This window comes from Janthinobacterium silvisoli (assembly GCF_014200725.1).
GTDB lineage: Bacteria > Pseudomonadota > Gammaproteobacteria > Burkholderiales > Burkholderiaceae_D > Janthinobacterium.
Window position 1 is genome coordinate 230,685 of record NZ_JACHCL010000001.1, and the last position, 56,476, is coordinate 287,160.

Genomic DNA, 56,476 nt, shown 5'->3' on the forward strand with positions numbered 1-56,476 from the left:
AGCCACCAGCGCCCGTGCAGACGCTGTCTCGGTCAATACCTGCTGCAACCAGACTGGATAGCTTTCGGCTTCCTTCAAGGCACCACGCCTCTTGAATTCACTGCTCATTCCCAGCTCCTCTCGTTCATGGCAAGCCTTTCCCCCAAGGATTGCCTGGTTAAAACATGCCGCTACACGGTACTCATGGGAGCGCAACGCATGCCTGCATCATCAAAAAGCAGCGAGCGCCATGGCAAGAATGGACGGGCAAAGACGCCCCTGCCGGCAGAACGCCGAGGCCCCGCAACACGCAAACAAGACAAGCGGACTCGGCAGGTAAAAATACTAGCAGCGCCCAAGGGGCCACACACTATCGAAAAGTCACGACAGGGGAATTAAAGGAGGATAGGAGAGGATGCGTGATAATTAAAGAAGGATGGAAGAGGAAAGAACAGCCACCTTCCCCTTGCCGATTGCAATCAAGCAAGGTTAATGCCGTATCATCGTCGATGGGTCACGCAGGGATGGACTTACGCGCCCGGGCAAGGTTGACCAGCAGTTCGGCACGCGTCTGGTGCGCATGGGCCATCCACGCGGGCTGGCCGGGACCGCTGCGCCATGACGCACTGAGCGGGCTGTTGTCAGCAGTGTCGAAGCCGAACTGATCGTACAGTCGCGTCACGAGCGCCACGGCCTCGGGAAAATCGCTGGAAACAGACAGCGCATGGCGGTCAGGGCTGCCAGCCGGACTGGCCGACAGGAAGAGACGGGGCGCCTGGATGTGGGTGAATGCCTGGGCCACCTTAGCGCCAGGAAGCTGCTCCTGGCGCAGTTCATGAACAGTCTTCCCACCCGACTCGATCACGGCAAAATGGCCATCGCGCCAGGCCATGTAGTTGTTTGTGTCGAGCACGATCTTGCCCGCCAGCTGTTCCACAGGCATATCGTTGACCAGCTTGAGCGGGACGGCCACGATGACGAAGTCCCCCGCCTCGGCAGCGCCAGCGGCGGTCGCGGCGCGCGCTGAGGGGCCAAGCTCTTCAATGAGATCCTTCAAGGTTGCGGGCTCTCGTGAATTGGCGATCACGACCTGGTAGCCGCTCGCGATCGCCGCGCGTGCGATCTGGCTGCCGACCTCGCCCCCTCCGATGATGCCGATGACGGTCATGAATCACTTCCTTTCATGCCCAACATTTCCTCGCTTTTCACCCAAAGCTGGCGCGCTTTGCCAGCGTCGAGCGCATATGATTTGACGCCGTCGGCAAACGGGTTGGGCGTATCATCGATCGCCGCAACCGCACAATCTTCGAGATAGCGCCCGCCGATGTCGTCTTTGTCCGCCACGACAGCGGCCCAGACCGAGGTTGCTGCAGCCTGCGGCATGTCTTTCAGCTCTGCGGGTGCAAGACCTGCCGCAGCGCGCGCCTGGCGGACGTTGTCCAGCAAGCCCTGCAAGCTTTCCTGTGAAAGATGGCGCGTAAGAGCCGTGAAACTATTGCCTGGCATCACAGACGCTGCCCGGATGCCGGGATGGCGATGCCGCTGATCGAATTCCACTGCAAACAGTGCAACCGCCGTTTTCGATCGGCCATAGGCAAGCCATGGGTCGTAAGCCTGTTGTTCAAAATTCGGATCATCGAGATCGACATCGGCAATGCGATGCGCCTGGGACGACAGCAGCACCAGGCGTCCCTCGTCGGCCAGCAGCGGCGCGATGCGATTGATCAAAGCAAAATGCCCAAGGTAATTGATGCCAAACTGAAGCTCAAAGCCGTCAGCTGTCCGGCCAAACGGCGTTGCCATCACGCCGGCGTTGGCGATCACGGCATTGAAGGGGCGCCCGTCTTCCAATAATTGCTCTGCGCATTTGCGCACGCTGTGCAAGGATGCCAGGTTGAGTGCGATGCACTCCAGTCCGCCTCCTGCCTGCGCTGCAGCCTCACGTAGCGGTGCGGCCGCCGCCTCTAGCCTGGCGAGGTCTGTGCCAGTGGCAACGACGCGGGCGCCGTGGGCAAGCAGTGCGCGGGCAGTCTCGAATCCGATGCCGGACGATGCCCCTGTAATGAAAAATCGCCTGCCCTTGAGATCAACACCGGCCAGTACTTCGTCGGCACTTGTTCCGGAACCAAATTTTGAGTTCATTCATTTTTCCTTTGGTGAAAAATAGTATGGCGAACGCCACTGATGCCGCCACTTGGACACAGATGAGCGCTTCTTCTTCGCTCGGCATTAAATCATAATGATCATTACATTAACGGATGTTATGGAATTTGACAGCTGACGTCAAGCGATTTAATATCGCTCGTTATGAAAAAAGAGAGGTAATTGAATGGGCCGTCAACGCGAATTCGACGTCGATCAGGCACTGGACGCGGCACTGTGCGTGTTCTGGCGTAAGGGCTATGAGGGTGCGTCCTACACTGACCTGACGCAGGCGACGGGCGTGGAACGTCCCGCGCTCTACTCTGCGTTTGGTAACAAGGAAGCCTTGTTTCGGCGTGCACTTGAGCGCTATTACGAGCACTATATGGATTTCATCCCTGAGGCGCTGGGCAAACCGACCTCGTATGAGGTCGTCGCACACATACTGCGCGGGGCGGTCGAACTCAATACCCGCTACCCGGATCGCACGGGATGTCTCGGCATCCACGGCGCCCTGGCTGGTTCGGACGATGCCGAACCCATCCGGCGCGCCCTGATCGATGCGCGGGCCAGCGGAGAAGCCTTGCTGCGCGAGCGCTTCGAGCGGGCAAAACAGGAGGGCGACTTACGGCAGACCGCCAACTGTGTGGCGCTGGCGGCATTCGTGTGCGCGGTGCTGCACGGCATGGCGGTGCAGGCCAAAGCCGGTTTCAGCCGCGACATACTGGAGGCAGTTGTCGACCAGGCTTTGTCGACTTGGCCCTCGAAGACTGGCTAATCCGATCCGGACCAGGCAAAAACTCATGCATCAATGCTCGTGGCGGCTACCCGATAGACTCATCGTCCATCGCAGGCCAGACCAGGGCTTGCGCCACGATCACGTTTTGCCCATTAAACGTCAGCGAGGGCGAGCCATAAAGCACATACCCTAGCGCAAGCGCCTCGCTGACGCGACGGCAAAACTTTGCATCGTCAGGCCCGGTTAACACGCGATAGATAGGCAAATCGTCTGGTGGTGTTTTCATTGTTTTCTTTCGCTTGTTGAAACGGCTGTTTCTGGCCGAGGACGCTACCGCCTTAGTCTGCGCTGCCGCATGGCTAGACGGTCTCGCCATCATAAGGCATCGCCGCGCCTATCGGGACAGTCTGTTAAACATGCAAGATTCTGTAACGCACTGTAGGCTTTCCAGATTGCCATGCTAACTTGTAAGCACTGTCAATTACCTTGATGTGATGGAGTGGAAAAATGGCTAACAATAAAAAAACATCGTTGTTACTGGGTGCTTCCGTTTGCGTTGCCTTGTTGTCGCTTGCCGCTTGCGACAAAAAAAACGATGCCGCCGCCCCCGCTGCTGCGCCGCAGGCTGCTCCTGCCTATATTCCTCCCACCGCCGATCAGCTTTACCAGCTGGTCGGGCCGATTGCCCTGTTCCCGGACAAGCTGGTGGCGCAAGTGCTGGCAGCTTCAAGCTATCCCGACCAGGTCACCGCCGCCGACAATTGGCTGGCACAAAACAAGAACTTGAAAGGCCAGCCACTGCAGGATGCCGCCAATCAACAGCCCTGGGATGTCAGCGTCAAGGGCTTGACCCAATTCCCTGGCGTACTGGACCAGATGGCGCACAATATCCCATGGACTTCGGCACTGGGCGACGCTTATGTCAACGACCCCACCGATGTCATGAATGCGATCCAGGTGATGCGCCAGCGGGCTGCCGCCAGCGGTAATCTGAAGAGCAACAAACAGCAGCATATCGCCAGGGCGCCGCGCGTGCAGGCAGCGCCGCCGCCCGGCTATGCGCCACCGCCCAACGAGCCGGCCTACTACACCGGCCCTGAAATGGTGCCGCCACCGCCAGAAACCATCGTGATTGAACCGGCCGATTCGGATGTCGTCTACGTGCCGGCCTACAATCCGGCCGTCGTCTACGGCCAGCCTATGCCGGTCTATCCCGGCTATTCCTACGCACCGCCACCGGCCTACTATCCGCCTGGTGAAGTCGTCACGGCAGGGGTACTGACCTTCGGCCTGGGGATCGCCGTCGGCGCCTTGATCGAAACGCACCACTGGGGCTGGAATTCCTGGGGCATGCACTGGGGTGGCGGTGGTGGGGGCGGCAACTGGAATGGCGGCGGCCCGAACGGCTGGCATCGGCCGGCGGTGGTGTACAACAACAATACCTATGTGTCGCGCTCCACCACGATTGTCAATCGCGTCACTAACAACTACAACAACACTGTCATCAACAATACTACGCGTAATCATTTCGCTGGTCCGAACCTTGCTCAACCGGGCGCAGGCGCCGCTAATTTCAACGCGGTCCGCCCCAATTTTGCTGCGCCAGGCAATCCGCAGCCTTTGCATCCGGGTCCGAATGGCGGGTCGTTTGCAGCCATGCCCAGAGGCAATCACGGACCAGCAGACTTCAGCAACATGACGCGGCCGAATTTTGCTGCGCCAGGCAGTCTGCAACAACCACATCCGGGTTCGGTTGGCGCGTCGTTTGCAGCAACACCAGGGAGCAATCACGGACCAGCGGACTTCAGCAATATGACGCGGCCGAATTTCAGCCGGAATTTTGCTGCCGGTGGTCCGGCAGCGGCAGCCAGCACCAATCAGCTGATGCAGCCGGGAACCATGCATGCGATGCAGAACCAGGCTCGGCCTGGCGGTGCACCGCAACACCCTGGTGCGGGCGAGCCAGGCCAGAATGGCCGGACTATGCATGAGCTGCAGCAAAATGCCTTGAACCATGGACCGGCTGCGCAGCACAACCCTGAGGGTGTACGGCCACAGCCTAACCTGAACCAGCATGCCTTCGGCGGCAATCGGCAAACGGCAACGTTCCAGCCGCAGCCACAGCAACAGCAACAGCCAGCCTCAGCGCCGCAACATGTGCAGGACCGGCCGCATCAGCAATTCGACAGGCCTGGCGGCGGCCAGCAATTCCATCAGGAAATGCACCGGCCTGCCCCGGAGCTACACCGTGAGCAAGCGGCAGCGCGGGTAGAACCACGGCCGGAAACGCGGCCACAAGCACAGCACCAGCCGCAAGCTCATCCGCAGCAAGAGCACCATGAAGGTGATCATCATCCCAAAGAGCGGGAAGAAAAGCGTAACTAAGTAAGCTGCGGCACGACCAGGCTGGCCGTGCCGCAGCTTGGCTGGGAGCAAATGGAGCTACTTGCCCTTCACCGCTTCGTCAGGCAGTGCATACGCGATCAGGCTATCACCCATCTTGGTACCCAGCGAGCCGTGGCCGCCTGCCATCACGACCACGTACTGGCGGCCTGTCTTGTCGGAGATATAGCTCATCGGCGTGGCTTGGCCGCCAGCTGGCAAGCGGGCTTTCCAGACGACCTTGCCGTTGCGCACATCGTAGCCACGGATGTAATAGTCGAGCGTGCTGCTGAGGAAGGCCACGCCGCCGCCGGTGGTGCTCATGCCGCCCAGGCTGGGCACGCCCAGCGGCAACGGAATCGGCACGGGAGCGCTATCCATGGTGGTGCCGTTCTTGTGCATCCATATTTTTTTCATGGTGCGCAAATCGACGGCAGCCACATAACCCCATGGCGGCGCCTGGCAAGGGAAACCCAGCGGCGACAGGAAAGGCTTGATTTCCACGGCAAACGGCGTCCCCGTTTGCGGCTGCAAGCCCATTTCCGTGCCGGAACCGCCCTTCACGTCCGCCTGGTCGCGCGGCACCAGCCGCTCCAGGAAACCCATATAGTCAGGGTTCACGATCAAGAGCTGGCGCACCGGATCGACGGTCGCCCCGCCCCACTCGAAGATGCCCAGCGGGCCCGGCGAAATGATGGCGCCCTTGATCTTGCCGCTAGCCGCCGTCTGCGGCGTGAACGGACCTTCATAACGATGCGAGCGGAAGGTGATGCGGCAAGCCAGCTGGTCGAAAGGCGTGGTGCCCCACATATCCGTCTCGCTGATGTGTTTTTCAGGCAAGAAGGTCAGCTCGGAAAATGGCTGGGTGGGCGACAGCCGGTCGCCGGCGGATGGATTGGTATTGGGCACCGGTTTTTCCGGCGCCGGCACTACCAGGCTGCCATCGCGGCGGTCGATCACATAGATATCACCGCGCTTGGTGGTGGCCACCACGGAAGGCACCTTGCCTTTCGGCGTGTCGATATCGACCAGGGTCGGCTGGCCGCCGATATCCATGTCCCAGATATCGTGGTGCACGGTCTGATACACCCAGCGCACCTTGCCGGTCGCCAGGTCCAGCGCGACGATGGCGCTATTGTATTTCTCGCCGTGCGGATTGCGGTTGCCACCCCAGGTATCGGGCGTTTCATTGCCCATCGGCACGTACACCATGCCCAGCTTTTCATCGATGCTCGACACGCCCCAGGAATTGGGCGAGTTATTGGTATAGGTCTTGCCATCGGCAATCGGTTCGGTGTCATCGGGATTGGAAGCGTCCCAGTTCCACACCAGCTTGCCGGTGACGGGGTCGTAGCCACGGATCACGCCCGATGGCTCGTCGGTAGAATCGTTGTCCGTCACGCTGGCGGCCATCACCACCATCTTTTGCGACACGGCCGGCGGCGAGGTCGGCATCAAGAAGCCCCGCTTCTTCATGCCCATGCCGTGGTACAAGCCAATCACGCCATTTTCGCCAAAGCTCTTGCACGACTCGCCCGTATCGGCATTGACGGCGATCAGCGTGGCATCCATGGTGGGCGCCAGAATGCGGCGCGGGCATTCCATCGTTGCCGCTTCGGGCGCCGGATCATTCTTGGCGCGGCCCGCGTTGACGTCCCAATATGCCACGCCACGGCAAATCATGTGCTGGTAGCTTTTTGCATCGCGGTTGATCTTCGGATCGTGGCGCCACACTTCCTTGCCCGAGTCCGGGTCCAGCGCAATGACGATATTGTGCGGCGTGCACAGGTAGAGCAAGCCGTTGACCTTCAGCGGCGTGACTTCATTGGCGATTTCGCCAGGGTCGTTCGGGCCCTTGAAGTCGCCCGTGTGATACACCCAGGCCTGTTTCAGCTGCGACGCATTGGCTGGTGTGATCTGGCTGGCCGGCGAATAACGGTCGCCATAGCCGGAACGGCCATACGCTGCCCAGTCGTTATGCGCCACGCCCGGTGCAAAATCGCCTTGCGGCGCGGCGGCCATGTTTTCATCGGGCACGTTGCCGTGCAAGGTGTAGTAATCCTGGAACAGGGAAAATATGCCCACTGCCAGGGTTGCGCCGACGGCGGCCAGCAAGGCGGTCTTGCCCGCTTCGCGCTTTTTCGTATAACTGGGGTCCGGCGTGCCCAGGCGCCGGTCGACGAAGGGCAGCAACAGCCAGATGGCGGCGGCGAACCAGATATCGAGGCGCGGCAACAATTGCCACCAGTCGAACTTGACTTCGACCACGGACCACACCAGGGTGGCAAACAGCAGGAAGGCCAGGAAAGCCTGCGCGCTGCGACTGCCCTTGAGCACCAGCGCGCCCGCGATCAGCAAGCCTACGCCGGCCAGTACGTAATACCAGGAACCGCCGAGATAAACGAGCCAGGCCCCGCCACCGGCTAGCGCCAGTCCCAACAGGATGAAAACAACGCCGGTAATGAGCAACAACGGTCCCGGCCGGGAGGTAGTAGTCATGATGCTCCTTCGCGATAAGAGTTCGGCGGCGCGCGTGGCGCCGGACTGGCGAGAACTGCTGCCAACTAGTCAATTGCATTTTTTCACCAATTCACGAATCGCGGCACACGGCTGGATACTTGTTTTTAGACTACCGTTCTGGGCACCGTAATAGCACAACGATCGGATTCGCATCCGCAGCATCCGTGCTGCCAGCCCGGATAAAAACGCACTTCCCGACTGCGATTTGCCATCCCGCCCGCGTGGTGATACGGCCACAAGCTTCACAGCAGCCTTGCCATGCCGGTAAGCATTTCACTATAATTGAGAATAATTCTCATTTATATAGTCCTGATCCATGTCCGCTGCAGCGCCTTCACCCCAGTCCATCGCCACCCTGTATAGCGACCATCACGGCTGGCTGCAGGGCTGGCTGCGCCGCAAGCTTGGCGATGCCAGCCAGGCGGCGGACCTGGCGCACGACACCTATGTGCGCTTGCTGCAGTCGCGGCGCAGCGCAGCGCTCGGCGAACAGCCGCGCGCCTTTCTGACGCATATCGCCAAGGGCTTGCTGGTCGACCACTGGCGCCGGCAAGAAGTGGAACGGGCCTACCTCGATACCATAGCCCTGCTGCCCGAGGCGCTGGCCCCCTCGCCGGAAACGCGGCTGATGGTGCTGGAAACGCTGGTCCGCATCGACGCCATGCTGTGCTCCCTGCCGGAGCAGACGTGTGAAATTTTCCTGATGGCGCAGCTCGACGAACTGACTTACCAGCAGATCGCCGAACGCCAGCAACTGTCGCTGGCCACCATCAAGCGCCATATGCGCAAGGGTTTCCTGGCCTGTCTGGCGGCGGCATGAGCACAGCGCCATCGATGGCGGTGCTGGCCGAAGCGGCCGACTGGCTGGTGTGCCTGCAGTCCGGAGAGGCAAGTGCGCAAGCGCGGGCCGACTTCGAGCGCTGGCGCACTGCCAGTCCCCAGCACGCAGCCGCCTGGCAGCGCGCCGAAGCCGTGCTGGGCGACTTTGCCAGTCTGCCGGCCGAGACCACGCGCCGCACCCTGTCGCGCCTGGACGCTCCACGGCGCCGTCAGGCGCTGCGCGTACTGGGGCTGATGCTGGCCGCGGCGCCAGCAGGCTGGCTGGCCTGGCGCCAGGCGCCGCTATGGACAGCTGATTTGCGCACCGCGACGGGTGAACAGAGCACGCTGGACCTGGCAGACGGCACGCGGCTGGTGCTCGATACCGCCAGCGCCGTCAAGCTGCGTCTTGCCGGGACGACGCGCCAGGTACACCTGCTGGCAGGGTCCATCCTGGTCAGCACCGGCCGTCAATCGCTGGACGTCACCACGCAGCACGGCGCCATGCGCACCCTCGATTCGCGTTTTGCCGTGCGCCTGCTGGACGCCGCTTCCAGGCTCAGCGTATTCGATGGCGCAGTGGCCATCGCGCCAGCCCACGCCGGTGGCATGTACACAGCGCAGGCGGGCGAGGAACTGGAATTCACACAGGACGCCATCGCCTCGCCGCGGCCGCTGGGCGCCAGCCTGGCCTTGTGGGACAAGGGCATGCTGGTGGCAAAAAACATGCGCCTCGATACCTTGCTGGCGGAACTGGGGCGCTACCGGTACGGTATCGTGCGCTGCGATCCGGCCATCGCCAGCCTGCGCGTGTCGGGCGCCTTTCCCGTACACGATTTCGCGCGCAGCCTGGTCCTGCTGCGCCAGACCTTGCCCGTGCAAACGAGTAGCGTAGGACCGTACTGGATCACCATCGGGCGCGCCCTTTAAAAATAATCGCCGCCGCAGTGACACTTTTTCCATGCTCGTCCGGTGTACAGGATGACAGCGCACAGGCAGCACGCGCTGTCATCCCCTATACCGTAAAGGAATCCCATGTCATTGCACCAACAAGTCCGCACCATGCCGTTGGCTATTGCCAGCATGCTGGCCATGCTGGCCGGCGCTCCCGTCCACGCCACCCCACCAGCCGCCGCCCCTGCCTCGGCGCAAAGCTATGCCATCGCCGCAGGAAAACTGGGCGACACCCTGGCCGACTATGCAGCCAGCGCCGGCGTGCCTCTGTCGTTTGACCCCGCCCAGCTGGCAGGTTTGCGCAGCGCGGGCCTGCGCGGCAGCTACACGATACAGGCGGGCTTTGCGCAACTGCTGGCCGGTAGCGGCTATGCCGCCATCGAATCCGGTAACGGCGCCTATGCGCTGCGCAAGATCGGCGTAGCCGCCCTGCCCGATGGCACGCAAACCCTGCCCGGCATCGCCGTCACGGCCAGCGCCGACAATGGCACGGTCACCGAAGGCAGCGGCTCCTATACCACGCGCAGCATGAGCACGGCCAGCAAGTTTGTGCTGTCCGCGCGCGAGACGCCGCAATCTGTCAGCGTGGTGACGCGCCAGCAAATCGACGACCGCGGCTTCCAGTCGCTCGACGACGTGGCGCTCGATGCGACGGGCATGAGCACGCGCCAGATCGGCGGCGGCGAACGCACGCAATTTTTCGCGCGCGGCTTTGAAGTAAACAACTTCATGGCCGATGGCGTGCCCATCGCCTTCGACCAGGACACCATGGGCCTGGCCAGCATGGCCATGTACGACCGGGTGGAAATCCTGCGCGGCGCTTCCGGCATCATGACGGGTACCGGCAACCCTTCTGGCACCATCAACCTGGTGCGCAAGCACCCCACCACGCAGCCGCAAGTGCTGATGAACGTCAGCGCGGGCAGCTGGAATAACTACCGGGGCGAACTCGATGCCGGTGGCCCCCTGAATCCCTCGGGCAGCGTACGCGGGCGCACCGTGCTGGCCGTGCAGGATGCCGACACCTTCAAGAAAGCCTATCGCCACGAGCGCAAGCTCGCTTACGGCACGCTCGATATCGACCTGGCGCCGGGCACCCTGCTCAGCGTGGGCGGTTATTACAGCCGTGAAGACAATCCCGGCGCAGACTGGAACGGTTTGCCGACGCGGCGCGACGGCAGCTTTTATCCGTTTGCGCGCTCGGCCCGCATGACGCCTGACTGGGCCTACTGGAACAAGCAGAACAGCAGCGTATTTGCGGAACTGGAGCACCAGCTGGGCGGCGGCTGGAGTACGCGGCTGACAGCACGTGCACTGCAAACGAAGATGGACATGCTGGGTACTTATCTGTACCCGCTGGAAGACTCTGAACTTTTCGGCCAGGGCGCAGGCGCCTACGCCTACAAGAAAACACAAGTGAGTCTGGACGCCTACGCCAGCGGCCCTTTCCAGCTATTCGGGCGCACGCACGAACTGCTGGCAGGCGCCAGCTACCGCCGTAACCGCGACAACGATGGCCCCGGCGGCTGGCCCAGCGATTACAACGTCATCGTTGATCCCCTGACCTGGAATTCGTCGACAGTGCCAAAACCGGTCATGGACTATGTCTGGTCACGCAAGGGCGCACAAAAGCAGAGCAGCGCCTACGCGACGGCCCGCTTCAGCGTCAGCGATCCTTTGACGGCCATGCTGGGGGCGCGCATCGACAGCTACGACTACAGCATGCACCTGACGGCCGGTGAATGGCATGATCATAGCGCCTATGAAGTCAGGCACAAGGTAACGCCGTACGCGGGCCTGGTGTACGCCATCGATGGCGCCCACTCCGCCTACGCCAGCTGGTCGGGCGTGTTCCAGCCGCAGAATTACCAGGATGCGGGCGGCGCCCTGCTCGATCCACTGACAGGCACAAATGCAGAAGCCGGCATCAAGGGCGAATACTTTGGCGGCGCCCTGACGGCCAGCACGGCGCTATTCCAGATCAATCAGAAAAACCTGCCATTGCAACTGCCGCAGTCGCAATGCCGGCCAGAGGTCGCCGCCTGCTATCTGCAAACGGGCGAAGTGCGCAGCCGGGGCGCGGAATTCGAACTGGCTGGCGCGCTGGCGCCAGACTGGCAAGTGATGGCCGGCTATACCTACAACACCGCCATCTATCTGCACGATTCGGACGCCGGCAAGGCTGGTACGCGCTACGACATGCTCACGCCACGCCATCTGCTGAAACTGTCGACCAGCTACCGTCTGCCGGGCGCCTTCCAGCAGTGGAAACTAGGCGGCTCCCTGCGCACGCGCAGCGATATGCGCTATCCCGTGGGCGACGTCACGGTGCGCCAGGGCGGCTACACGGTGCTCGACCTGATGGCGTCGTACCAGGCCAGTCCCCGTCTGTCGTTCCAGCTCAATGTCTACAATGTGTTCGACAAATACTACTACCAGGCCATCGGCAGCACGCAGGACAACAACCACTTCGGCGCACCCGTCAACGCACTGCTGTCGGCGAAAATGGCGTTCTAAATAGCTGGCCTCAGCCTGGCGCGACCAGTTCGGCCAGCCCTACACTGCGCGGCATGACGGGCTGGTAACCCAGATGGGTGCGCGCCTTGCTGATGTCGAGCGTGACTTCGACCGACATGGTGGCCAACTGCTGGCGCGTCACCGGTGGCGTGAAACGCCCGCCGCTGAGCGTAGCCAGCATATCGCCCATGCTGGCAATCGCGTGCACCAGCCAGCGCGGCACGCTTTTCTCAGGCGCCACGATACCCTGCGTGGCCAGCAATGCCGTGATGAAGCGGCGGAATTCTGTCGGTTCACCATCGCTGAAAAAATACGCTTCACCGCTGCGGCCACGTTCCAGGGCCAGCGCAATGCCGGTGCAGGCGTTGACGATATGCGTGGTCGAGGTCAGATAGCGCCCGCCATCGAGCCAGGCCATCTTGCCGGCTGCGGCGGCCGCCGTCAGTTGCGGCAACGCCGTGGTGTCGTCGCGCCCCCACAGGAAACGGGGACGCGCGGCAACCACGCTAAAACCCGGTGCTGCCAGCGCCAGGGCGATGCGTTCAGCCTCGCCCTTGGTGCGTGTATAGGCGCCGGCAGGATGGTCGGGAAACGGCATGTCTTCGCGTGCATTCACCAGCGGACCGCCATCGAGCAGCACCGATTCGCTGCTGATAAACACTGCCCTGGCGATGCCGGCCGCGCGGGCCGAAGCAAATACATGGCGTGTGCCATCGAGATTGGTGCGCCGCTGGGCCGCCGTGGCATAACCGTGATTCGTGTCGGCGGCGGCGTGGATCAACGCCTGGCAACCTGCCATGCCCTCGTCCAGCGGGTCAAGCAAATCGCCCGCAAACGGCACGGCGCCCAGGGCACTGACTACGGTGGCGGCGCGCTCGCTGCGCACCAGTGCCACCACGGTAGCGCCCTGCGCCACGAAATGGCGGATCAGGTTGCGGCCCAGATAACCGCTGCCGCCCGTCAGGAACAGGCGCAACTCTTCCCTGTTGAAATCAGCGTGTGTCATGCTGGCTCCATATCGACCAGCCAGCCAATCTCGCGCAGGATGCGGCTGCGCTCTTCCTGCGGCCAGCTGTGGTAATCGAGCGCTTCGAGCAGCTTCAGTCCCTCCAGCGCCAGATAAGCCAGCAAGGCGCCACGCGGCTGGGCCGAGCTGGCCAGGATTTGCGCAATCATCGCTTGCTGGTTGGCTTGCAAGGTGGCGCGCAACTGCGCATCCTGGGCCATGGCAGCGCACAGATTCATGGCGACCGGCTTGAATTGTTCGGGCATGGGCAAGGCCGCAGCGGCAATGCGTCCGCGTATGGCCGCACTGTCCACCGCGCCCAGGCTGGCCGTAGCTGCCTGGTTGAAGGCGTTGTCGCGGGCCACGGCCCGGTCGACCACGGCGGCGATCAGCGCCTGCTTGGATTTATAGTCATACAGCACGCTGGCCTTGCTGATGCCAGCCTGCACCGCTACTGCGTCCAAGGTCAGCCGCGCCGCACCATCGCGCGCCACCACCACTTCGGCGGCATCGAGTATCTGTTCCTGATCAATCACGCGCTTGCGTCCCATTATTGCTCCAATTTATTTCCGACCGGACGGATATTAATTGTTGCGAAGGATCGCGTCAAGTAACGTTGCACAAGCTCAACGCGCCTTGCGGAACGTCAGATTGATGCGCTGCGCGCCCAGCAGCGCATGCTGACCGTCCTTCAGCGGCGCCACGCCGTGGTAGCGCAAACGGTCGGCCCCGCCCCACACCACCACGTCGCCATGGAATAGCGCGATGCGGGCCGCCTTGTCGGCACGGGCCGCGCCGCCGAACAGAAAGGTGGCCGGCAAGCCCAGGGAGACGGAAACGATGGGCGCGGCAAAATCGCTTTCATCCTTGTCCTGGTGCAGCGCCATGCGCGCGCCTGGTGCGTAGCGGTTGATCAGGCAGGCGTCGGGCACGAAGCCGGGAAAACCGGCAGCCTGCGCCGCTTCCCTGGCCAGTTCCTGGAAAACAGCGGGCATGGCCGGCCACGGCAAACCGCTGGCCGGGTCTTGCCGCGCATAGCGGTAGCCGCGGCTATCCGTGACCCAGCCCAAGGGCCCGCAATTGCTCATGGCGACCGACATGCGCAAGCCGCCAGGCGTGGCCATATGGCGCAGCGGCGCAGCCTTTAACACATCATCGATGGCCGCCAGCAGGCTGCTAATCTGCGGCAGCGCAAAGCCGCGCAGCAGGGTGGCGCCCGTGGCGCCGGGCACCAAAGGCTGCGGCCCGCTGGGCGGCAGATCGTCATCGTCGAACAGGCAGAAATTCATAAGCGCCATTGTAGCGTGGGCAGGGCCGCCGCTTTAGGCTACAGTATCGCTTTTACCGACCACTTCAGATAATGGCAATGGATAACTACGCGGATTTACTGGCCACCCTGGCGCAGCAGGAAGAGACCCTGCAATTTACCCACTTCGACAACGACACGGCGCTGGCCGTGGGCTTGTGGATCGTCGAGGAAGTGCGCCGGCGCGGCAAGGCTGTCGTCGTCAATATCACGAGGAATAGCCAGGTGCTTTTCCACTACGCCATGCCGGGCACCACGCCGGACCAGGCCGACTGGATACGCCGCAAGAACAATACCGTCAACCGCTACTGCCGCAGCTCCTATTACATGGGCATTTATTATAAAAACCGGGGCGCCGCGTTCGAAGACGTGAAATACCTGGATGACGTGGAATTTGCGGGCCACGGCGGCGCATTTCCCCTGCTGATACGCGGCGTGGGCCTGGTAGGCACGGTCAGCGTATCGGGACTTGCCCAGGCAGACGACCATGCGCTGATCGTCGCCGCACTGCAGGCGCAACTGGCGGCACAGGGGCAAGCTTGAACTGGGACTATCCGCACCCGTACACCCTGTGTGTGACGCCGCAGCCAGACGATATCGACGGCTTGCAGCACACGAACAACGCCGTCTATGTGCGCTGGTGCGAGCATATCGGTTGGCACCACTCGGCGGCGCTGGGACTGGATCTCGATGATTACCGCCGCTTGGACCGCGCCATGGCGATACGCCGCGGTGAATACGACTACCTGCTGCCCACGCGTGCCGGCGAGACCCTGACCCTGGCCACCTGGCTGAGCGCCAGCGATGGCAAGCTGACCATGGAGCGGCGCTTCCAGCTGATACGCAACAGCGACGGCTCGACAGTCGTGCGTGGACGCTGGGAACTGGTGTGCATCGAACTGAGCAGCGGCCGCGCGCGCCGCATGCCGCCGGAATTCCTGGCCGTGTACGAGCCGGCGATTGTCGCCGGCACACTCAAGGCGCCAGCAGCGCCATGACAAAATCGAGGAAGGCGCGCGTCTTGGCCGGCGGATGGTGGCGCGACGGATGCAGCGCATACAGCGGAAAATGCTCGTCGGGCCAGTCGGCAAACAGTTCGACCAGCTTGCCCTCTTCCAGCAGCGCTTCGCTGCCCAGCAGCATGATCTGCGCCACGCCATAACCGGCCAGGCAGGCGCTGAGCAAGGTGCCCGCATCGTTCAGCAGCAAGCGCCCCGGCGTATCGATGGTGATGCGTTTGCGCTTGCGGTGAAATTCCCAGGGAAACGGCCGGCCCGTTACCGGATCGCGGAAATCGATCAATTCATGGCCGCCACTGGCCAGTTCCTGCGGTGAAAACGGCCGCCCTTTGCGCTGCAGATAGGCCGGGGACGCCACCGTCAGCACCCGCGTTTCCAGCAGCTTGCGGGCTACCAGGCTCGATTCCCGGGGCGGGCCAAAGCGCAGCGCCAGATCGATGCCATCGCCCACCATGTCGCCCAGCTGGTCGCGCGTGATCAGTTCCAGCTGCAATTGCGGGTGGGCCGCCATGAAGGCTTCCAGCTGCGGCCCCAGCACCAGGCGCGAAAAGAAGGGGTCGACATTCACGCGCAGGCGTCCGCGTACGGCCGTGGCGCTGCCCGAGGCGGTGGCTGCCGCCTCTTCCAGCCCCGCGATCAAGGGCGTGACCTGGGCGTGAAAGCGCCGGCCCTCGTCCGTCAGCGAGATCTTGCGGGTGGTGCGGTCGAACAGCCGTATGCCCAGCTTGCCCTCCAGCCGGGCAAGTGCGCGGCTCACGCCAGGCGGCGACATGCCCAGCTGATCGCCAGCGGCAGCCAGGCTGCCTGCATCGACGATCGCCACAAACACGCCCATGCCATTCAACAGGCGTTCATCAAAGCCCCGCATCAGCATCTCCTATTAGTGCGCTTCTGTTATGAATCTAATGCCATCCATGTTATCGCGAAATGACCAGGCCTGCCGCACAATGGCTGCACATTCACAACGTCTAGCAAAGGAAAACAATCATGTACGCCATTACAGGAATCACCGGAAAAGTCGGCGGCACCGTCGCCCGCAGCTTGCTGGCCGCAGGTTTGCCCGTACGCGCCGTGCTGCGCGATGCGGCCAAGGCCGCACCATGGAAGGCAGCCGGCTGCGAGATCGCCATCGCCGGCATGGACAATGCACAGGCGCTGACGCAGGCGTTTACAGGTGCACAAGCCGTATTCGTGCTGCTGCCGCCCACCTTCGATCCATCGCCCGACTTTGCCGAATCGCGCGCCGTCATCACCGCCCTCGATACGGCCCTGCGCGCCGCCCGGCCCCAGCGCGTGGTGGTCCTGTCCACCGTGGGCGCCCAGGCTACCGAGCGCAACCTGCTGACGCAATTAAGCAATATGGAAAAGACGCTGGGCGAGCTGCCCATGCCTGTCACCTTTTTGCGCGCCGGCTGGTTCATGGAAAACAGCGTCTGGGATATTCCTGGCGCGCGCAGCGAAGGCCGCATCGACAGCATGCTGCAGCCAACCTCGCGCCGCATTCCCATGGTCGCCACGCGTGACGTGGGCACCACGGCAGCAAGCCTGCTGCAGCAGACATGGCAAGGCAAGCGCGTGGTCGAACTGGAAGGCCCGCAGACCGTGTCGCCAGACGATATCGCCGCCACCCTGGGCCGATTGATAGGCCGCGAGGTGACGGCAAGAGCCGTGCCGCGCGACAGCTGGGAAGCGCGCCTGCACGCCCAGAGCATGCTCAATCCCACCCCGCGCATGCGCATGGTCGACGGTTTTAACGAAGGCTGGATCTGCTTTGAGCACAGCACCGTCAAGGGCCAGATCGGGCTGGAAACGGTGCTGCAGGAACTGCTGCAACAGCAAGTCTAAACAGCTGTAGCGTTGCTGCGCGCCGGCTCCATGGCAATCAGTACGGCCAAGATGACCAGCGGGACGGCCAGCGCGGCAAAACCCAACGCCAGGTAGGCAAAGGCAGCGATACCGGCCCCTGCCGCAAAACCCAGCAAGGGCCACAGGCACTTGACGCAGCGCGCGCGCGTGGTGGCATCGCCCGCGCCGCGCAGCACGTCGACCGTGTCGATCACCAGTTGCGTCACATTCCCCGTCATCATGGATGTCGGCGCCAGATGTGATAATTGCAAGCGGCTGATCGCGCTGTGCGCACCCATGGCCGTCGCGCCGAACAGGCCGGCCGCCATCGCCAGCGCATCGGCTTGCGTCATCTCGGTCAAAGGGCCAGCCTGCATGCCACATACCATGCAGCCGGCCAGCAGCACCCATTCCATCAGCAGCGCCAGGCGCAAGGCGCCACCGCCGCGCCGTTCCGCCGCCACCGTCAGCAGGCGCGCGGCCGCCACACCCAGTATAAAAGCGGGGAAAGCCAGCAGTTTCAAGGCAATCGAGCCATGGGCATCCTTGGCCAGGATGGCGCCGATCAGCACGAAGTTGCCCGTCACATGGGCTGTGAACAGGCCAAACAGGGCCACGAAACCCAGGGTGTCGACATAGCCAGCCAAAAAGCCCAGGCCTATCCCTTGCACATGGCTGCGCTGTGCTGCATTCATCGAGTTCTCCTTGATTCCAGAAGTAAGCGCCTAAGCGCGCCCTGCAGGCAAATCATACAGGGAGTAGGAATGGATACAACACACCGCAGTGCAACATGCATTTCCCTGCTGCTTTCCACGCTCTTGCATTAGAATCACTGGCCTTACCACCGCGAATCAGGACAAAACTATATGACGGCAGCCGGGATTACTGAACACAATGAGCTCAAGCGGGGATTAAAAAGCCGCCATATCCAGCTCATCGCGCTGGGCGGCGCCATCGGCACCGGCCTTTTTCTCGGCATCGCGCAAACCATCAAGATGGCCGGCCCTTCCGTGCTGCTCGGCTATGGCATCGCCGGCGTGATCGCCTTTCTGATCATGCGCCAGCTGGGCGAGATGGTGGTCGATGAACCGGTGGCCGGTTCCTTCAGCTACTTTGCCGACAAATACTGCGGCCACTTGCCAGGATTTCTCTCTGGCTGGAATTACTGGGTGCTGTATGTCCTGGTCAGCATGGCCGAACTGACGGCCGTCGGCATCTACGTGCAGTACTGGTGGCCGGACGTGCCGACCTGGGTCTCGGCGCTGGCCTTCTTTGGCTTCATCAACGCCATCAGCCTGCTGAACGTGAAAGCGTTTGGCGAGATGGAATTCTGGTTCGCCATTATCAAAGTGGTGGCCATTATCGGCATGATCATCTTCGGCGCCTGGCTGCTGGCCTCGGGCGACGCCGGCCCACAGGCAAGCGTCGCCAATCTGTGGCAGCACGGCGGCTTTTTTCCGAATGGCTGGCAAGGCCTGGTGATGGCCATGGCCGTGATCATGTTTTCGTTTGGCGGCCTGGAACTGGTGGGCATCACAGCCGCCGAAGCCGATGACCCCAGCACCTCGATTCCGCGCGCCACCAACCAGGCCATCTACCGCATCCTGATCTTTTACATCGGCGCGCTGGGCATCCTGCTGTCGCTGTATCCATGGCAAAACGTGGTCACGGGCGGCAGTCCCTTTGTGCTGATCTTCCATGCGCTCGACAGCAACCTGGTGGCCACCGCCCTGAACGTGGTGGTGCTGACGGCCGCGCTGTCCGTCTACAACAGCGGCGTGTACTGCAACACGCGCATGCTGTTCGGCCTCGCCAAGCAAGGCAATGCGCCGCGCGCGCTGCTGAAAGTGAACCGCCGCGGCGTGCCGCTGGTGGCGCTGGGGGTGTCGGCGCTGGCGACGGGCGCCTGCGTGGTGGTCAATTATCTGATGCCCGGTGAAGCGTTTGAAGTGCTGATGGGACTGGTGGTATCGGCCCTGATCATCAACTGGGCCATGATCAGCTGGATCCATCTGCGCTTCCGCGCGCAGAAAAAACGCGAAGGCAAGAGCACCGCGTTCCAGAGCCTGGGCTACCCGTTCACCAACTACCTGTGCCTGGCCTTTTTGGCCGGCATCCTGGTGATCATGTATCTGACGCCGGGCCTGCGCATTTCCGTCTATCTGATCCCCGTGTGGCTGGCGGCGCTGGGCCTCGGTTACTGGATCAAGCAGAGCAAGCGCGTGAACTGATGCCAAGCTGACGCACATACAAAACGGCCCGTCTTCGCCAGAAGCCGGGCCGTTTTTTTACATGGTGATCACTTGTCCAGGATAAGACTGCAACAGCACATCGTCGCCCAGGCTCAGTAATGCCTGCTGGCGCCGCTGCTCTTTCTGCTCGTCGTTCAGGCCCACTTCACCGGTCCTGTACGGTCCCAGTATCGGCATCAGGTCGCGCTGCACGTGGCCGCCACCGGGCGTGGTCTTGTCCGACTCCAGCTTGCCCAGGAAATACTTCAGTACCTGCGCCGACTGGCTGGACGTCTGGTCCAGGCTGGCCCGCACCAGCTTGCCATCCTTGTAGCCTACCTGCGCCACGCTGCTGGCCGTATCCTCGATCTGGTGAAAGGTGTAGTTCTGCGATGCCGAATCGGTGGTCAGGTTCAACGGCACATTCGGCACCAGCGACTGGTGGTAGCTGGCGCTCAGCTTCGAGGTCTGCTCCTGGCGGATCGAGCGGTTGTCCTGGTTGCCGGACAAGCTGGTGTTTTGTGCCACCTCATAATTAAAAGTGTCCTTTTCCGCAGAGCGCATCGGATTGCTGTAGGCCACCGTTTGCGATACCGAGGCGCTGAAGTCCGCCAGCCCCGTCAGGATGGACTTGTCGCCGGGCGACAGCCGCCATTTGCTCTCCGACGATGCGGATGCGGAATCGGTCTGCGGCGCGCTGGTATTACTGTGCAATGCGCTGAAGGCATCCTTGAACATGCCCATCAGATTGGCGTCGCCATGGCCGCGCGTGGCCGCCTGGTCAAACTGCTTCATATAGCTGGCCATGGCCTTGGCTTGCTGGCTCTTGCCGCCCAACGCCACTGCCTTGCTGGGATCCACTTTCACGTCCACATTACCGGCCGCACCACTGAAGCTGACCTTTCTTTGCGTGGCATCCGCCTGGAAATCGAGCGTCTGGACGCCTTCCTGGCCGCCCCGCAGCTTGACCTGGGCGTGCAGGTTCACGGAAGACAGCACGGTCTGGTCATACTGCATCAAACCGCTCAGGTTGAGCTTGGGCGTGCTCTGCGTCATGCCGTCGATGGCTTTCTGGAAGGCGTCCGACAAGCCCGCCAGCGCGCGCGATTCTTCATCGCTGAGCTCACCACTGCTCGTCATCTGCACCGCCAGGCCATCGCCCTGGCTATCGAGCGACAGTTTGACTTCCACGCCGCTCCTGGTCGTGATGCTGAGGGTCATCTGGTCTTCGCCATTGCCATGCAAGCCGCCTGCTGGAATCGCCGTGATTCCAGCATACGTGGCGCCCTGCACGCGCGGCGGCGATTGCTGCGCCGATTGCGAATAATTCGTCACCCCCGCCTGAAACTGGCTCATCAGCGCAGCGCCCAGGCCACTGAAACGTCCCGCGCTGCCATACGCACTCATGTTTTTCGACAGTACCAGGCTGACGGCGTCACCCGGTGCACGTTCCCACGACGGTGGCGACGGCACCATCACAGGGCCGTCAGCATCCTTGCTGAGCGCTACGATGGTCGATGGCGAGGCAGCCGGGGATGAGGAAGCCGATGAGGCGTCCGTCCGGTTCGCGCTGGAAGCCGTGCCCAGCGTGGGCGTGGCATTCCAGCTGGAGAGTGCGGAGATCGAGGTCATCGCCCTGCCTTTCCAATAAGGTAATTTTTCATGAATAAGATATGTGCCACTTTAATTTTTTAACAACAAATACCCGGCAAGCAGGCATTCTGTTCCCTTGTCAGCTATTACGGCAGGGAATCCAAAAGCATGAGCTTGCTACGTCAAAATCGTGGTGATTCATGACACTTTTCATGTTTGACACCACGCTACGTGACATACCGTATCGCGCCAGCCACAGATTTACTTCTAGAATGACGGCGGCCTGGGCTAGAATCAGGCAGCGCCGCACAGCCCACAAGGCAGGATCGAAGACGCATAAAACTACAACAGCAGCAGGAATCAGGAGAGACAGTGAGCTTATTTAGAACCAAGAATTTGGATGACATGATTGCCCACAGCAAGAAACCGGGTGGGCTGGCGAAAGTACTGGGGCCGTTTGACCTGGTCTTGATGGGCATAGGCGCGATCGTCGGCACGGGTATTTTCGTGCTGACGGGCACTGGCGCGCTGACGGCCGGCCCCGCGCTGTCGCTGTCGTTTGTGGTGGCTGCCGTAGCCTGCTGCTTTGCAGCGCTGTGCTATGCGGAATTCGCTTCCACCGTGCCGGTGGCCGGCTCCATCTATACCTACACCTATGCCACCATGGGCGAACTGGCCGCCTGGATGATAGGCTGGGACTTGCTGCTCGAATACGGCCTGGCGGCGGCCGCCGTCTGTGTAGGCTGGTCCGGCTACTTCCAGTCGTTGCTGGCCAGCATCGGCATCATCCTGCCGGTCGAGCTGACGGCCGCGCCTGGCGCGCTACCCGGCGTGACGACCTGGATCAACCTGCCGGCACTGTGCATCATGCTGGCCCTGACGGCCATGCTGGGCTGGGGCGTGCGCGAATCGGCCCGTCTGAACAACATCATGGTGGCGATCAAGATCGGCGTGGTACTGCTGTTCATCATCTTCGGCGCGCGCCATGTGCAGCCCGCCAACTGGCAGCCTTACATGCCGTTCGGCTACCACGGCATGCTGAGCGCCGCGGCGCTGGTGTTCTTTGCCTTCATCGGTTTCGACGCCGTCACCTCGGCCGCCGAAGAAGTCAAAAAGCCGTCGCGCGACTTGCCGATCGGCATTATCGGCTCGCTGGCCGTGTGCGCCGTGCTGTATGTGATCGTGTCGGCCATCATGACCGGCATCGTGCCTTACCAAAAATTCCTCGGCGTCGACCATCCTGTCTCCTTGGCGCTGCAATATGCCGGTGAAAACTGGATCGCCCGCTTCGTCGACCTGGGCGCCATCCTGGGCATGACCACCGTGATCCTGGTAATGGCTTTCGGCCAGACCCGCATCATCTTCGCCATGTCGCGCGACGGCTTGCTGCCACAGCGCCTGTCGACCGTGCACCCGCGCTTTCGCACGCCATTCTTCGCCACCTGGATGGTGGGCATCGTGTTCGGCCTGATCGCCGCCGTGATCCCGCTCAACATCCTTGCAGAACTGATCAACATCGGCACCCTCGCCGCCTTCACCCTGGTCGCCATCGCCGTGCTGGTGCTGCGCAAGAAACGCCCCGACCTGCCACGCGCCTTCCGCTGCCCTGGCGTGCCAGTGATTCCCATCCTGGCCGTGCTGTTCTGCGTCATGCTGATGAGCTACCTGAGTCTGGTCACCTGGATCGCCTTCAGCGTCTGGCTGCTGATCGGCCTGGTGATCTACTTCGGCTATGCGCGCAAGCGTTCGCTGCTGCATAAGTAATTGACCTGCACTACTGCTGCGCCGCCCTCATGGCGGCGCAGCCCTTCCCTACAGGTCGCGCGCGGCCAGAAGACGCACCTGGCCAGCGCCCTTCACGCTACCGCCGCTATTCCACAACATATCTGCCGACACCAGGACCTGCGCCTGTCTCACCTGGGTGATGACGGCTGACAACCGGGTATCAACCAACGCCACGCCGCCATTGGCGTCTACCAGGCGGTTGGCAGGTAGCACGATAGCGCCATTGGTGCCATTCCACAGCTGCGTATGGCTGCCTGGGCTGCCGTCGATATTGCCCAATCCGTCACAATTAAAGGCATAGGAACGGGGCGTCGGCACGCCGGCCGGCTGCAGGCAGATGGACTCCGGCTTCAATCGCATGCCGCCCGATGGCACCAGTTGTATCCTGACGAACTGGCCAGCCGTACGCAGGCGCCCGTAGGCGTTGGCGCTACTGCCGCTAGCTATATGGTCCAGGCAGATTTCAATACCGAAATCGATAGGTTTCGTCTTGCTGTCGTTGATACCCGGAATACGGAAAACAGCGCCACCTTCAGGAACACCCAGCACATCGGCTGGCAGCACGGTGCTTGGGTCCAGTGGCAGCACCGTGCCCGCCACATGCTGTTTCACGGATGCATTCCAGTTCAAGAAATCGATACCCGATATGTAATGCTTGCGCGAGACATAGTTGTCACCACCATGCAGCAGGCCGCCGCGCTGTATCAGCGCGCTATTGTAAATTTCACCAGGCTTGCTGGTATCGATGACGAATTTACCGTTGCCCTGTTTTGCCGATGGGAATGACGCGCTCACTGCCGTGCCAAAGACAAATATCCAATCCTCATATTTCGCATCGCGCACCAGTGCACGCAAACCACCGAAGAGCCCAGGCCATGGGCCGCTGTACGGCGCAGGCAGATTGAATTCCGCCGGCGCCTTGCTTGCCCAGCCGTCGATCAGGTCGTGCAGATAGGCGCCGCCGGCCCCACGGTACAAAAACTCGGGCGCCATAAAGACCTTGAGCGTGCCGGGACTGCGGTCGCTGGACAGTTCCGCCTTGCTGATGGCGTCGGCCGTAAATGCCAGGCGCGCGTCGATATCCCAGCACTGGCCCAGCGCATCCGTACGCTTGTCCGGCGCCGGATCAAGCAGGCCGCTATACAAAGCCACATCGGGATTGCCCTTGGCAGCGCCAGGGATCACAAAAGGACCGGTATGAACTTCCCAGGAAATGAATTGCACTTTGCTGTAATTACTCATGTGATTGCCTCATCGAAAGGAAAATGACATATCAGGAGAACGCCGCGTGCGGCCATACCGTTCAGGGTGGCGTAGCCACACCGAGAATCTTGCGGATCCGGTCCCAATAGGCGTGGCGCTGCGGCAGGCCATTCAAGCCGCCATTGATGCGGCGCGTGATTTCACTGAACTGCTGGTCGCCATCGGCTTGCAAAGTGCCATCGGCCAGCTCGTTCAAGCCGTGCGTGCGCCAGAACCAGGCCGCCGACAAGGCCGCGCCAGCTGGCTGTTGCAGCAAGTCCGGATGACCGAGCGCATCACAGTCCATCGCCGCTGAAAAATGCGCATAGTTGTCGCGCCCCGTCAGCTGGATCAAGCCACGGCCCCGGTAAGCCCAGCCATCGCCGCTGGCCTCGTCGCCATTGCCCATGCGCAGTGCATACACCTTGTTGGCCAGCTTTTGCGGGTTGTGCGCATACTGCTCTGCGATGTCATCGCTGGGAAAACGCTGTGGCCAGACCTGGCGCAGTCGCTGCGCGCTGTAGCCGAGCGATTCCTGCAACTGGCGCAGTTCGGACGATTCCAGCAGGATTTGCGCCAGGAATGCGGATTGGCGCACGGCGGTATTGATGGAACAGGCCCGCATGCTGTCGTTGAGCGGCCCGACCCACAGCAGCGCCCGTGTATCGGCATCGGTCGTGGTGAGCATGGCAGCCAGTTCAGTGGTGCTAAGTTCATGCATATTTCTCCCCCTTCATGGAAATGGATTGCGCCGGACAGGCGCCTGAAACGCCGCATGGCGCTTTGGAAACGCCGTGCGGCTCGCGTGCTACGCCATCACAGCGGGATCAAGGATTCGGGGCTGGCGCCGGTGCCGGGGCTGGTGCAGCAATGCGTGGCTGGATCGACGTTTGCAGGATGTCGAGCACGCGTGCCAGGCCTTCCGGCATGCCGCCGTCTTCAGCCAGCACCTGCACGTGGTACTTGGCCGAATTGTCCGAACTGCGGGTGTTTTCCTTGTGCGTGGCGACCGAGCCTTCCAGATGAACCTTGACGCTGACCGGCCCCCAGCCCGCCTTGATGTCGGCCGAGAATTTGCCCGACTTGTCTTCCGTCTCTTTCGAGCTGAATGACGATTTCACTTCCATGTCGAAGGTGATGTCGACCTTGGTGATCGACAGGCTGGGCACTTTCACGATGGCCAGCAGCGGCACGTCGAGCGCCACCGACTGTTCAATCGTCTTGCTGGGGTCTGCCGGGTCGGCCACTGGACGCGTAAAGGCGAAATGCGCCAGGCGGGTGGCGCCAACGCCATTCTTGTCGTTCTCGGATGGCGGCAGGAAGCCGATGTATTTGATGAAATCGGCAGTGGCGTTTGCCAGTTTCACTTGTGCATCGCACGCTGCGGTCAAAGGACCGCCGATCAGGTCGCCCATCGGCAAGCCCTTGAATTGCGACGCCATGTCAATAATTTCAGCCATTATCTACTCCTTTAAAATAAAGCCCTTGCGGGCAATAGGATTCCACTCGGTGGATAAATACCGGCTATCGTTTTATTTACCAACCCGATGCCGGCATTTTTAGATTACGCCTGAAAATCAATAATCAAATGGCAGTTTCTGACCGCAACTCAGATAATTCATTTGCCGAAAAATGGCAATAATCTTTTGATTCTGTTTTTAAATGGCGCAGCGGCCAGCTGATGCTGGTGCGATTGCTTTAATTGCTGCTGCAATCCCGGCTCCAGCCTGATGATGCAATTGATTTTTCCCCGATAATCAGGCTTTTTTGCCGGCGCAATACTGATCTCGGCGCCTGCCGGGTGCGCCTGCACTGTCAGGGCCAGCAAAGGAGTCGCACGCAGCAGGCGCCGCCACCAGGAGGGGCGCCGCAAGACGAGCGCAGCTTCCAGCCGGCGTTCCCAGCCGAATTGGCGCTCGATGCAATAGCCGTACACGGTCACCGATAGCGATTCCAGGCACAGCGCGTACTGGCGCTTGAATTGTTCTGAGGGGATGAACCGGGGCGTGGCGGCAGCAGGATGCTGATCTGGCAGCACATAATGAAAAGGCGCGGCGGCTGGCGCCTGCCCGGCATGGATATTGTCGCGCAGCGCCGCATTGCTGGCCGCATAGCTGCACGCGATGGCGTCGCGCAGCGCTTCGGCCCGCTGCTGGGAAACGCCGCGCTCAGGTTTTACCATGATCGTCCAAAAACACCGGCTTGCGGTCAAAGCCAATGTTATAAACGGCATATTGCAATACAACCTGATGCTCGCCGATATTATACAAGCCAAAACTCTTTTCCACGTTTAATACATAACCACGCGGTGTCGATGCCAGGCACAGATTCACCAAATCCATGGCTTCCTGCACTTCCGTTTCTGTTTTCATGCTTTGCGGATTATCGTTACCAACGACCACGCGCTTGATAAAACGGATATTCGTCAAATGAAAATTATTGGTAGCCAAGACATGCTCCTGAAAATACAGCAATCAAATAAAAACCCACGCCATCAGGCGGCGTCGCCAGGGCGCCGTATCGCGACGGGACCTTGTGCCTTGACCACGTCGTTGACCAGCCGCGCCAGGCCTTCCGATTTTTCAGTGGCAACCAGCTTGAGCTTGATGTGCACCGCATTGCCGCTCTTGCTGGCCAGTCCGCCATTGCCGGGATTGACCATCAGTCCCGCCTTCTTTTCGGCTGGCGCCGCGCGGCCCAGCTGATCCATGATGCCATCGTGCACACCCTCGCGTTCATGGTCTTCGAAGGCGCCCAGTTCCACGTCGAGGTCGATCTCGGCCTCGCCAATGATCAGCGAGCTGTGCGGCACCAGTGAAATGACTGGCACCCGGTACTGGTAAAAAGCCTCGGCCTCTGCGCTGCTATGCGTGGCAGGCACTTCAACCTCGATCATGGAAGGCTGGTGCCGGTCATCAAAAAAGGACGCGATGTTGGCCAACTGCGCCTTTTCCACCATGTGCTGCGCATTCATGACCGAGCCGGCAATTGCCCGCACCATGTCTTCAAGACTCGTCAGGACAGCCATAGATTTCCCCTTATCTGGTTGATGTAACAGTTGAAAGTTGTAGCGATAAGGATAGTCCGGGCGCAGCCGCAGTCCCTGACCGATTCTGACCTGAGCCAGTGCGCCAGAGACGGTCAGCCAATGCCTGGAAGCACGCCCCTAGCATGGGACAGGACAACAACCGGGGAGGAAGGATATGAACAGGCAGGCAACAATACTGGCACTGGCATCGACGCTGGTGATGGAAACAGGCATCGGTTTGCGGCAGGCTTCGGCTGCCGGGCCGGTAGCGCAAGACATCTGCTCGGCACGCTTTCGCGGCACGCCGCAGCAGCAGGTTGAAGCGATGCGGCTGCCGCTGCAGATCGCCATCAACACGCTGGACAACGCCAGGATCGACCTGCCCTCGCCCAGCCTGGCCAGCGGCAATATCAATTACATCAGCATCAGTCCCAGCCTGGCCGAGCAGACGGACAAGATCTGCGTGGTCGGCTACTTCGAGCTATGGCGTAACAACCGCATCAGCACCCTGCCCTTGCTGGTCGACCATATCGCAAACATCAACGGCCCGAAGCAGGATGAGGCGGCGCGTCCTGCTGCCATCACGCACATCTACTTTCGCGCGCCCAAGATAGAAGAATTCGACAATGCCGGCGACTTGAAGGGTAGCTGGAATTTCTGGGACCGCCATCAGCAGCTGCGCCTGAGAATTGCCGCCTTCGACTATGAGAACGGCGAGCGGGGCCATGTCCATTTCGGGCGCGACATGAAATTATCCGTATCGAGCAAATTTTCCAGCATCGTCGCCGCCACGCTATTTGCGGCCGGATGCTATTTGCTGGCGGCCGCCGCGATACCGGCGCTGAGCAGCAAGGGAGCGCGGGCCACGGGCTGGCGCAAGCGCCTGCGCTATTTGCTGCCCTGGTACATCACGGGCTCGGGCGGCCACGCCAGCCTGTCGCAATTGCAGATGCTGTTGTTTACCTTGATCGTGGCCACCTTGCTGTTTTACCAGTGGCTACGCACGGGCTTGCTGCAAGAGCTGTCGACCGACCTGCTATACCTGATCGGCATTTCCACGGCCGGCACGGCGGGCAGCCAGATCACGACCTCGATCAAGAAAGAACTCAAACCGCAGCTGTACGCCTATGCGCAGCAACTGGGCTGGTTTACGGCCCCCTTGACGGACGCCCATACGCAAGCGAGCGCCGCCGAACTGTTGCAGACAGACAAACGTTTTGACATCTACAAATTCCAGATGCTGGTATTTACGGTGGTGATTGCCGCCTATGTAATTGCCAGCGGCGCCGATGCCTTGGGCAATATCCAGATCTCGGCTACCCTGCTGACCCTGATGGGCATGAGCCAGGGAGCCTATGTCGGCGGCCATGCGGCGTCTGATCAATTGAGCCCGCTGGAAGACCAGCTGACCGGCATGCGCGACCTGCAACAGCGCTACCAGGCGAGCACGGACATGCGCGTGAGCGAGGAACTGCGGCGCCGCTTCCAGTTGGCAGCGGCCCAGGCGGCCGTCATGTTCAGCCGCATTTTCCCGCGCACCTTGCCCGACTATATGCTGGAAATGCCGCTCGACGCGGCCCCCACGCCGCCAGCGCAGGCCTGAGGACGCGCATGCCGCGCACAAAAAAGGGAGAGCTTTGCTCTCCCTTTTTTGTGCGCGTTAGAAATACTTAGCCAGCTGCAGCCGGCTTGCCCTGCGCCATCTCGTCAAGCGCCTTGTGGGTCAGGATGCCCGATGCGGCTTGCGCCGAGTTCAGCAAGGACACGGTTTCTTCCGCGCCGCTACGCAGCACGCCCCCCACATCGCTCAGGAATCCCGCCACCACCATGGAAACTTCATCCTTCGTCTGCGTTTCCTGCAAATCATTGAGGCAAGCCTGCGCCCTTTGCGCAAACGCCTTGATGGTGCCATTGCTTTGCGCCGCCAGGTCGCTGGACAGCTGGGTCTGCAAATCCATCAAGGTCAGCACGGTGTCCGAGGTCAGCCGTACGTCGAACGCGGACAGCTGGGTGCGGAACAGCGCTGTATAAGCATCGGACTGGGCCTCGCTCCATTGCTTGCTCAACTCCAGCGTTTTCTTGACCAGCTGCGCCAGCTGGGCGGGGCCGGCCGTTGCGCCAGCCTCGCGCAGGCTGGCGTCGCCCGCCGAAGCGAGCTGTTTATACATGTCCAGCGAAGAATTACCGAAAGACAGCCATTGCGTCAGTAAATTAAATGCCATGATGGTTTTCCATTTCAACAAAGTTAACGAGCGGCAGCGGCAGCGCGCGGCTGGCCCAGGCGGTTCAGCATGGCCATGACGGCCCTCATCTGCGGTGCGCTGTGCATCTGGAAGTCCGGATGCCGCTGATCCTCGCTGGAATAACCCCAGAAATCCCAGCAGCCCTTGGGGTTATAAGGGATGCCATTAGATGGCCGGGCCTGCGGATACAGGATGATCATGCGGTTTGTTTCCGCATACTCGTTGTAGCCGGTGCCCATGTAAAAGCGCTCGCCGATCTGCGAAGCGCCTTGCTGGCAGCCATGGAATGCCACGTGGACTACGCAGGCATTTTTCTGGCAATCGCGCGGAACATAGGCATAGGCAGTGTCATCCATGCTGCTGCGGCTGCCATTGATGAACTCGCGCTGGTCGAAGCGGACGATGGAACCCGTCAACGGAGCTTTACTCGCCGGCCGGCTACGCTCTCCGTACAGATGGGCCAGCAATTCTACAGACTGCGAAAAACCGCAATTATTGATATAGGGGGCATGTGTAGCGGCGCAGGACACGTCTTGCGGGCGGTCCGTAATAATCGCGTGGCCGGCATTGTTTTTCCGGTACTGGATGGCCGACGCTGGCGCGCCGGCCCGGTGGTAATACTCTTCCACCTGGTCAACCACGATCGTCTTGACCGTCGTATCGCTGGATCCGCTGAAAATATACACGCGCTGGCGTGCCAGATCGGCGACCGGATCGATCTTGCCCGCCTGCGCATAACGCTTCGCATTATCCCAGGAAACATCCGCCTTCGGACCAACACTGGCACCCAGTGGCGACATGCAAGTCGTCATGGCGTTTTGCAGCAAGGAATGGCTGGGATAGGTGGAGGCGCAGTCATATGGACCTGCGGCAATCACGCCCACGCCACGGAACTGGGAAGAATAAGCAGTGGCCAGTTGCGCGGCCATGAAACCGCCTGAAGAAATGCCGGAAACGGAAGTCTGGCTCAGGTCGGCGCCATAGCCTTGCAATGCCGGCGTAGCAGCCTGCGCCGCCAAGGGCATGGCCACCAGCACAGTTACAGGGATCAACATCATTAATTTCATTCTCATCATCACCTCTCAATAAACGTCATATTCAATAAAAGGAATTGCTTTTTTATTATAAGTCGCATTCCCAATAGAAAAATGACGCTTTATGACAGGTTTTCCTGCCTATGGATCAATAATGAGTATGTGTCCAAAAGAAAAACCGCGTACCCGCTCGGTATTGAGCGGCAATTTAACGCCGACACTTAATTCCACTTTTTTGCGTAAGCGCCTTAACATGGTGTCGATGCGGTTCTGGTCGTACGAGAGATAATCCTCGCCAAACGCCTGCACGATCTGTTTGCGTGAAATGGCTTCATTTACTTCCACCAAGGCAAAATTTTTGATGAATTTGAATTCAAGGCTGGTTAATTCAACGATGCGGCGATTCGGCGCCTCAAGGCAGCGGCTGCCCATGCTCAGGCGCCAGCCAGGCATCAGCTGGCGTGCCAGGTTTGAAATAAAGGTCAGCAGGTTCGGCTGGCATTGGAATGCGCCGGCGTTGACGTCAGATGCCCTGGCATTAAATATGCGGATATCCCTTGAATCATTTGAACATGGCAGTGTGACAGCCATTCCCTTAGAAATTCCTGCGTCTGATGGCAATAAGTTTCCAAGGGGACGATTCAAATACGATGCCAAATCCGGCACTTCCTCGACTTGATAGCCTGCGCTCTGAAATAGCCTGGCCAATTCATGACTGCGTTCAGTATCGGCCCCCAATAAAAGTAGATCTATCATTCCGTTTATCTCTTCTTTGTTACTGAAGAGTAAACAGTAAGGTAAAGTCTATCGCATAATCTGACATAAACTGACGCGATTAACAGTGCGCCAAAACAAGACATGGGCGACAGTTAGCCCGCCTTGTTCATGGAGATTTTTTGATGACAGGACAAGGAGGAAAACAGGAAGAACGACGGGAGTTCAGGCCGGAGCCTGATAGCACAGGCCGCTCCGGCCAGGGGAGCGGCCTGCGTGACAGGGTATAAATTTTTACATCACGCTGCGGCCAGCAACTCGCAAAAACGCTGCATGTCGACGTTGCCGCCGCTGATGATGATGCCCACGCGCTTGCCGCGCAGTTGTTCCTTCATTTGCAGCGCCGCCGCAAAACCCAGGCAGCCAGTCGGCTCGATCACCAGCTTCATGCGCGAGGCGGCAAAGCCCATGCGCTCGACCAGTTGCGCGTCGCTCACCGTCAGCACATCGTCCACATCGCGCTGGATAATGGCGAAGGTGTAATTGCCCAGGTGCTGGGTCTGCGCGCCATCGGCGATGGTTTTCGGCGTATCGATGTGCACGATCTGGCCCGAACGGAACGATTGCTGGCCGTCGTTGCCCGCTTCCGGCTCCACGCCATACAGCTTGCAGTCGGGCGCCAGCGCGCGCGTGGCCAGGGCCGAGCCGGACAACAAGCCGCCGCCACCCAGGCAGACGAACAGCACGTCCAGCGGCCCCACTTCTTCAAACAATTCCTTGGCCGCCGTGCCTTGGCCGGCGATCACGTCCGGGTGGTCATACGGTGGAATCAGGGTCATGCCCTGCTTTTCGGCCAGCTCACGGCCGATCTGTTCGCGGTCTTGCGTGTAGCGGTCGTACAGCACCACATTGCCGCCGTAACCGCGCGTGGCAGCGATTTTCGCGGCCGGTGCATCTTCCGGCATGATGATGGTGGCCGGAATGCCCAGCAATTGCGCCGACAGCGCAATTGCCTGCGCGTGATTGCCCGACGAGAAGGCCACCACGCCGGCGCGGCGCTGCTGCTCGTCAAACTGGGATAAGGCGTTAAACGCGCCACGGAATTTAAAGGCGCCCATGCGCTGCAGGTTTTCGCACTTGAAGAACACTTCAGCGCCGCATTCCTCGTTCACGGTGCGCGAAGTGATGACGGGCGTCTTGTGCGCATGGCCGGCGATGCGTTCGGCAGCGGCGACGACATCGGCATAAGTAGGGAGAGTCAGGGTCTGCATGGGGTCTCGCTTTTCAATAAAAATAATCGGAAGCTGGCCTTACCAGGGCCAGGAAATATCGATGCCGCTGCCAGTTCCGCCATCGGCGGCCAGCGCCTGCCGGTGGATCAGACGGGCGACCGTCAAATCTTGCAGCGCCAGGCCGGTCAAGTCCAGCACCGTGATGTCATCTGCTGCGCGCTGCCATGGCTGCCGGCCATCGAGTACATCGCCCAGTGTCAAGCATGGCAATTCGGGCGCCCATTGCAGCTCGCCGATCTGACGCGCCTGGGTCGTGTCGTCCACCACCAGGCGTGAGCGCTCCAGCAAACCTGCCGGCAGTTCGCGCTTGCCGCGCGTATCGGCGCCCACGCAATTGATATGGGTGCCCGGCTGCACGGCGCTGGCTGAAAACAGGGGGACACGCGCCGGCGTGGCCGTGATGACCACGTCGCTGTGAGCCACGGCGTCATCGGCATCCACCGCACATGCGATCGCGATGTGGCCGGCAAACACCGCCTCGAACACCGGATTGGGCTGGCGCGAGGCACTGACGTAGCGTATTTGCCGCAGCTGTGGCAGCACGCTCAGCGCGTATTCCACCTGCACCCGCGCTTGCACGCCGGTGCCGAATACGCACAAGGTTGCACTGTCCGGGCGCGCCAGCAGCTGCAAGCCCAGCGCGCCTGCGGCGCCCGTGCGGGCGGTAGTGATCGCATTGCCGTCGATGATGCAGACGGGCCGCCCGCTGGCCGGGTCCAGCAGCATGATGGTGGCCTGGTGCGGTTCGGCGCCCAGCGCGCGGTTGCCGGGCCAGAAGCCGGCTGCCTTGAAACCCAGCACATTTTCGGCCGGGATATCGCCCGCCTTGATGCCGAAAGTGCCGCCCGTGGCCAGCGTTTCGCGGATCACGGGAAAAATGCGGCCCTGCTCACGGCTATGCAGCACAAAAGCCTCGCGCACGGCGTCCAGCACGGCGTCCGGCTGCAAATGGGTGGTCACGGCGGCGGCGTTCAGCAGCAGCAAACGGGCAGCGTGGGTATCAGTCTGATTGGATGTGGTCATGATTTGGCGTAGGTATAGACGGCGGCGCGCGACACGCCCAGATGTTCGGCGATGATTTCCATGGCCCGGCGCACATCGAGTAAACCCGCCTCGCGCAATTCGGCCAGCAGCGCCTTGCGGGCCGGCGTTTTCAGGGTGCGCGGCGTGGTCGCCAGGCGGGCGGCAAACTGGTCGATCCGCGCGCGCAAGGCCTCGGCGCCGGCCGGATCCAGCGTTTCACGGGGCGCGTTGTCGCTGTCGATGGCGACAAACTGGCCGATAGCGCTTTGAAAACCCTGGAACAGGGTCAGGTCCACATTCATGCACAGCGCGGCGATGTAGTTACCGTCGCCATCCTTGATGCCGATCGAGGTGCTCTTGGCCTGCCGGCCATCGGCAAACTTGTTGGGATAGTTCGCCACCACCTGCGGAAAAGCCGGGTCGAGGATACGCGCCAGCCCCAGCTCGGTGGTCGGCTGCCCCACTTCGCGGCCCGACAGATTGTTATGGATGGCCAGCACCGAATGCTGGGGTTCGAGCAAATCATGCACGACCACTTCGCAAAATGGCGCAAACGTCTTCGCCAGGCCCTCGGCCACCTGCTTGATCTGCTCCAGCAGCAGCGCCTGTTCGGTGCTGCGCACGGGGGCGGTATCGACTTTTGATTTTTTCATTCAGATAGTTTATCCAACCCTGGAAAAAATGTCAAAGCACCGCCTTCATGCGCTCTTCATTTGGACCTCATGCCCCCTTCATGCCTGCTGCCGATACTGATCTTTTTCCCTGACTAATGGAGTCCTACATGAACAAGCATGGCGACACCCGCCGGCGTTTGATATTGAGCATGGGCGCGCTGGCAGCGTTGACTGCCTGTGGCGGCCAGCCAGGCACACCTTCCGTAATCGACCGCCAGATTACCGTGGGCGCTGGCGTCACCTTGCATGTGCGCGACTGGACTTCTGGCAAGGGCGGCAATAACGATGTGATCGTGCTGCTGGCCGGCCTGGGCGGCAATGCGCATGCCTTCGACAGCCTGGCGCCCGCATTGGCGCGCCGCCACCGGGTGCTGGCCATCACGCGGCGCGGCTACGGGCAGTCGAGCAAGCCCGCCCCCATCGACGCCAACACCTATGCCCCCGCCACTTTAGTAGCCGATTTGCTGGCCGTGCTCGACACTTTGAAAATCCAGCGCATCCTCCTGGCCGGCCATTCCATCGCCGGCAACGAAGTCACCTTGTTCGCGGGCAGCCACCCTCAGCGTGTGCGTGGTGTGGTATACCTCGACACCACCTACGATTACTCGCACGATATCGTCTGGACGGGAGAAGAAATACCGGACAATCCCGTCATGGATGCGCCTGAACCGCAAGCGGCGGACCTGGCGTCGCTGGGCGCCTCGCTCGCCTACGCCAAACGCATCCACAAGCAATGGTGGCCAGCCATGGAGGCGTACTGGCGCGACACGCTTGATATCCTGCCCGGCGACAGCGTGCGGCCCAATACGCCGCTGGCAGTCGCGGCGGCCATGTCCGAAGGCGCCAGGACGCTGTCGCCCGACTACCGCGCCGTGCGTGCGCCGGCGCTGGTGATCGTCGCGCAACCGTCCACCCTGGCCGACATGATGCCCTGGATTACACATCTGACAGACCCGCGCGACCTTGCCGACGCGCGCGCCTGGCTCAGGATCTATCCGCAAATGCACGGCCCGGACTGCCAGCGCATCGCCGCCGCCCTCCCCGGCAGCACTTTGCTGACCATCAATAACGCGTCGCACAGCGATTTCTTCATCGAATACGAAACGGCCGTCGTGAACGCTTTCGAGGCCATGCGTTGGGAAAAGTAGACGCTTTGCAGGTACCGGGATGACAGATCGCCATTGCCGATTGCATAAATAATAGTCGCTCATTAAAATTGAGAATGATTTCTATTCTCAATTAAAAACTACTATCACATGTCCACCTCTTCCAGTCCATTACCTTTTCCTCCACGCCGCAGCGCCATGGCCATCCATCTGGCGCTGGCCAGCCTGCTGGCCGCCGGCAGCGTCCAGGCACAGACCAATCCCACTGCCGCCGACCCGCAAACCATGGCACCCATCGTCGTCACGGCTGGCGCGCAAAACAGCACCGAGGGCAGCGGCTCCTACACCAGCAGCGCCAGCACCGCTGCCACGGGCTTGAACCTGTCGCTGCGCGATACGCCGCAATCGGTGTCGCTGATCACGCGCGAACGCCTGGACGACCAGGCCCTGCGCTCGGTGTTCGACGTGGCCAATAGCGCGCCAGGCGTGTCGGCCAAGGAAATCGACAGCGTGCGCGGCTACTTTTCAGCGCGCGGCTTCAAGATCGACAAGCTGCAAATCGATGGCGTGCCCATGCCCGGCAACGACGCGGGCGAAGCCAAGGCCGACACGGCCATCTATGACCGGGTTGAAATCGTGCGCGGCGCCACCGGCCTGATGAACGGCACGGGCAGCCCCTCGGCCTCGATCAACCTGATACGCAAGCATGCGGACAGCAAAACCTTCACCGGTTCGGCCAGCCTGGGGCTGGGCTCCTGGGGTCGCCACGACGGCGTGCTTGACCTCAGTTCACCGTTGAACCACGATGGCTCCGTGCGCGGCCGCGTGGTGGTCAGCGCCGAAGAACACGATAGCTTCATCCGCCTGGAGCGGGGTAACTCGGCGCTGTTCTACGCCGTGGTCGATGCAGACCTCGATGCAGCCACGCGTTTGAGCGTGGGCGCCAGCGAGCAGCGCGACCGCCATCGCGGCAACCAGTGGTCCGGCCTGCCCATCTTTTATACGGACGGTGGCCTGACCCACTGGGACCGCTCGGCCACCACGGCCGCCGACTGGAACCGCTGGGACACGCAGCAGCGCAGCGTGTTTGCCACCCTGGAACACCGGCTGGCCAACGGCTGGAAATGGCAAGCGACTGCCACCCGGCGCAGCAATACGGGTGACCAGTACCTGAACTGGATCAGCGGCAGCCTGGACCGCAACACGGGCCAGGGCCTGGACGCCTTTTTGATCGGCTATGGCGCCGACCAGCACCAGACCGACGTCAACCTGACAGCCGTGGGGCCATACACCCTGTTCGGCCGCCAGCACGAACTGGCCATGGGCCTGCTGCATGGCGAATACACCATGCGCTGGCTGTCGAGCAATGCCAGTTTTACGCCGCCCATCGGCGACTTCCGCGCATGGACCGGCGCGTATCCCGAGCCGGCCTGGGACCCACAGCAAGTGGGCAGCAGCACCCACACAAAGCAGACCAGCGCCTATGGCGTGACCCGGCTGCAACTGACAGACATGCTCAAACTGATCGCCGGCGCCCGCGTCACCAACTGGCGCCGCGACGGCGACCAATCCCTGTGGACCGACGTCGCCTACTCGCAGCGCCACCAGGGCGTCGTCACGCCATATGCGGGCCTGGTGTGGGACCTGGGTCCGCAAACCTCGCTGTACGCCAGCTATACCGATACCTTCGATCCGCAGGATTACCGCGACCGGCGCGGCGTCTACGTGGAACCATTGAAGGGCAAGAGCGCGGAAGCCGGCGTCAAGGGAGAACTATTGGATGGCAAAGCCAATGCCTCCTTCGCCGTATTCCACATCAAGCAGGACAACTTCGCCATCGCCGACGGCACCACCTTCGTGCCCAACACCCGCGAGCAAGCCTACATCACGATAGACGGCGCGACCACCAAAGGCTATGAAATGGAAGTGAGCGGCGACCTGGCGCCAGGCTGGAACGCCAGCATCAGCTGGACGCAATTTACCACCACGGACGCCAGCGGCAAGGACATCAATACCATGTATCCGCACAAGCTGTTCAAGCTGTACACCAAATACCGCCTGCCCGGCGCCTGGCAAAAACTCGCCATCGGCGGCGGCGTCAACTGGGAAGGCCGCAGCTACACCAGCGTGACCAATCCTGGCACCGGCAACCAAGTTGACGTGGGCCAAAACGCCTATGCCGTGGCCAGCCTGATGGCCCGCTACGACATCAGCCACCAGCTGTCGCTGCAAGTGAACGTGAACAACCTGTTCGACAAGCGTTATTACGCCAACCAGCTCGACGTGTTCAACAACATCACGTTTGGGGCGCCGAGGAATGTGCTGGGAACGGTGAGGTATACCTTCTGACGCCTAGCGGCAGAGCATGACGGGGAAAGGCAGCGAGAGGTTGTAGCCACCTATCCCGATATGATTTTTAGTTCAAGCAGTGGAAAACATGGTGAGCTCAAGCGGCAATCTGCTCACTGCGCCAGCAACTCTCCTGCCGCTGCAATGGCTTTTTCTTGAATTTTATTCCCCAAAGCAGACTCATCAACCCAAACGGGATGGCGATCCACTATCTTCTTGGCTTCCCCCATGGACATGCCATAAACGGCACGCGTCACTCTGATGGCCATCACGATAGAAGCATGCATGTGCTTCAAATGAAGCTGCGCCTCGTCTGGCGTACAGTTCAAACTTTTCAGCTTGCTCAATAGTTGCTCATACGAAAACGTAACCATAGCGACCTCCCACGCGTTCACAAGCGAATATCGATATTATGTCCGGGTCGTGCAGACGAGCTATGTTCAACACGCTGCCCGGTAATATTTACTATGAAATATCCTTGCCCCTGCGCCACGCTCTTCAAATCTTTCATCGCCTCCCGCAGCGCACTTTCCGCCGAGCCCATGCGAAAATTCTTTTCATCTTGTGCATAGATAGCGATGTCAAATAAAGCCAGGGTGCCAGAGCCCGGATCAAGCACCACCTCCGCAGCAATTTGGACGACTGCTTGAGGGAAGTTCAGCTCAACATCAAACCAGTTATCGCCCCCTTGCTGCCAGCGCAGGGAAGTAGCTTGGAATGCCTTCATGATAGCACTTATGTATATTGGCATATGCCCCCCTCTTCGCTGGCCCGGAGCACTCGTCTCCGCTCACAGCCACAGCTATATCACCGGTAGCGCCAGCAGGCATTGATATTTGAGGTGTAGCAAAGCATGCTCCAATGCCTAGCAGAGCTGCTCAGTCTGGCTATCTGACATACGCATTTCTCATCTGAAATCCTGCGATAATCATTGAGACGAGCAGCCCCTCCTCGAAGGAGCATCTGCATGGATATAGAAACATTAGCCGCCTACGACCAGCAAGCGGCCTCCTATGCCCGCGACTGGCGCGAACAGGATGCGCCCAGCGACATGTACGCGTTATTGAAACAATACTTTGCGCCGGGACTCACCGCGGACATAGGCTGTGGTGCCGGCCGCGATACCGCGTGGCTGCTTGAGAATGGTTTCCAAGCTATCGGCGTCGATGTTTCCCAGGGATTGCTCGATGAAGCGCAGGCGGTTTATCCCGGCATTACCTTCCAGCAAGCCAGCCTGCCGGAACTCAACGGCGTCGAGCGCGGCATCTACCAGAACGTGCTGTGCGAAACCGTGATCATGCATCTTGAACCGGCCAGTATCGGCGAGGCCGTCAGCTCACTGATCGCGTTACTGCTTCCGGGCGGCACGCTCTACCTCAGCTGGCGCGTCACGGAACAGGCCTCGCTACGCGACAAGTCTGGCCGGCTGTATTCCGCATTTGAGCGGCAATTGGTGACCGTGCCAGCCAGCGGACAGTGCGAGGTGATTTTCGAAGAAGACGTCATCAGCGCATCGTCGGGGAAACGGATACAGCGGCTGATTTTTAGGAAAAGACGGCATAGAGTGTAATTTGAGCCAGCCAACTGCTGTTTTAAAATATATGTTGGCTGGCGCTTCCCTCCCCTACAACCACCCATCCCGCTTCAACCTGCGGTGCAAAAAGTAACACCCCGCAATAATCCCCACTATCACCGCCGGATAACTGCCCCGCCACTTCAGTTCCGGCATGAATTCAAAGTTCATGCCGTACAGGCTGAAGACCATGGTGGGCACGGCCAGGATGGCGCCCCAGCCGGCCAGGCGTTTTACCACTTCGTTCTGGCGGATCGAGATTTGGCCTAGCGCCACTTGCATGGCGGAGTTGACCATTTCGCGCATCTGGCCGGCGGTGTGGGTCACTCTTTTGACGTGGTCGAGGATGTCGCGGTAGTAGATGCGGTTTTCCTTGGGGACGATGTCGCCATGGAAGCGGATCAGCTGGGTGCAGATTTCATGCAGGGGGTTGACGGCGGCGTCCAGTTTCAGCAACTCCGTTTTTAACTGGTAGAAGTCTTGCAGCTTGTCTTCGGACAGGCTGGGCTGGAATAGCTGCTGTTCGTATTGCTGGAATCTGGCTTGCAAATGGTCGATGCAGGGCTGGTACTGGTCGACGATGAAGTCGATGATGGAATAGAGCACATAACCGGGGCCGCTGGCCAGTTTACCGGGCACGCTTTCTTTGCGTTCGCGCAGTTTCGCATAACCTGCCGAGGGGCCGTGGCGCACGGTGATGATGAAGCGGCAGCCGAGGAAAACGTGCGTTTCGCCATACACGATGGCGCCGTTTTCCAGGCTGGCCGTGTGCAGGACCATGAACAGGGTGTCGCCATATTCTTCCAGCTTGGGCCGCTCGTGCGCGCCTTCCGCATCTTCGACGGCCAGCTCGTGCAAGCCGAACGCCGCTTGCAAGGCTTGCATGGCGGCCCCGTCCGGCGCGGCCAGACCAATCCAGACGAAGCAGGCGCTGTCGTCCAGGAAATCACCCACCTTGTCGATATCGAAATGCTCGATTTTCTTGCCGTCGCGATAGGCTTCGCAATTGACGACGGCGGCGTGCTGGCTCAGGTCCATGTTTGATGTCCAAATTAAGAAGTAAATGTAGCTTGGCACGGATAGGCTTGTCGCACTGTTAAGTGTTTCACGACAGAATCATGCGAAGAAGCATAGTATGGCGCAAACTCATCAGAAAGGACCGCACCTTGGCCACACTCCCCACCCCGAAACAGCGCCGCCAGTTGCTGCTGGACCGGCGCGAAGCGAAGATGGCACGCTCGCCGCACGCTTATGTGCGCGGCAATACGGCCCAGTACTATGAATGGCTGCAAGCCCAGCCTGGCCACAGCTTGCCGGAAGGCCCGCCGATCTGGATTTGCGGCGACTGCCACCTGGGTAACCTGGGACCGTTGGCTGGCCTGGACGGCAGCCTGGAAATGCAGATCCGCGACTTCGACCAGAGCGTGATCGGCAACCCTGCCCATGACCTGGTGCGCCTGGCGCTGTCGCTGGCGACGGCCGCGCGCGGCTCGTCCTTGCCCGGGGTGGTGACGGCGCGCATGCTGCAGCATATGCTCGATGGCTACGCCTTTGCCTTCTTGCCCGGCGAATTGCAACTGGTCCTGCCCCGCCCTGCCGTGGTCAAGGCGGCCATGCGCGGTGCAGAACAGCGTTCATGGAAAGAACTGGCCACGGAACGTTTCCTGGAAACCCGCCCCATCATTCCCATGGGACGTAATTTCTGGCCGATTTCCAAGGAAGAAAAAAAAGCCATCGCCGAGCTGTGCGACACCTCGGACATGCGCTCGCTGGTAACGCGCTTGAAATCGCGCAGCAAGAAAGCCAAGCTGGAAGTCATCGACGCCGCCTACTGGGTAAAAGGCTGCAGTTCGCTGGGCTTGCTGCGTTATGCCGTGCTGCTGGGCCTGGGCGATGGCGAATACTGCCTGATCGATATCAAGGAAGCCGTGCAGGCGACGTCCGTGCACTACCCGCACGCCAGCATGCCGCGCGACAACGCCAAGCGCGTGGTGGCTGGCGCCCGCCATTTGTCGCCCGCCCTGGGCGAACGCACGCTGCCACAGCGCTTTTTGGGCAAGGGTATCTTCGTACGCGAATTGCTGCCGCAAGATTTAAAACTGGAAATCGACGAGCTGAGCGTGGACGACGCGGCCAGCACGGCCAGCTACCTGGCTTATGTGGTCGGTTGCGCCCATGCGCGTCAGATGGATTGGGCCACCGGCATGCACTGGATCAAGCAATTGCAGATGGACCGCGACGCGGCCGACCCGATACCCGGCTGGTTGTGGCATAGCGTGCTGCAATTGATCGCCAGCCACGAATCGAGTTATCTTGAACATTGCCGCCAGTATGCGCTGCGGCTGGCCAGGTCCGAGCGGGGCTAACTTGACGCAGCATGGTAGCGATATGAATTAGCAGCATGGACGGATGCTGCTCTACCGTTATTCCAGCTTGAACAAGACGTTCAAGCTCTTTTGCAAGGTGATGTTCGCTGGTGCCCGTATCGCCGACGAGATCCCGGTTGGCGGAATGAAAGGAGGTGGAGAAAATTCTCCATCCCTGGAAGTCATCAGCGCACGTTCAAGTGCATTGAATGGCGCTTCCGAGATGGCCATGACGGAAGCGATCTTCCTGCCAAATGATTTGGCGATACGCGATGCCTTGGCTGCTGCATCATCGGCCGCTTTCAATTCCAGCTCGGCTTCCAGCGTGTTGCGGGCGCTACTATGAAACGACGTTTCCAGCTCGGTGATATTTTTCATACCAGCCAGGTCCGACATCAATGGCGCCCATGCCGCCAACTCCCTGACCCACACGCTCACATTACGGCTCACGATATACAAAGGGACTGTATCGCGCTTTTCCCTGCCTGCATACTCCAGCGTGCGGCTAATCTGGGATGAGGTGATATCCGATTGCCGTAGTTTGGCCTTGTCAAATGACTGGAATATCCCGGCGACGCTGGCATTGACCACCGCCAGCACCTTTGCCGCGTCGCTACCGCGGCTGGAAACGGTTATCTCGATCAAGGCCAGATCAGGCGCCACTTCCATTTTCGCCGTGCCCGATTGGAAAATAAACGGGTAATCAGGCAATGGCGAGGCTTGCGCCATATTCACCGCAAAGTACGCCAACACCAGCAACAGCTTGCGCCTCATGCAATTCCCCCACATCGTTAAAATAAAGTCTGAACAATATAGCAGTCCGTGCGAGAAAACCATATGCCCTGGCATGTACCCGGTGTCGCGGCGCCATAAAAGGCTGCGAGGTTCGCGCTTAAAAGAATGCATGATCTGGATTAATATTCGGCTACACTAGCTTTCCTCTCCTTTTCCGACCTTCCATGATCGAAAAGAACCTGCCCGAGCTGGTCATGCTGAAACGCCTCATCGATGAGGGTGGCAAACACCTGGAAGTGGCCACGCCCTGCACCATCGCCATCGATGGCCGCCAGTTTCCCGTGCATACCATTGCGCTGGGCAATCCCAGTCCCGATGTGCCTGCGCTGGGCTTTTTTGGCGGCATCCACGGCCTGGAACGGATCGGCACGCAAGTGATTTTGGCCTTCCTGGAAAGCATATTGGCGCGCTTGCGCTGGGACAGTACCCTGCACCAGCAGCTCGAATCGATGCGCCTGGTCTTCATGCCGCTGGTCAACCCTGGTGGCATGTGGCAAGCCACGCGCAGCAATCCGCAAGGCGTGGACCTGATGCGTAATGCGCCTTTGAGCGCACTGGAACGCGTACCGTTCATGCTGGGCGGCCAGCGCTACAGTGCGCGCCTGCCCTGGTATCGGGGCGGCGCCGTGATGGAACAGGAAAGCGCGGCCGTGTGTCAACTGGTCGAACGCGAATTGCTGTCGCGCCAGTTCAGCATGGCCCTCGATTGCCATTCCGGCTTTGGCTTGCGCGACCGCATCTGGTTTCCGCATGCACATACCAAGACGCCGATACCCCACCTGGCCGATATCGGCGCGCTGGAGGAACTGTTCAGTGAAAGCTATCCCAACCATAACTATGTGTTCGAGCCGCAAAGCCGGCAATACCGCACGCATGGCGACTTGTGGGATTATCTCTACCTGAACGGCACCAGCCACAGCGAGCGCGTATTCCTGCCGCTGACCCTGGAAATGGGTTCCTGGCTGTGGGTCAAGAAAAACCCGCGCCAGCTGTTTAACCGCGTGGCCATCTTCAACCCCACGGCCACCCACCGCTTGCAGCGCGTGCTGCGGCGCCATCTGGTGTGGTTCGATTTCCTGATGCGCGCCGCCAACAGCCATGGCCGCTGGATGCCGGAAGGCCTGGCCCGCAAAGCCCAGCGCCGGCGCGCCCTGGCCCAGTGGTACGAATGATGGCGACCTGGATCCTGCTGCGTGGCCTGATGCGTGAACGGCGCCACTGGGGCATCTTTCCCGCGCAACTGGCGCACGCCTTGCCGCACTCCACCATCATCACGCCGGACCTGCCCGGCAATGGCCAGCGTCATGGTATGGACAGCGCCACCAATGTGTTGGAAATGGTCGAATTCCTGCGGCAAGATCTGCAAGCGCAGAAACTCAAGCCGCCCTACCATGTGCTGGCCTTGTCCCTGGGCGGCATGGTGGCCGTAGAATGGGCCAGCCGCTATCCGCAGGAAGTCGAACGATGCATGCTGATCAACACCAGCATGCGCCCCTACAATCCGTTTTATCAAAGGCTGCGCTGGCAAAACTACCCGGCCCTGCTGCGCCAATTGCTGTTCGGCAGCAAATCCAGCCAGGAAGCCTTGATATTGCGCCTGACCAGCCTCCGCTACGCTGCCGGCAACGCACCCCTGCTGGCCGACTGGCGCAGTTTCCAGCAGCAATACCCGGTCAGCCAACGCAATGCCTTGCGACAACTGCTATCTGCCGCACGCTACCGCGCACCAACCAGCCGCCCGGCCATGCCCGTTCTTATCATGGCCGGCGCGCAAGACAGATTAGTCGACCACCGCTGCTCGCAACAACTGGCACGGGCCTGGCAAGCCGATTGCCTGATCCACCGCGAGGCGGGCCACGACTTGCCGCTGGATCAGGGAGATTGGGTGGCGCAATCGGTGGCGCGCTGGATGGCGCGCTGAATGCGCTAGCCATTTCAACTTTGTTTGGGCGAGATCACCAGTGACGGTTCAGGACGTGGAGCGCTGGCGGACAGATTGACGCCATGAAGGTGCGGCCCCATTGCGCTGATCTGTTCCCACAGCAAACGTCCCTGCTCGCGCTCGCTCTTGTCCAGCATGTATGCGGCTTGCGCTGCCTTGCCTTCGGCCAGCCACAAGTCTTGATAGGACGGCGACAATGCTGGCTGTGTCATTGCGCCATGCACCGGCTTGAATGCTTGCTGCAAGACCCCGGCCGCGCTGCGCATACGCACCCAGCGATGATTCAGCCAGCCATTCTTTTGGGAATCGACACATAAAAACCGCTCAATAATGCGCTCTGCAGCCATGGCGCCGCTTTCACTCATCAAGGCTATCGATTCGCTGGGCATATCCAGATTCAAGCCACCTTCTTTTTTTGTATGGTGAATCTGGACCACGCGATCACGGTAGCCAGGCGTGCGCTTCAATGCCTGATCACGCCAGGTGCGTATGGTCAGGAAGATTGCCTGGGCCAGCCGCAGCGGCGATGGCAAGCCGTGCGGGTCTTCGACTTCCAGGTAAGCAGGCGCAACACCCTGGTTATTGGTGACGGGCAAAACAACTCTCTCCTCCATTTTCCCGGCAGGATCAAAGTCATCGCTCAGTGTCACCCCGAAGGTTGGCCTGGTCGGCAGCAGGGTATCGAAAAAATGAATCGGAAAATTACTGGTCAAGCCGCCGTCTGCAAACCAGATACGCCGCATCGCACTCCCGTTCGCCCCCACACCTGCCTCGCGGATGCGCAACAGCGGCACCGCCTGCAACAGCACGGGGAAACTCAAACTCATGCGTGCAGCCACCAGTACCGGCAGGTCCTGGGCCAATGGCAATAAATAATGATCACGCTCCCGCCCCGCATCTGCAGCCTGAAACAATTTGCGGGTACGCTCACTGCAGGGCAATGCATCGGAACACCGTATCATCGACTCGACCACCTCAGCGGGGAACAACTGGCGCAATTCAGAGGCCCGAAATACCAGGTCACGACTGGTGTGCGGTAGCCGGTGCGCGCGTAATTCAGACAATCCTGTCGTCATCAAAGCCAGTTCTATCGGTGGTTCGGACGTATTGAGCAAGCCGAATGTCAGCGGCGTATCCAGCGGCAAACCGGCAATGTTTTGCACCAGTTCATGCAACCACTCTGTCAATCCCGGCGGGCTGGCACTGGTTTGACGCATGCCCGAGCAAATACCACAACGGTTCTTGCGCAGCCCCGTCCACGCAGTCATGACCATCTGGACCAGGGCGCCGCCCACAATACAGCCGAGCGCACTGAGACCGAACCAGAGTAGCGCCATCAAGGAAGGCGACATCGCCGTGCTGCCGTTGATAAGTGCATGACTCGTGTAAAAGCAGGCGCCCCATGCCAGGGCGCCCAGCAGTGCTCCAAGCGGAAAGCGCGTGATCAATGTCATAACGACACAGACAAAGGCCTTGAACTTGTTGGCGCGATTGAGCGATGCAGCAATCACGCTAAAGTGACGGTCCAGATCTGGACACGCTTGAAACAGTGAGAAAAGGCGGCTCTTGCCAGCTACTGCTTCCTGCAACTGCTCTGGAATCCTGGCCATCTTGTCGAATCCATCCGTGCTCGCCGCCTTGTTGCGCCTGAACTGCGCTGCCGCCGCCGCAATCGCGGCCACCGCCCCGACACTGGTGCCGCCGATAGAACGCAGCCTGAAGCGACGCGACAAACCGGCAACGAAAGTGGGATAAACCACGCCGGATGTGACACCACCTTCCATCACAATATCGCATTCAGTCGGCAAGAAATCACTCATAACAACCTTTCTAAAATGGAAAGGCATTATGAAAGCAAAGCTGCGCTGTAAAGCTCACCAAATGTCACCATGGCGTCGATTCAACCATGACAAGCAACGTGATCAAGTGCGACTGCACTGCAGCCGCACTCCACTCCTAGAATATATGCCGTATCCCCAGATTAAGCGCCCGGTTGCCCGTGCCGCCCTCGATCGAGCTGCCGACCGTGTAGCCGGCGCCGTTCTGGTTGCGGATATAGGCGTAGACGGCGTACAGGTCGGTGCGCTTGGACAGGTAATAGCGGTAGCCGGCCGCAAACTGCTGGGCGTCCTGGTTGTAGCTGGTCTTGTCGTTCTTGCGGATGTAAGACGCCAGCCAGACGCCAGGACCCTGCGGCACCGTCAAGCCCAGCAGCACCACATTGCTGTCGGTCGATGGCGTGGGCGCCACGGCGTAGCCGAATGGGTTGGCCAGATTGCGCGGCAGCGCGCTGTTGACGCCCTTGTCCACGCCATACGCGAAATGCGCCTTGAACGAGCCGAAGTCATACAGGGCCGTCAGCACGGAATTGCGCGCGCTGCTGGTCTGCACGGTGGCCGTGTCGTTGTTGCGGTAGTGGCTGGCCAGGCGCACGGTCAGGTCGCCCGTCACATAGGTCAGCATGCCACCCAGCTGGCGGCCGGCGCTGTTGTTGCCCGCCACTTCACCGGCGCCATACACCACTTCTCCGCTGAAGCCGTTGACCACTGGCGAAATGTATTTGACGGTGTTATCCATGCGGCTGGCGCTATTGCCGGTGGTCGCCATCAAGTTCTTGGTATCGCCCGCCGTGCCCGAGCCGAAAGGATCGATGGCGGCCACGGCCAGGTATTGCGGCGTGTACTGGCGCCCCAGCAGCAAGGTGCCGCTATTGCTTTGCAAGCCCACATAGGCCTGACGGCCGAACAGCAAGCCGCCCTGCCCGGTCGTACCGGTGTCGCCCTGGAAGCCGTTTTCCAGCAGGAAGATGGCCGACGTGCCGCCACCCAGGTCTTCGCTGCCCTTGAAACCCAGGCGCGAACCGGATTCCACGCCACTGGTCAGCTTGTTGGTGGTGGCGATGCCGCCGCTCTCACGTACAAAAGCCATATCGAAGATGCCATACACCGTCACGTTCGATTGTGCAGCAGCCGTCCCTGCCGTCGCGCCCAGTACGAGCGCCAGCATTGTTTTTTTCATTTTTTATCCCCAGTTGAACAGGCTCGAAAAGACGGGTGCGGCAGGAGCCCAGCTATCGCACCCGGTAGTGCATCGCTTACATCAGGTACCAAAACCTCCGCCGCCAGGGGTTTCTATCGCAAACACATCGCCAGCCTGCATGTCGGTGGTGTGGGTGGCGCCGAAATGCTCGACCGTGCCGTCGCGACGTTCGACCCAGTTGCGGCCCAGCGCGCCCGGCTGCGCGCCTTGCACGCCAAACGGCGCGATGCGGCGGTGGCCAGCCAGGATGTTGGCCGTCATCGCTGCCAGGAAGCGGATGCGGCGCAGCGCGCCGTCGCCACCACGATGCGCGCCGCTGCCGCCGCTGCCGCGACGGATAGCATGCGTCTCCACCAGCACCGGGAAGCGCCACTCCAGCACTTCCGGGTCGGTCATGCGCGAGTTGGTCATATGGGTTTGCACGGCCGCCGTGCCGTCAAAACCGGGACCGGCCCCCGAGCCGCCGGCGATGGTTTCGTAGTATTGATGTTCATCGTTGCCGAACGTGAAATTGTTCATGGTGCCCTGCGAGGCGGCCATCACGCCCAGCGCGCCATACAGCGCATCGGTGACGTACTGCGACACTTCCACATTACCGGCCACCACCGCCGCCGGATAACGGGGATTGAGCATGGAGCCTTCCGGCACGATCAGGGTGAGCGGCTTGAGCACGCCCTCGTTCATGGGAATGTCGCTGTCGATCAGGGTGCGGAACACATACAGCACCGCCGCCTTGCAGACCGACAGCGGCGCATTGAAGTTAGTCGGCCGCTGTACACTGGTGCCGCTGAAGTCCACCACCGCGCCGCCGCTCTCGCGGTCGATGGACAGCTTCACGCACAGCATGGCGCCATCATCCATCTCGTAGGCGAAACTGGCGTCCTGCAACTTGCGGATCGCCTTGCGTACGGCCTGTTCGGCATTATCCTGCACATGCTGCATATAGGCCAGCACCACCTCTTCGCCGTAAGTGCTAGCTGCTTTCAGCAATTCGTTGGCGCCCGTCTCGCAAGCGCCCAGCTGGGCGATCAGGTCGGCGATGTTCTGGTCGATATTACGGCTGGGCCAGGGGCCGGCGGCAAACAGGGTGCGCATCTGCGCTTCCAGGAACACGCCGCGGTCGACCAGCTTGACGTTATCGAGCAGCACGCCCTCTTCCAGGATGCTGGTACTGTTGGGCGGCATGGAGCCTGGCGTGATGCCGCCCACGTCGCCATGGTGGCCACGCGCCGCCACGTAGAACAGGGGCTGGTCCACGCTGCCGTAGACCGGGCACACCACGGTAATATCGGGCAAATGGGTGCCGCCGTTGTAGGGCACGTTCAATACATAAGCGTCGCCGCGCGCCATGCTGCCCCCATGCTGGCGTATCACGCACTGCACGCTGTCGCTCATCGAACCCAGATGCACGGGGATATGCGGCGCGTTGGCAATCAGGTTGCCGCTGCGGTCGAACACGGCGCAGGAAAAGTCCAGCCGCTCTTTCATATTGACTGAATAGGCGGTGTTTTCCAGCGTTGTGCCCATCTGGCGCGCAATCGCCATGAACAGATTATTAAAAATCTCCAGGTGTATCGGGTGGACTTGCGTCGTCATCTTGTGCACACTGCCTGCCGCCACTACACGTTCCAGCAGCAAGCTATGATCCGGCAGCACGGACGCACTCCAGCCGGCATCGACCACGGTGGTGGCGATAGACTCGCGTATCAGCGCCGGACCGGGCACGCAAGCGCCCACCGGCAATTCGGAGCGCACATGCAGCGCAATCGGCACGGTCTGGCCATCGACATAGCTGTCGACTTTGGCATCGGCCACCTGGGCGCCACCGGCCGGCACGGAAATCTCGAAATCGGCGCCATCGCCAGCGCCGATGGCTTCCGCCGATACCGACTCGATCACCAGCGGCTGGCCTTCCATCACGAAGCCGAAGCGGCTGCGGTACAAGGTGGCGAAAGCCTCGCTCATGGCGACCTCGCTACCCAGCGCCACCACGAAGGCAGAATCGCTGTCCTGGTATTTCAGGCGCGCGCACAGTTCGACGCGTATATCGCTGCGGACTACCTGCTGGGCCAGCAATTCAGCTACCGCCTGCTGTTCCAGCGCTGCCATCTGCGGCTGCAGCCTGTCCAGGGTAGCAGCGTTCAGCAGCTGCTCCACCGCGCCTTCGCGCATGGCGCGGATATCGGCCAGGCCCATGCCGAAGGCGGACAGCACGCCCGCGTAAGGGTGGATGGCGATCTTGCTCATGCCCAGCACATCGGCCACGCGGCAGGCATGCTGGCCGCCGGCGCCACCAAAACAGCACATGGCATAGCGGCTGACGTCATAACCGCGCTCCACCGAAATCGACTTGATGGCCTGCGCCATATTGTCGACCGCCACGGCGAGGAAACCATCGGCCACCGCCGACGGCGACAAGCGCGTGCCGGTTTCGGCTTCGATTTTCGCTGCCAGCGCGCTGAAGTGCTGCACCACCACCTCGCGGTCCAGGGGCTGGTCGCCGTTCGGGCCAAAGACGTGCGGGAAGTGTTCGGGCTGGATACGGCCCAACATCACGTTGCAGTCGGTGACTGTCAGCGGGCCGCCCTTGCGATAGCTGGCAGGACCAGGGTTGGCGCCCGCCGATTCGGGACCGACCTTGAAGCGGCCATGTTCAAAACTGCAGATCGAGCCGCCGCCCGCCGCCACCGTGTGGATGTGCATCATCGGTGCGCGTACCCGCACGCCGGCCACCACGGTTTCAAACACGCGCTCATAGGCGCCGTCGTAGTGGGCCACGTCGGTCGAAGTGCCGCCCATGTCGAAGCCGATCACCTGCTTCAATCCGATCGCCTCGCAGCTCTTGACGGCGCCGACGATGCCACCGGCCGGACCGGACAAAATCGCATCCTTGCCCTGGAAGCGGCCGGCATCTGTCAAGCCGCCATTCGATTGCATGAACATCAGGCGCGTGTCGCCCGTATCGGCCGACACGCGTGACACATAATCGCGCAGCACCGGCGACAGATAGGCATCGACCACCGTGGTGTCGCCGCGGCCGACGATCTTCATCAGCGGGCTGACCTGGTGGCTCACCGAGATTTGCGTAAAACCGGCGGCCATCGCCAGCGCCTGCAAACGCTGTTCATGCTGCGGGTAGCGGTAGGCGTGCATCAGTACGATGGCAATCGCGTCAAAACCACGCTCACGCAAGGACGCGAACTGGGCACGCAGCAGCGCTTCGTCCGGCGCCTGCAACACGTCGCCATGTGCACCGATGCGCTCATCGATCTCGATCACTTCTTCGTAGATCAAGTCGGGCAAAACGATCTGCATGGCGAAGATATCGGGCCGGTCCTGGTAGCCTATGCGCAGCTGGTCGGCAAAACCGCGCGTGATGGCCAGCGCGGTGCGCGCGCCCTTGCGCTCCAGCAGCGCGTTGGTGGCCACGGTGGTGCCCATCTTGATCACTTCGATCTGATCAAACGGCAGCGCCTCGCCGGTTTTTAGTCCCAGCATCTCGCGCATGCCCTGGGTGACGGCGTCGTCATAGCGCTCGGGGCATTCGGACAGCAGCTTGTGCGTCACCAGCTTGCCGTCGGGGCGGCGCGCCACGATGTCGGTAAACGTGCCGCCACGGTCGACCCAGAATTGCCAGCGCAGTTGTTGAACGGGGATGTCGTTTTTCATGATAAAACCTTTAGTTCCGAATTTAAGTCTGACGTCAGGATTCAAGTTGTTTGCCGGCCGTTTCCGGCAAGGTCAGTGCGGCCAGTATCATCACGCCGTAGGCCACGCCGGCGAAAATGCCGATCGATGCGCCCAGCGCCATGGTCTGGCTGCTCATGCCTATCAGCAGCGGAAACAGCGCGCCGACGGCGCGGCCCATGTTGTAGCTGAAGCCCTGGCCCGAACCGCGGATGGCGGTCGGGAACAGCTCGGTGAGGAAGGCGCCCATGCCGCTGAATACGCCGGAGACGCAAAAGCCGAGTGGAAAACCAAGGAACAGCATCACGCCATCTGTCACCGGCAAGCGGGTATAAGCCAGCGCCACGCACATGGAGCCAAAGCCAAACAGGATGAAATTCTTCTTGCGGCCCAGGTAGTCAGTGAGGAAGGCACTGATGATGTAGCCCACATAGGAGCCGGCGATCACCATCGCCAGATAGCCGCCGGTGCCCAGCACCGTCAGATGGCGTTCAGTTTTCAGATAGGTCGGCAGCCAGGTGGTAATGGCGTAGTAGCCACCCTGGGCGCCGGTGGTCAGCAGCACGGCGCGCAGGGTCACGCTGATCATCTTGGGCGAGAATATCTGCCAGAACGAAGCCTGGTCTTCAGCCTGCGCGGTTTTCTTTTGCAGCGCCATGAACACTTCCGGCTCATCGACAAAGCGGCGGATAAAAATCACGAACAGCGCCGGCAACACCCCCAGCAAGAACAGCGCGCGCCATGCCCACTCAGGCGGCAGCAGGGAAAACATCAGCGCATACAGCAGTGCCGACACCCCCCAGCCCAGCGCCCACCCGGACTGCACCATGCCGACCGCCTTGCCACGGTCCTTGGCGCGTATCACTTCGCCCATCAGGATGGCGCCGGCAGTCCACTCGCCGCCCATGCCGAAACCCATCAGGCCGCGCGCCCACAGCAGCTGCGTATAGTTTTGCGCCAGCCCGCACAGCACCGTGAAGAAGGCAAACCACAAGATGGTGATCTGCAGCGCCTTGACCCTGCCGATGCGGTCAGACAGGATGCCGGCCAGCCAGCCGCCAATCGCGGACGTGAGCAAGGTGACGGTGCCGATCAGGCCCGCGTCGCTTTTCGACAGGCCCCAGGTGGCGATCAGGGTCGGGATGACAAAGCTGAGAAATTGCGTGTCCATCGCGTCCAGCCCATAGCCGGCCTTGCAGCTCCAGAAGGTGCGGCGCTCCTTGCCAGTCAGCGCGTGGTACCAGGAAAAGTGACCATCGCCGTCTTTCTTGCTCAGTACTTGCGTGTTCATCGTGCTCTCCGTTTTTTTGCAGGCGTAGCGCCGTGTTGTTTATTCAGCGTTGCGCGTTTTTTTTAAAATTAAAAAGCTGCCAAGGAAGAATTGAGTACATCTGTGACCAGCATGTAGCCCGGCTGATGGGTGATCACCAAAGGCAAACGGGCGTGGCGTATGGCTTCCTGCGGTGTCACGCCGCAGGCCCAGAACACAGGGATTTCATCGTCCATGATCTCGACGGCATCGCCATAGTCGGGCTGCAGAATGTTGTTGACACCGATCAGGCGCGGATCGCCCAGATGCACGGGCGCGCCATGAATAGCCGGATAACGGCTGGTGATTTGCACGGCGCGGATGGCGTCAGCCGCCTTCATCGGCCGCATCGACACCACCATTTCACCGCCAAACGGGCCGGCCGCGTGGTTGCTGATATTCGTGCGGTACATGGCCACGTTGCGCTGCTGATCCACATGGCGCAGACGGATGCCCGCATCCATCAGCATTTGCTCGAACGAGAAAGAACAGCCGATGGCGAATACGACAAAATCGTCGCGCCACAGATCGTGCAGCGCGTGGACTTGTTCCGCCAGTTCACCATGGCGATAGATGTTGTAGCCGGGCACGTCACTGCGGATATCGAGGCCGGCGCCCAGGCTGTCCAGCTGCCACTGTCCCGGTTCACCGACTGCCAGCAATGGACAGGCGCGCTGGTTGCGCTGGCAAAACAGTAAAAAATCATGGGCTTGTGCCTGGGGCAGGATGACCAGGTTGGCCTGGGCATAGGGGCCGCAGTAACCGGCGGTCGGCAGGCGAAAGGCGCCGCTGCGTACTTGTTGCCTTAGTTCATTTGGTGTCATGGCTATTTCACTCAACTTCGCTAAATTCATCATGAAAAAAATGTATGAGTTAAGAATAAACTTGAATAACCCTACCGACTATCTAGTTATTTTTGTCGTTGCCGTTTAGTTTTTCTTATCGGTCTGCGCTATCCTGGTGCGAAGGGTTAAGGTATTCTTGTTGCATGAATACCCGATTCCTTGAAACCTTTGTCGTGCTCGCCCAGCTACGCAGCTTTCGTGCCACGGCACGCGCCTTGCACGCCACGCCGGCCGCAATTTCCTTGCGTATCAAGACGTTAGAGGAGGAATTACAGACAGAATTGATTGACCGGCAAGGCAAGGAATTTCGCCTGACGGCCAACGCCGAGTACCTGCTGGGTCATGCGAAAGCCGTGGTCGACGCCACGCGCCGGTTGCAGGCGGCGGCGCACAAAGATAGTGCGGTGCGCGGCCGGCTGAGGCTGGGCGTGATCGAATCGGTGGTGCACAGCTGGCTGGCGCAATACATCCGCGAGCTCAATGTGTTGTATCCGGAGCTGGAAATCGATCTCACGGTAGACATGAGCAATCTGCTGGAGCGCCGCCTGCGCGCCCGCGAGCTGGACCTGGTGATACAGGTCGAGGGCGTGGAAAGCAAGGAAATCGTCTCGCAGGCGCTGGCTGCCTACCCGCTGCACTGGATTGCCCGCAGCGGCCTGGTCGATCCGCGCAAGGAAGGCTTGCATCAGCGCTTGCTACAGCTGCCCATCCTGACTTTCGGGCGCGGCACGGCGCCGCAGAGGGCGTTGGAAGAAATTCTCGGCAAGATGGCCAACCTGGCCATGGTGCCGCTGGACCAGACGCGCATCACTTGCTCGCCTTCGGTGGCGGCCATCGTGCAGCTGGTGAAAGACGGTTATGGGGTGGCGGCGATACCCAGCCTGTTCGTGGCCAACCACCTCGACAGCGGCGAGTTCGTCAAGCTGCCAGTGCAGCCGGAACCGCCATCGATCATCATCTCGATGTGCTGGCACTCGAATGCCGAAATGCTGGTGCACGCGGCAGCGAACGCGGCCCGCCAGGCCTGCGCCCGGTATTGCGCGCAAGTCGATCCACGCTATATCAAATCGCTGGGGTGATGGCTATCGTCTGAGCAGTATGCAGCCTTTGTACGGCCACTATCAGCACGATGGGTACCAAGTAATCCCCAATAAATTATTGTTATTTCTGGCTTCCACAAGTGGCGCACTGCAAGGCGGCCGGCGAGGCTTGCGCGCTGCTGCAGTGCCAGCACCGCGTCGCAACGAACGCTTTGCATCGCATCCACTTCTGTTCGCCATAAATTGACAATAATTTCCCGAGGATTACTTAGCCGGACGGCTAAAGGTAAAGCAACAACTTGCGCCGGACCAGTTCTGGATATGAGCGCTTGTACGTCTTTACGAAGCCGCATCAATCCACTTGCTTCATCAATCTCTGCCACTTTTTTCGTCAGAAAATTCAACTGACTGTTGCCGTATAGCCGATGATAGAATGCGTCACTTAATTTATTCTGACCGCTCAGCAACATTCATAAATTATCATTTTTGCATTTTCATTGCGGCCAGAATGAATATTTATGCAATTTCAAATATAAATTTTTTGAAAATCATTTTTTTGATTTTCAGAATGAATTTTAGCAGGAGTAAGTATTGATGTCGGAAAGAATGGTATTTGCCCATCTCCTTAGAGGTATAGGCTCAATTTTCGTGCTTATTTCTCATTATGTCGGCATTTTCTGGATCATGCATCCAGACATTTCCAACCTGATGGGTGCGCCGGTCATTTCAAATTTCCCACATTTGACGTTTCCTCTGAATGTGATTGCAGACTACTGTATTTTTTTTGGACAGTTCGGTGTAGGAGCTTTTTTCATTTTAAGTGGTTTTGTCATTCCATTTTCCCTAAAAAATACCGGCACAGGTGAATTTCTTTTTCGCCGCGCCATACGGATATATCCCGTATATATTGTTGGATTCTCACTGGCGGTGATGGCGATTTTCATTTTATCGTACTACACAGGATCTTCATTTAAATATTCAATTGGCGATATTCTTGCACATTTTGGCGTCATCACACGCGCCCCAATGGATGTTGTCCGCATCGATGGCATCAGCTGGACGCTTGAAGTCGAAATATATTTCTACATCATCATGGCTATTGCAGGATCAGTCATATTAAATTTCAACGTCAAAGGTTTTTTTGCAACCACACTCCTGATTGCCTGTATTTGCGCCTACTATTTACGTGGCCCGGAATATCTTATTGGTGTGCAAATTGGATCGGGACTGCTATTATTGTTGGGAATAGCATACTATTCTTTCTTGAGTGGCAAAATATCGAGGAAAAATCTGATACTCATTGAATTATTGATTTTCATATCAATCATGATTCTTTGGCTGGCAGTGACAAAGCGCGCAAGCTATACCATACAGTGGATGGCAGGCTACCTGGTGGCAATCTCTATTTTCCACATAGGTTTTGACTTGAGAAAGAAAATTCGTACAAATTCCATTCTTTCACATTTTTCGGATATCAGCTATCCACTTTATGTGGTGCATGCCCTGTTTGGCTATACAATAATGTATGTATTGGTAGACAAAGGAGCCGGGGTTTATTTGGCCATCACGACTGCCACAATTTCATCCTACCTTATTGCAGTGATGATTCATGTTTTCGTGGAAAAGCCGACGATGGCGCTATCCAAGTCCAGGGGGCGTACCTTATTTACATCAAAACCTTAGCCTTACTTTAATCTAGCCTGTGACAAGTGCAATCAAGGTATTACAACTCCTGCGTCAAAAACTGCGCCCTTCCCCGCCCGAATGACCAATCGGCATCTGTGTTTTCGACCAGCGAGACGATCAGGTCATCGGGAGACAAGCCGCAAGCTTCTTGTAACTTCTGCGCCAGCAAATCGTAGAAAGCCACTTTTTGCGCCTGCGGCCTGGGCCGCGAAACCACCGTCAGCAAGACGACGGCTGCGGTTCGCGTATAACCGAGTCCCGTATCTTCCAGTATCAGTTCGCCCGGCTTATGTTGCGTGACGGATTGATAACGGTCGCTGGCGGGCACGTCGAAAGCCTGGACCATCGCGGCGTGGGCGGCGTCCAGCAAGGTGCGCAGCTCGGTGTCGCTGCGGCCCTGGATCAGGTCGAATTTCAGTAATGGCATACAGATTGTCCTTTTAATAGAGAGGGTTGGATTACAGGCGCAGGCTGACAAGGATGGCCAGCAGCAGCGCGCAAGCGGCCGCCAGCAAGGAACTGCTGAAATTGTGATGCTGCTTATACAGCGCTTCGGCCAGCACAGGTCCGGTGACTTGGCCGACGCCATACACCAGGGTCATGATGGCCACGAGTTTGCTGCCTATTTTGCTGGCCATAGCGCGGGCGGCCC

At 60.3% G+C, this 56,476-nt stretch carries 54 protein-coding genes (2 of these 54 only partly in view); 19 read left to right on the forward strand and 35 right to left on the reverse strand.

Features of this window, described 5'->3' with window-relative positions; genetic code table 11:
* The 3 genes from HDE75_RS00935 to HDE75_RS00945 form a co-directional block, all read right to left on the reverse strand.
* Positions 1–108: the 5' end (the start) of an iron-containing redox enzyme family protein gene (locus tag HDE75_RS00935; protein ID WP_183679132.1), read on the reverse strand. Its footprint begins 627 nt before the window's first position; only the first 108 of its 735 coding nucleotides appear in the window; its start codon is at positions 106–108; its stop codon lies off the left edge, out of view.
* 385 nt (positions 109–493) lie between these two features.
* Positions 494–1,147 (reverse strand): NADPH-dependent F420 reductase, encoded by a 654-nt coding sequence (locus HDE75_RS00940; protein ID WP_183679134.1) that lies wholly within the window; start codon positions 1,145–1,147, stop codon positions 494–496.
* On the reverse strand, positions 1,144–2,121 hold the full coding sequence (locus tag HDE75_RS00945) for an SDR family NAD(P)-dependent oxidoreductase (RefSeq protein ID WP_183679136.1): 978 nt from the start codon (positions 2,119–2,121) through the stop codon (positions 1,144–1,146). Before HDE75_RS00945 ends, HDE75_RS00940 begins: the two co-directional genes overlap by 4 nt.
* A 187-nt stretch (positions 2,122–2,308) precedes the next feature.
* On the opposite strand from HDE75_RS00945, the gene HDE75_RS00950 reads away from it, so the two are divergent.
* Complete coding sequence (locus tag HDE75_RS00950) at positions 2,309–2,899, forward strand: TetR/AcrR family transcriptional regulator (protein WP_183679138.1); 591 nt, start codon at positions 2,309–2,311, stop codon at positions 2,897–2,899.
* A 46-nt stretch (positions 2,900–2,945) separates the two neighbouring features.
* Here HDE75_RS00950 and HDE75_RS00955 read toward each other — a convergent pair whose 3' ends face one another.
* Complete coding sequence (locus HDE75_RS00955; RefSeq protein ID WP_183679140.1) at positions 2,946–3,146, reverse strand: DUF1737 domain-containing protein; 201 nt, start codon at positions 3,144–3,146, stop codon at positions 2,946–2,948.
* 221 nt (positions 3,147–3,367) lie between these two features.
* Between HDE75_RS00955 and HDE75_RS00960 the strand changes: the two genes are divergently transcribed.
* Complete coding sequence (locus HDE75_RS00960) at positions 3,368–5,245, forward strand: DUF3300 domain-containing protein (protein ID WP_183679142.1); 1,878 nt, start codon at positions 3,368–3,370, stop codon at positions 5,243–5,245.
* A 57-nt stretch (positions 5,246–5,302) separates the two neighbouring features.
* Here the strand turns inward: HDE75_RS00960 and HDE75_RS00965 are convergent, their stop codons facing one another.
* Positions 5,303–7,741 carry a membrane-bound PQQ-dependent dehydrogenase, glucose/quinate/shikimate family gene (locus tag HDE75_RS00965; RefSeq protein WP_183679144.1) on the reverse strand — a complete coding sequence of 813 codons (2,439 nt, stop codon included), beginning with the start codon at positions 7,739–7,741 and terminating at the stop codon, positions 5,303–5,305.
* A gap of 337 nt (positions 7,742–8,078) precedes the next feature.
* On the opposite strand from HDE75_RS00965, the gene HDE75_RS00970 reads away from it, so the two are divergent.
* The 3 genes from HDE75_RS00970 to HDE75_RS00980 all read left to right on the forward strand — a co-directional run bounded on the left by HDE75_RS00970 (position 8,079) and on the right by HDE75_RS00980 (position 12,052).
* Complete coding sequence (locus tag HDE75_RS00970) at positions 8,079–8,582, forward strand: sigma-70 family RNA polymerase sigma factor (protein ID WP_183679146.1); 504 nt, start codon at positions 8,079–8,081, stop codon at positions 8,580–8,582.
* Positions 8,579–9,511 carry a FecR domain-containing protein gene (locus tag HDE75_RS00975; RefSeq protein WP_183679148.1) on the forward strand — a complete coding sequence of 311 codons (933 nt, stop codon included), beginning with the start codon at positions 8,579–8,581 and terminating at the stop codon, positions 9,509–9,511. The genes HDE75_RS00970 and HDE75_RS00975 overlap by 4 nt, the downstream gene beginning before the upstream one ends.
* Positions 9,512–9,616: 105 nt before the next feature.
* Complete coding sequence (locus HDE75_RS00980; RefSeq protein ID WP_260174202.1) at positions 9,617–12,052, forward strand: TonB-dependent siderophore receptor; 2,436 nt, start codon at positions 9,617–9,619, stop codon at positions 12,050–12,052.
* Positions 12,053–12,062: 10 nt separating this feature from the next.
* Here the strand turns inward: HDE75_RS00980 and HDE75_RS00985 are convergent, their stop codons facing one another.
* The 3 genes from HDE75_RS00985 to alkB all read right to left on the reverse strand — a co-directional run bounded on the left by HDE75_RS00985 (position 12,063) and on the right by alkB (position 14,347).
* Positions 12,063–13,058: an NAD-dependent epimerase/dehydratase family protein gene (locus tag HDE75_RS00985; protein WP_183679150.1), complete on the reverse strand. Its 996-nt coding sequence runs from the start codon at positions 13,056–13,058 to the stop codon at positions 12,063–12,065.
* Positions 13,055–13,609, reverse strand: coding sequence for a TetR/AcrR family transcriptional regulator (locus HDE75_RS00990; protein ID WP_183679152.1), 555 nt, complete (start codon positions 13,607–13,609; stop codon positions 13,055–13,057). The genes HDE75_RS00985 and HDE75_RS00990 overlap by 4 nt, the downstream gene beginning before the upstream one ends.
* Before the next feature lie 75 nt (positions 13,610–13,684).
* Complete coding sequence (gene alkB, locus HDE75_RS00995) at positions 13,685–14,347, reverse strand: DNA oxidative demethylase AlkB (protein WP_183679154.1); 663 nt, start codon at positions 14,345–14,347, stop codon at positions 13,685–13,687.
* A gap of 77 nt (positions 14,348–14,424) precedes the next feature.
* Between alkB and HDE75_RS01000 the strand changes: the two genes are divergently transcribed.
* Together HDE75_RS01000 and HDE75_RS01005 are read left to right on the forward strand one after the other, a co-directional pair.
* Positions 14,425–14,907, forward strand: a complete 483-nt coding sequence (locus tag HDE75_RS01000) for a heme-degrading domain-containing protein (RefSeq protein ID WP_183679156.1) — start codon at positions 14,425–14,427, stop codon at positions 14,905–14,907.
* Entirely contained in the window at positions 14,904–15,362 is a 459-nt protein-coding gene (locus tag HDE75_RS01005; RefSeq protein ID WP_183679158.1) for an acyl-CoA thioesterase, read from the forward strand. The genes HDE75_RS01000 and HDE75_RS01005 overlap by 4 nt, the downstream gene beginning before the upstream one ends.
* On the opposite strand, the gene HDE75_RS01010 is transcribed toward HDE75_RS01005, so the two are convergent.
* Positions 15,340–16,251, reverse strand: a complete 912-nt coding sequence (locus HDE75_RS01010) for a LysR family transcriptional regulator (protein ID WP_183679160.1) — start codon at positions 16,249–16,251, stop codon at positions 15,340–15,342. The genes HDE75_RS01005 and HDE75_RS01010 overlap by 23 nt on opposite strands.
* Before the next feature lie 119 nt (positions 16,252–16,370).
* On the opposite strand from HDE75_RS01010, the gene HDE75_RS01015 reads away from it, so the two are divergent.
* Positions 16,371–17,228 (forward strand): NmrA family NAD(P)-binding protein, encoded by an 858-nt coding sequence (locus HDE75_RS01015; protein ID WP_183679162.1) that lies wholly within the window; start codon positions 16,371–16,373, stop codon positions 17,226–17,228.
* Here the strand turns inward: HDE75_RS01015 and HDE75_RS01020 are convergent.
* The gene (locus HDE75_RS01020) at positions 17,225–17,923 is read right to left on the reverse strand and encodes a YoaK family protein (RefSeq protein WP_183679164.1); all 699 of its coding nucleotides are present in this window, start codon (positions 17,921–17,923) and stop codon (positions 17,225–17,227) included. The two genes, HDE75_RS01015 and HDE75_RS01020, sit on opposite strands and share 4 nt — an antisense overlap.
* Positions 17,924–18,094: 171 nt before the next feature.
* On the opposite strand from HDE75_RS01020, the gene HDE75_RS01025 reads away from it, so the two are divergent.
* Positions 18,095–19,459, forward strand: coding sequence for an amino acid permease (locus tag HDE75_RS01025; RefSeq protein ID WP_183679166.1), 1,365 nt, complete (start codon positions 18,095–18,097; stop codon positions 19,457–19,459).
* Positions 19,460–19,516: 57 nt separating this feature from the next.
* On the opposite strand, the gene HDE75_RS01030 is transcribed toward HDE75_RS01025, so the two are convergent.
* Positions 19,517–21,091 carry a hypothetical protein gene (locus HDE75_RS01030; RefSeq protein WP_183679168.1) on the reverse strand — a complete coding sequence of 525 codons (1,575 nt, stop codon included), beginning with the start codon at positions 21,089–21,091 and terminating at the stop codon, positions 19,517–19,519.
* A 333-nt stretch (positions 21,092–21,424) separates the two neighbouring features.
* On the opposite strand from HDE75_RS01030, the gene HDE75_RS01035 reads away from it, so the two are divergent.
* Positions 21,425–22,816: an amino acid permease gene (locus tag HDE75_RS01035; protein ID WP_300759076.1), complete on the forward strand. Its 1,392-nt coding sequence runs from the start codon at positions 21,425–21,427 to the stop codon at positions 22,814–22,816.
* A 48-nt stretch (positions 22,817–22,864) separates the two neighbouring features.
* Here the strand turns inward: HDE75_RS01035 and HDE75_RS01040 are convergent, their stop codons facing one another.
* From HDE75_RS01040 to HDE75_RS01065, 6 genes are all read right to left on the reverse strand, one after another.
* Entirely contained in the window at positions 22,865–24,079 is a 1,215-nt protein-coding gene (locus HDE75_RS01040; protein WP_183679170.1) for a hypothetical protein, read from the reverse strand.
* 61 nt (positions 24,080–24,140) lie between these two features.
* Positions 24,141–24,800, reverse strand: a complete 660-nt coding sequence (locus HDE75_RS01045) for a glycoside hydrolase family 19 protein (protein WP_183679172.1) — start codon at positions 24,798–24,800, stop codon at positions 24,141–24,143.
* 106 nt (positions 24,801–24,906) lie between these two features.
* Entirely contained in the window at positions 24,907–25,539 is a 633-nt protein-coding gene (locus HDE75_RS01050; RefSeq protein WP_183679174.1) for a DUF2589 domain-containing protein, read from the reverse strand.
* Between the two features lie 158 nt (positions 25,540–25,697).
* Positions 25,698–26,261, reverse strand: a complete 564-nt coding sequence (locus HDE75_RS01055) for a hypothetical protein (RefSeq protein WP_183679176.1) — start codon at positions 26,259–26,261, stop codon at positions 25,698–25,700.
* A complete protein-coding gene (locus HDE75_RS01060; protein ID WP_183679178.1) occupies positions 26,248–26,529 on the reverse strand; it encodes a hypothetical protein in 282 nt (93 codons plus the stop codon). The genes HDE75_RS01055 and HDE75_RS01060 overlap by 14 nt, the downstream gene beginning before the upstream one ends.
* A 44-nt stretch (positions 26,530–26,573) precedes the next feature.
* Positions 26,574–27,107 (reverse strand): DUF2589 domain-containing protein, encoded by a 534-nt coding sequence (locus HDE75_RS01065; RefSeq protein ID WP_183679180.1) that lies wholly within the window; start codon positions 27,105–27,107, stop codon positions 26,574–26,576.
* A 175-nt stretch (positions 27,108–27,282) separates the two neighbouring features.
* On the opposite strand from HDE75_RS01065, the gene HDE75_RS01070 reads away from it, so the two are divergent.
* Positions 27,283–28,710, forward strand: a complete 1,428-nt coding sequence (locus tag HDE75_RS01070) for a hypothetical protein (RefSeq protein WP_183679182.1) — start codon at positions 27,283–27,285, stop codon at positions 28,708–28,710.
* Positions 28,711–28,777: 67 nt separating this feature from the next.
* On the opposite strand, the gene HDE75_RS01075 is transcribed toward HDE75_RS01070, so the two are convergent.
* From HDE75_RS01075 to HDE75_RS01100, 6 genes are all read right to left on the reverse strand, one after another.
* The gene (locus HDE75_RS01075) at positions 28,778–29,329 is read right to left on the reverse strand and encodes a hypothetical protein (RefSeq protein WP_183679184.1); all 552 of its coding nucleotides are present in this window, start codon (positions 29,327–29,329) and stop codon (positions 28,778–28,780) included.
* A gap of 23 nt (positions 29,330–29,352) precedes the next feature.
* Complete coding sequence (locus HDE75_RS01080; RefSeq protein ID WP_221291727.1) at positions 29,353–30,408, reverse strand: extracellular catalytic domain type 2 short-chain-length polyhydroxyalkanoate depolymerase; 1,056 nt, start codon at positions 30,406–30,408, stop codon at positions 29,353–29,355.
* A gap of 117 nt (positions 30,409–30,525) precedes the next feature.
* The gene (locus tag HDE75_RS01085) at positions 30,526–31,140 is read right to left on the reverse strand and encodes a helix-turn-helix domain-containing protein (protein ID WP_183679186.1); all 615 of its coding nucleotides are present in this window, start codon (positions 31,138–31,140) and stop codon (positions 30,526–30,528) included.
* 257 nt (positions 31,141–31,397) lie between these two features.
* The gene (locus HDE75_RS01090; protein ID WP_183679188.1) at positions 31,398–32,369 is read right to left on the reverse strand and encodes a threo-3-hydroxy-L-aspartate ammonia-lyase; all 972 of its coding nucleotides are present in this window, start codon (positions 32,367–32,369) and stop codon (positions 31,398–31,400) included.
* 39 nt (positions 32,370–32,408) lie between these two features.
* Positions 32,409–33,413, reverse strand: coding sequence for an ornithine cyclodeaminase family protein (locus tag HDE75_RS01095; protein WP_183679190.1), 1,005 nt, complete (start codon positions 33,411–33,413; stop codon positions 32,409–32,411).
* The gene (locus HDE75_RS01100; RefSeq protein WP_183679192.1) at positions 33,410–34,066 is read right to left on the reverse strand and encodes a helix-turn-helix transcriptional regulator; all 657 of its coding nucleotides are present in this window, start codon (positions 34,064–34,066) and stop codon (positions 33,410–33,412) included. The genes HDE75_RS01095 and HDE75_RS01100 overlap by 4 nt, the downstream gene beginning before the upstream one ends.
* A 128-nt stretch (positions 34,067–34,194) precedes the next feature.
* On the opposite strand from HDE75_RS01100, the gene HDE75_RS01105 reads away from it, so the two are divergent.
* Together HDE75_RS01105 and HDE75_RS01110 are read left to right on the forward strand one after the other, a co-directional pair.
* Entirely contained in the window at positions 34,195–35,235 is a 1,041-nt protein-coding gene (locus HDE75_RS01105; protein ID WP_183679194.1) for an alpha/beta fold hydrolase, read from the forward strand.
* Positions 35,236–35,391: 156 nt separating this feature from the next.
* A complete protein-coding gene (locus HDE75_RS01110; RefSeq protein ID WP_183679196.1) occupies positions 35,392–37,542 on the forward strand; it encodes a TonB-dependent siderophore receptor in 2,151 nt (716 codons plus the stop codon).
* A 113-nt stretch (positions 37,543–37,655) separates the two neighbouring features.
* On the opposite strand, the gene HDE75_RS01115 is transcribed toward HDE75_RS01110, so the two are convergent.
* Together HDE75_RS01115 and HDE75_RS01120 are read right to left on the reverse strand one after the other, a co-directional pair.
* On the reverse strand, positions 37,656–37,889 hold the full coding sequence (locus HDE75_RS01115) for a hypothetical protein (RefSeq protein ID WP_183679198.1): 234 nt from the start codon (positions 37,887–37,889) through the stop codon (positions 37,656–37,658).
* A gap of 44 nt (positions 37,890–37,933) precedes the next feature.
* Positions 37,934–38,269: a hypothetical protein gene (locus HDE75_RS01120; RefSeq protein ID WP_183679200.1), complete on the reverse strand. Its 336-nt coding sequence runs from the start codon at positions 38,267–38,269 to the stop codon at positions 37,934–37,936.
* 240 nt (positions 38,270–38,509) lie between these two features.
* On the opposite strand from HDE75_RS01120, the gene HDE75_RS01125 reads away from it, so the two are divergent.
* Positions 38,510–39,112, forward strand: a complete 603-nt coding sequence (locus HDE75_RS01125; protein ID WP_183679202.1) for a class I SAM-dependent methyltransferase — start codon at positions 38,510–38,512, stop codon at positions 39,110–39,112.
* 54 nt (positions 39,113–39,166) lie between these two features.
* Here the strand turns inward: HDE75_RS01125 and HDE75_RS01130 are convergent, their stop codons facing one another.
* Positions 39,167–40,153, reverse strand: a complete 987-nt coding sequence (locus tag HDE75_RS01130) for a magnesium and cobalt transport protein CorA (protein ID WP_183679204.1) — start codon at positions 40,151–40,153, stop codon at positions 39,167–39,169.
* 128 nt (positions 40,154–40,281) lie between these two features.
* Between HDE75_RS01130 and HDE75_RS01135 the strand changes: the two genes are divergently transcribed.
* Positions 40,282–41,481, forward strand: coding sequence for a DUF2252 domain-containing protein (locus tag HDE75_RS01135; protein WP_260174203.1), 1,200 nt, complete (start codon positions 40,282–40,284; stop codon positions 41,479–41,481).
* Positions 41,482–41,538: 57 nt separating this feature from the next.
* On the opposite strand, the gene HDE75_RS01140 is transcribed toward HDE75_RS01135, so the two are convergent.
* On the reverse strand, positions 41,539–42,318 hold the full coding sequence (locus tag HDE75_RS01140) for an SIMPL domain-containing protein (RefSeq protein WP_183679208.1): 780 nt from the start codon (positions 42,316–42,318) through the stop codon (positions 41,539–41,541).
* 122 nt (positions 42,319–42,440) lie between these two features.
* Between HDE75_RS01140 and HDE75_RS01145 the strand changes: the two genes are divergently transcribed.
* A complete protein-coding gene (locus HDE75_RS01145) occupies positions 42,441–43,448 on the forward strand; it encodes a M14 family zinc carboxypeptidase (protein ID WP_183679210.1) in 1,008 nt (335 codons plus the stop codon).
* Entirely contained in the window at positions 43,448–44,197 is a 750-nt protein-coding gene (locus HDE75_RS01150) for an alpha/beta fold hydrolase (RefSeq protein ID WP_183679212.1), read from the forward strand. Before HDE75_RS01145 ends, HDE75_RS01150 begins: the two co-directional genes overlap by 1 nt.
* 14 nt (positions 44,198–44,211) lie before the next feature.
* Here HDE75_RS01150 and HDE75_RS01155 read toward each other — a convergent pair whose 3' ends face one another.
* The 5 genes from HDE75_RS01155 to HDE75_RS01175 all read right to left on the reverse strand — a co-directional run bounded on the left by HDE75_RS01155 (position 44,212) and on the right by HDE75_RS01175 (position 53,077).
* Positions 44,212–46,038, reverse strand: a complete 1,827-nt coding sequence (locus tag HDE75_RS01155; RefSeq protein WP_183679214.1) for a patatin-like phospholipase domain-containing protein — start codon at positions 46,036–46,038, stop codon at positions 44,212–44,214.
* Positions 46,039–46,174: 136 nt separating this feature from the next.
* Positions 46,175–47,236: a porin gene (locus HDE75_RS01160; protein ID WP_183679216.1), complete on the reverse strand. Its 1,062-nt coding sequence runs from the start codon at positions 47,234–47,236 to the stop codon at positions 46,175–46,177.
* Positions 47,237–47,317: 81 nt separating this feature from the next.
* A complete protein-coding gene (locus HDE75_RS01165) occupies positions 47,318–50,926 on the reverse strand; it encodes a hydantoinase B/oxoprolinase family protein (RefSeq protein ID WP_183679218.1) in 3,609 nt (1,202 codons plus the stop codon).
* 34 nt (positions 50,927–50,960) lie between these two features.
* A complete protein-coding gene (locus HDE75_RS01170) occupies positions 50,961–52,235 on the reverse strand; it encodes an MFS transporter (RefSeq protein WP_183679220.1) in 1,275 nt (424 codons plus the stop codon).
* Between the two features lie 68 nt (positions 52,236–52,303).
* Complete coding sequence (locus tag HDE75_RS01175; RefSeq protein WP_183679222.1) at positions 52,304–53,077, reverse strand: putative hydro-lyase; 774 nt, start codon at positions 53,075–53,077, stop codon at positions 52,304–52,306.
* A 164-nt stretch (positions 53,078–53,241) separates the two neighbouring features.
* On the opposite strand from HDE75_RS01175, the gene HDE75_RS01180 reads away from it, so the two are divergent.
* Positions 53,242–54,177, forward strand: a complete 936-nt coding sequence (locus tag HDE75_RS01180; RefSeq protein WP_183679223.1) for a LysR family transcriptional regulator — start codon at positions 53,242–53,244, stop codon at positions 54,175–54,177.
* Here the strand turns inward: HDE75_RS01180 and HDE75_RS01185 are convergent.
* Positions 54,156–54,608 carry a hypothetical protein gene (locus tag HDE75_RS01185; RefSeq protein ID WP_183679225.1) on the reverse strand — a complete coding sequence of 151 codons (453 nt, stop codon included), beginning with the start codon at positions 54,606–54,608 and terminating at the stop codon, positions 54,156–54,158. The two genes, HDE75_RS01180 and HDE75_RS01185, sit on opposite strands and share 22 nt — an antisense overlap.
* A 124-nt stretch (positions 54,609–54,732) precedes the next feature.
* Between HDE75_RS01185 and HDE75_RS01190 the strand changes: the two genes are divergently transcribed.
* On the forward strand, positions 54,733–55,821 hold the full coding sequence (locus HDE75_RS01190; RefSeq protein WP_221291728.1) for an acyltransferase family protein: 1,089 nt from the start codon (positions 54,733–54,735) through the stop codon (positions 55,819–55,821).
* Between the two features lie 40 nt (positions 55,822–55,861).
* On the opposite strand, the gene HDE75_RS01195 is transcribed toward HDE75_RS01190, so the two are convergent.
* On the reverse strand, positions 55,862–56,251 hold the full coding sequence (locus tag HDE75_RS01195) for a tautomerase family protein (protein WP_183679227.1): 390 nt from the start codon (positions 56,249–56,251) through the stop codon (positions 55,862–55,864).
* A gap of 31 nt (positions 56,252–56,282) precedes the next feature.
* Positions 56,283–56,476, reverse strand: partial view of a YbfB/YjiJ family MFS transporter gene (locus HDE75_RS01200; RefSeq protein WP_311735142.1) — the final stretch only. 973 nt of this gene lie beyond the right edge of the window; only the last 194 of its 1,167 coding nucleotides appear in the window; the start codon falls outside the window, past its right edge; it ends in the stop codon at positions 56,283–56,285.

Bases quoted from the DNA above. Each gene is read 5' to 3' on its own strand.
- HDE75_RS01020 (WP_183679164.1), bottom strand. From the start codon at position 17,923: ATGAATGCAGCACAGCGCAGCCATGTGCAAGGGATAGGCCTGGGCTTT.
- HDE75_RS00975 (WP_183679148.1), top strand. From the start codon at position 8,579: ATGAGCACAGCGCCATCGATGGCGGTGCTGGCCGAAGCGGCCGACTGG.
- HDE75_RS00990 (WP_183679152.1), bottom strand. From the start codon at position 13,609: ATGGGACGCAAGCGCGTGATTGATCAGGAACAGATACTCGATGCCGCC.
- HDE75_RS01180 (WP_183679223.1), top strand. From the start codon at position 53,242: ATGAATACCCGATTCCTTGAAACCTTTGTCGTGCTCGCCCAGCTACGC.
- HDE75_RS01155 (WP_183679214.1), bottom strand. From the start codon at position 46,038: ATGAGTGATTTCTTGCCGACTGAATGCGATATTGTGATGGAAGGTGGT.
- HDE75_RS01080 (WP_221291727.1), bottom strand. From the start codon at position 30,408: ATGATGTTGATCCCTGTAACTGTGCTGGTGGCCATGCCCTTGGCGGCG.
- HDE75_RS01165 (WP_183679218.1), bottom strand. From the start codon at position 50,926: ATGAAAAACGACATCCCCGTTCAACAACTGCGCTGGCAATTCTGGGTC.
- HDE75_RS01170 (WP_183679220.1), bottom strand. From the start codon at position 52,235: ATGAACACGCAAGTACTGAGCAAGAAAGACGGCGATGGTCACTTTTCC.
- HDE75_RS01040 (WP_183679170.1), bottom strand. From the start codon at position 24,079: ATGAGTAATTACAGCAAAGTGCAATTCATTTCCTGGGAAGTTCATACC.
- HDE75_RS01090 (WP_183679188.1), bottom strand. From the start codon at position 32,369: ATGCAGACCCTGACTCTCCCTACTTATGCCGATGTCGTCGCCGCTGCC.
- HDE75_RS01070 (WP_183679182.1), top strand. From the start codon at position 27,283: ATGAACAGGCAGGCAACAATACTGGCACTGGCATCGACGCTGGTGATG.
- HDE75_RS01150 (WP_183679212.1), top strand. From the start codon at position 43,448: ATGGCGACCTGGATCCTGCTGCGTGGCCTGATGCGTGAACGGCGCCAC.
- HDE75_RS01055 (WP_183679176.1), bottom strand. From the start codon at position 26,261: ATGGTAAAACCTGAGCGCGGCGTTTCCCAGCAGCGGGCCGAAGCGCTG.
- HDE75_RS01130 (WP_183679204.1), bottom strand. From the start codon at position 40,153: ATGGACCTGAGCCAGCACGCCGCCGTCGTCAATTGCGAAGCCTATCGC.
- HDE75_RS01050 (WP_183679174.1), bottom strand. From the start codon at position 25,539: ATGGCTGAAATTATTGACATGGCGTCGCAATTCAAGGGCTTGCCGATG.
- HDE75_RS01125 (WP_183679202.1), top strand. From the start codon at position 38,510: ATGGATATAGAAACATTAGCCGCCTACGACCAGCAAGCGGCCTCCTAT.
- HDE75_RS01120 (WP_183679200.1), bottom strand. From the start codon at position 38,269: ATGAAGGCATTCCAAGCTACTTCCCTGCGCTGGCAGCAAGGGGGCGAT.
- HDE75_RS01110 (WP_183679196.1), top strand. From the start codon at position 35,392: ATGGCCATCCATCTGGCGCTGGCCAGCCTGCTGGCCGCCGGCAGCGTC.
- HDE75_RS01095 (WP_183679190.1), bottom strand. From the start codon at position 33,413: ATGACCACATCCAATCAGACTGATACCCACGCTGCCCGTTTGCTGCTG.
- HDE75_RS01085 (WP_183679186.1), bottom strand. From the start codon at position 31,140: ATGATAGATCTACTTTTATTGGGGGCCGATACTGAACGCAGTCATGAA.
- HDE75_RS00960 (WP_183679142.1), top strand. From the start codon at position 3,368: ATGGCTAACAATAAAAAAACATCGTTGTTACTGGGTGCTTCCGTTTGC.
- HDE75_RS01000 (WP_183679156.1), top strand. From the start codon at position 14,425: ATGGATAACTACGCGGATTTACTGGCCACCCTGGCGCAGCAGGAAGAG.
- HDE75_RS01075 (WP_183679184.1), bottom strand. From the start codon at position 29,329: ATGGCATTTAATTTACTGACGCAATGGCTGTCTTTCGGTAATTCTTCG.
- HDE75_RS01190 (WP_221291728.1), top strand. From the start codon at position 54,733: ATGTCGGAAAGAATGGTATTTGCCCATCTCCTTAGAGGTATAGGCTCA.
- HDE75_RS01160 (WP_183679216.1), bottom strand. From the start codon at position 47,236: ATGAAAAAAACAATGCTGGCGCTCGTACTGGGCGCGACGGCAGGGACG.
- alkB (WP_183679154.1), bottom strand. From the start codon at position 14,347: ATGAATTTCTGCCTGTTCGACGATGACGATCTGCCGCCCAGCGGGCCG.
- HDE75_RS01140 (WP_183679208.1), bottom strand. From the start codon at position 42,318: ATGGTTTTCTCGCACGGACTGCTATATTGTTCAGACTTTATTTTAACG.
- HDE75_RS00955 (WP_183679140.1), bottom strand. From the start codon at position 3,146: ATGAAAACACCACCAGACGATTTGCCTATCTATCGCGTGTTAACCGGG.
- HDE75_RS01195 (WP_183679227.1), bottom strand. From the start codon at position 56,251: ATGCCATTACTGAAATTCGACCTGATCCAGGGCCGCAGCGACACCGAG.
- HDE75_RS01185 (WP_183679225.1), bottom strand. From the start codon at position 54,608: ATGTTGCTGAGCGGTCAGAATAAATTAAGTGACGCATTCTATCATCGG.
- HDE75_RS01145 (WP_183679210.1), top strand. From the start codon at position 42,441: ATGATCGAAAAGAACCTGCCCGAGCTGGTCATGCTGAAACGCCTCATC.
- HDE75_RS01025 (WP_183679166.1), top strand. From the start codon at position 18,095: ATGACGGCAGCCGGGATTACTGAACACAATGAGCTCAAGCGGGGATTA.
- HDE75_RS01015 (WP_183679162.1), top strand. From the start codon at position 16,371: ATGTACGCCATTACAGGAATCACCGGAAAAGTCGGCGGCACCGTCGCC.
- HDE75_RS01065 (WP_183679180.1), bottom strand. From the start codon at position 27,107: ATGGCTGTCCTGACGAGTCTTGAAGACATGGTGCGGGCAATTGCCGGC.
- HDE75_RS00980 (WP_260174202.1), top strand. From the start codon at position 9,617: ATGTCATTGCACCAACAAGTCCGCACCATGCCGTTGGCTATTGCCAGC.
- HDE75_RS00970 (WP_183679146.1), top strand. From the start codon at position 8,079: ATGTCCGCTGCAGCGCCTTCACCCCAGTCCATCGCCACCCTGTATAGC.
- HDE75_RS01030 (WP_183679168.1), bottom strand. From the start codon at position 21,091: ATGACCTCGATCTCCGCACTCTCCAGCTGGAATGCCACGCCCACGCTG.
- HDE75_RS00965 (WP_183679144.1), bottom strand. From the start codon at position 7,741: ATGACTACTACCTCCCGGCCGGGACCGTTGTTGCTCATTACCGGCGTT.
- HDE75_RS01100 (WP_183679192.1), bottom strand. From the start codon at position 34,066: ATGAAAAAATCAAAAGTCGATACCGCCCCCGTGCGCAGCACCGAACAG.
- HDE75_RS00950 (WP_183679138.1), top strand. From the start codon at position 2,309: ATGGGCCGTCAACGCGAATTCGACGTCGATCAGGCACTGGACGCGGCA.
- HDE75_RS00940 (WP_183679134.1), bottom strand. From the start codon at position 1,147: ATGACCGTCATCGGCATCATCGGAGGGGGCGAGGTCGGCAGCCAGATC.
- HDE75_RS01105 (WP_183679194.1), top strand. From the start codon at position 34,195: ATGAACAAGCATGGCGACACCCGCCGGCGTTTGATATTGAGCATGGGC.
- HDE75_RS01010 (WP_183679160.1), bottom strand. From the start codon at position 16,251: ATGCGGGGCTTTGATGAACGCCTGTTGAATGGCATGGGCGTGTTTGTG.
- HDE75_RS01175 (WP_183679222.1), bottom strand. From the start codon at position 53,077: ATGACACCAAATGAACTAAGGCAACAAGTACGCAGCGGCGCCTTTCGC.
- HDE75_RS00945 (WP_183679136.1), bottom strand. From the start codon at position 2,121: ATGAACTCAAAATTTGGTTCCGGAACAAGTGCCGACGAAGTACTGGCC.
- HDE75_RS00985 (WP_183679150.1), bottom strand. From the start codon at position 13,058: ATGACACACGCTGATTTCAACAGGGAAGAGTTGCGCCTGTTCCTGACG.
- HDE75_RS01045 (WP_183679172.1), bottom strand. From the start codon at position 24,800: ATGCATGAACTTAGCACCACTGAACTGGCTGCCATGCTCACCACGACC.